Origin of the sequence: Dyadobacter sp. 3J3 (assembly GCF_009801115.1) — a bacterium.
Taxonomy (GTDB): domain Bacteria; phylum Bacteroidota; class Bacteroidia; order Cytophagales; family Spirosomataceae; genus Dyadobacter.
The window spans coordinates 1-57,671 of the sequence record NZ_VTOL01000012.1; the positions used below are offsets into that span (position 1 = coordinate 1).

The window sequence follows — 57,671 nt, forward strand, 5'->3', positions numbered from 1 at the left end:
GCAGCCTTTTATTCCTTTCGACCAAGACGAATACAGAGAAAAATACAGATTGGCTAAAATTGCAAATTTAGAAAGGGCACTAAAAAGGCTTATGGCTGAGGCAGCATGAAGAAGTTATATAGTAGCAGGTAAGGAAAAAGGACAAAGCACGCTAAGTTAAAATCTTTGCGTGCTTGGCCCTTATCTTTTTTGCTTTGCGTGAAACCGTTACAAATCCTTAATTTTTCCTCCTCCTTCTTTCTTTCCTGCTTTTCGGTTGTTCCACTTCTTCTGCAACAACTACCGGTTCAACAGGTTTTGGAAAGTACGGTGCCAGATCTTTTTTCACTTCTTCCCGGAATGCATTTTTAACGCCTTCCAAAGCAGCTACTTTAATATCTCCGTCAATCTGATTTTGTTTTAACAATTTGACAACCGCATCTTCACCCGGCCAGCTTCCCCCGAGATAACGTGCAGCATCTGCCCGAATCGATTCTTTTTGATTTACATCCAAAGCCGTCGATCTTAAAATAAAGACAGACTCCGCGCTTCCCGCCGTTTGAAGAGAAGCAAGTAAAGCTGATTTTTTCGAATCGTTTAAAGTTGAAAGTTTATCCGTAATGAAAGAAACACCGGCAATTTCCAAAAGTAAAGCACCGGCATCGCGCCCAAGTACACTACCCGATTTTTCAATGGCCATCTGGAATAATCTTGAATTTTCAGATTCCGGTGCATAGCGTGTTACCAGTTCAATATAATCTTCGGTGCCGTATGTTTCGTCAAGTAACTTATTAAGAGCCGTCAATCCTTGTTGTGAATTCGTAACAAAGGATTTATCCAAATGCAGCAAAGCGAGTTTACTGACTTCAATCCGGTCAGATGATTTCACATCCATCACATGCATCAACGCCTGTGATTTTTCGTAACCCGCATGGAAGAAATCAAATGCACGGAAATAACGTAATCTGTTTTTAAAGGTTACCGAGGTATCCGACGCCAGATCAGTCAAATAAGGAATTGCCTGTCTCGTTCTAGCCAACCAGATCAAATCTTTTCCAGAATCCATATCACCAGGATTTTTTCCTGCTTTTGCCAGCCATGCCGGAAAAATCCTTTCCCACTGCCCGATCGCACCAATACTTAATGCCTCCACAGACCAGCGATCATTTCCTTTATATTGCTGCGCAAGTTGTAGCCAGACATCCAGGGCTTCGTAAGTATGGTTATGATTGATCGCCAAAGCACATTCGCGGCGCACCTGCGGATTTGGGTCAGAGGTTAATCTTTTTATATATTCCGTAGGGTCACTATTTCTTTGACGAACAGCTCTTAATGTGGTAATACGCAAATTTGGATTTAATTCTCTAAAACCAATGTCCAGATTCCTATGATTAAAACCTTCTATTTTATTTAAAACCCAAAGTGCGCGGGCACGTAATTTCGGGTTTCCGTTGTATAATCTGAATAAATTTTCAAGTTCCGGTTCCGCTGCCATACCCAGTTTAACACAGGCATTCCAAGCTAAATAACGCTGAGATAAATTAGGACTTTGCAGCGCTTTTACGGCTTCAACCGGAGACGTTAAATCATAAACAGGAATTTTGTAAGGTACGCCCGGGGGCGCAATCCTGAAAATCCGGCCTCTGCTTTTATCTTTCATTTTATGTGAACCGGCTACCGGATCATACCAATCTGAAACAATCAGCGAACCGTCCGGCGCTACACAAACATCCGTTGGACGAAACCATTTATCTCTTTTTCCTTCCAAAAGAGGAAGAATTCCGGTTGATTTAAAACCGGCCCCATCGGGTTGCATTGGAAAAGCACGAACGGTATTTTGACCCGCATCTGCCAGAATAATCTGATCCCAATAACGTCTTGGCAATAGATCTCCTTCGTAAACCACCATGCCCATAGGCAGTCCCGAACCGGTTTCAAGTAAATTTGGTACGACGCCCGGATCATTCTGATGCCAGTGGCGGCGCGGAATTTCATCTTCAAGATTAGTATGATTGATACGCCAGCTGGCACCGTTCATTTCATCGATATAGCCGAAGTTCCCATTTTCCATCACATAATTTACCCTGTCGGCACCATTTCCTGGCTCTTCCTGATCCGACTGCCACATAGTACCATAACTATCAACGGCAATTTCAAAACCATTATGAAAATTTTCGGCCAGTATTTCTACATTTCTAAATTCCTGATCAACCCGAAAAACGACTCCCTGACGATACTGGCGGAAATCAATCGGTCTTTCATATTTATCCAAAAGCGGCCGATCCTGTCCGTCTACAAGCTGTTTTCCTGCATTCCCGTAATTGAAATAAAATTTACCATCCGGACCAAATACAAAGGCGTGGACGCCTGCATCTTGCTGTGTCCCGCCAATTCCCTTGAAAAGAATTTCTTTTTTATCAGCCTTATCGTCGCCATCGGTATCGGTAAAAAGCCAAACATAAGGGCTTTGAGAAACGATGGCTTTGTTGCCCATTACCCAGATACCCAGCGGAGAATTCAACTCAGAACCCTGGTAAAAAACTTTGGTAACATCCGCTTTTCCATCACCGGTTGTATCTTCCAGAATCACGATCCTGTCGCCAACACTCAGTTCCGATTTTCCATTAACGGCCGGGCGATAATTGTAAGATTCGCAAACCCAAACCCGACCGCGATGATCTACATCAATATTAATCGGATTTGTAATTAAAGGCTCGGAAGCAAAAAGCGTAGTTTCAAGGCCATCAGCGGCTGAAAGACCGGCGACGGCATTTCTTGAAAATCGTTTTTCAGGTTCGGAAAAAGTTGCGTACAAACTATCCGGATGAACTTTCGCCAGTGTATCAACCACCTGGCATGTACCACTCAGACTAAAAAAACAAAGATTTGCGGCAACCAGATAGGCAGACTTAAAGTAATTAATTCGTTTCAAAACGTAATTCAATGGAGCAGAAGACAATTGGACAACTTCAAAATTACCAGTTCTTTTTTAGATTAACGAAACAAGTTTTACTTAAATTGAAAAAATACTTATAAAGAAACAGCCCGTTAAAACAAAAGTGTTTCAACGGGCTGCAATTAAAGATTTGTAATAAAGCGGTAACTTATTTTTTCTTCAGACTACTTAAATATTCAACAAGGTTAACCAGTTCATCCGTACTCATAGCATACTGAAGTCCGGCTGGCATCATCGAATCTTTCATCTGTTTCATTGATTTCACCTGCGACATTTTATATTCCTGAGTGGTTCCGCCAGGAAGTTTCATGATCAAATCTGTTTCCGTTTTGCTTGAAACAATTCCGGTAGCCGACGATCCGTCTTTGAATTGTACTTCAAAACCTTCATAACCAAAACCTATACCTGCACTTGGTTCGAAGATAGCGGCGTATTCTGCTTCCTTAGGAAGTTTGCTGCCGATTTCAGAAAGCTTCGGCCCAAAATCCATTCCCTGGCCATTGACCTGGTGACAAACTGAGCAGTACATTGAAAATATTTCTTTTCCTTTTGCAGCATTTCCCGTCATGCCCACAAGCGTTTTGATATCCGGATGTTTTTTGGCCGCGGCCGTATTTCCATCCATATATTTAGCCGCCTCAATCTGGATTGATTTCCGCCAGGCTCCACTAAGTCCCTGAACGGCTGGTGACTTTAAATCGCCTGTAATTTTTCCTTCTTTTAACAAAACCAAAACAAGATCTTCTCCATTCATCGTACCGCCTAATGATCGGGCAGCTTCCGTGCGAACAGCAATTGGCTGCTTGTTGTCCAGTAGAACGGTTTTCAAAATGTCCAGAGATTCTTTGCTTCCAACACCTTTAATGGACGCCAGCGCAGCAGATGCTTTTTCAGTATCTTTTCCTTTGACAACTGCCCAAAGTAATGTTGAACCTCCTTGCTTTAAAAGTTGCTGACCGGCAGAGCGGCCAATATTGGTTTTTGATTCGGAAACTGCCAATTTCAACAAGCGATTATTTTCAGACGGAAGCTCATAGCGGGAAACCAGTTCCATATAAGTAGTTGTACCATAAGTCGCATCAAGCAGCTTTTTCAAAGAGGCCAATGCTTCCGGTGATTGTTTTACAAAAACAGGATCCAAATGACGAAGCGCCAGTTCGTTTATTTCATTTTGGTTTTCGGCTTTTCCTTTCATTATTTTCAATAATGCCGTCGATTTCTCTTTGGCTCCCGGATTGAAATCAAAAGCACGGAAATATTTCAACCGACTTTTTAGATCTACACCCGGATCGCTGGCAAGAGAAGCAAGCAAGTTGACTGATTCCTTACTTCTTGAACGCCATACAATATTTTTCCCGGCGTCGGTGGCAATCGGATTTGGTCCGGCTTTTGAAAGCCAGGCCTTAAAAAATGCATCCCATTGTCCCTCAGCACCAATTCCCAGCGCTTCCAGATACCAGCGATCTTCCCCGTCATATTGCTGTGCGAGTTCTGCCCAAAGATTTGCAGCATCGGGAGAAACTGTTCCATGAAGTGCCAAAGCGCATTCACGACGCACCTGAACATCTGAATCATTAACCAGTAATTTGATATATTTTACCAAATCGGCATTTCTTTTTTCCCTGACAACACGAATTGCCATGATCCGCATATCCGGATTTGCATCACGTAAAGCCGATTCCAGATTTTCAGTACTTACCTTGTCAATCGTTGCGATGGCCCACAAAGCACGGGCACGCATACGCGGGTTTTCTTTTGTATTTTCAAATAATTTTTTGAGTTCAGGAAGTGATTTATCTCCCATTTTCATCAAAGCATTCCAGGCAAGATAGCGTACCGAAAGATTTGGATTTTGTAAAGCATGTACCGCACCTACCGCTGTTGAGAAATCTGCCGAAGGGATTTTGTAAGAATTATTTTCCGGAGCAATTCTGTACAAACGACCTTTATTCTGATCACCAGCCTGATGTCCACCCACACCCGGATCATACCAGTCAGAAACAATAAGCGAACCATCCGGCGCCACGCAAACATCCGAAGGCCTGAACCACTGATCACGTTTTCCTTCCAGTAGGTTTACAATTTTGGCAGAATAACCTGCACCTGATTTTGCCGTTGTATAAGAACGAACAACATTCGGACCTGCATCACAATGGATCATTTGATCCCAAAATATTTTTGGCAACAAGCGCCCTTCATACACCACCATTCCTGTTGGCGAGCCAGCTCCGGTTTGTAAAAGATTTGGAATAACGCCGGGATCATTCAAATGCCAGTGGCGAAAAGGAATCGAATCTTCAATATTAGTACGGTTTGCACGCCAGCCTGCGCCGGTTATTTCGTCGGTATAACCATAATTCCCATACTGCATCACATAATTAATCCGGACACCTTTGTTTCCGTCATCATCATTATCAGACTGCCACATAGTGCCATAACTGTCTACGGCAACTTCATAATTGTTACGGAAATTATTTCCAAGCACTTCAATATTTTTAAAATCAGGATCACAGCGAAAGACCATTCCCTGTTTATTTTTCTTAAAATCAACCGGTTTTCCGTCCTGACCCAGTACCGGATTTCCTTTTCCGTCCAGTAAATGCCCACCTTCATTTCCAAAATTGAAGTATAATTTACCATCCGGTCCAAAGACAAATGCGTGCATTCCATGATCATGCTGCTCTCCGCCTACTCCTTCAAAAATTACTTCCTTTTTATCTGCTTTTCCATCATTATCTTCATCGGTGAAAAGCCATACATATGGACTTTGAGAAACAATTACTTTGTTACCCATCACCCAGATTCCAAGGGGAGAATTCAACTCTTTGCCTTGATAAAAAACCGTTGTCTCATCGGATTTGCCATCGCCATTGGTATCCTCCAAAATCAAAATGCGGTCACCTTCGGGATGTATTGGGTTTCCGTTAATCGCCGGACGATAGTTATACGCCTCACAAACCCATACGCGTCCCAAATGATCTACATCAATATTGGTAGGATTGGTCAATGTTGGTTCTGCTGCAAAAAGCGTGGCCTCCAGGCCATTTGCAACGGTCAGTCCGGCGGTGGCATATTTGGGAGAATGTTTTTGTTCGGCCGACAGGTTTTCATATAAACTATCCAGACCTGATCCTTTTACAGTGCTTGGATTGGTCCGCATATAAGATGCAGCCAGTATTCCCAAGGCAAGCATACCAGAAATTGATAATGTTACCGGATTCTTAAAGTTCATCGGTGATCGGTTTAATCAGTTATTTTTTGAGCGGCATAAGCTTTACAAAGTCAACCATTTTAGGTTTCTATCCATAAAGATTACTAAATTTAGACTATAAGAAAACAGCCACCTATCATCTACTACAATGAACAGGATATTTTTTAGCCTTACCATTATTTGCTCTGCATTTCAGGCCGAAGCACAAACCGTAATTTCTCCCGAAGACATACAAATTAAAACAGCTGTTCTTGCTGCACCGAGCGACAAGCAAGCCGCTGCAAAAGTATATGGCTATGCTTCGGATGGCACTTTTAAGGTTTTAAGAAACGGAACAAATGATTTTGTTTGTATCGCCGATGATCCTACAAAAGACGGGATTAACGTATCATGTTATCACGCCGACCTTGAACCTTTTATGGAACGCGGCCGGGTTTTGACCAAAGAAGGAAAAAATCAAAAAGAGATATTTGATATCCGTGAAAAAGAGGCAAAAAGCAAAAAGCTTATGATGCCCAAACAACCGGCAACACTTTTTTCTTTCTCAGGATCTGCCGAAAATTATGATCCTAAAACGGGCGAATTGAAGGATGGATACATGCGTTATGTGGTTTATATACCTTTTGCAACTTCCGAAAGCACCGGCCTTCCACTAAAACCGGATATGCCGGGAATGCCGTGGATCATGGATCCGGGAACACACCGCGCCCATATCATGATCAATCCGGCAAAGAAATAATTAAAAGAAAAAGTTAAAGTTAAATTGATAATGTCAGGATACTTTTTCAACTGAAAATGCGAGGGGTTTATCCGCAAAAAGTGCCTTTGTTTTTTTCCAGACCAGACCGAAAAATTCAGTCCTTCTGTAATCGTCCAGGGTTTCCACAGATTCCCAGTGACTGTGTGTAACAAAAATGTTAGGATCAGCGACATCACGCCAAAGTTCCAGATATAAACATCCTGGCATGTTCCTGATAACGTTTTCAGATTGTTCAAAAATGCGTTGAAATTCACTGGTTTTTTCAGGATAGAAGGTCATTCTAACGATTCGTATGATGATCATAAAATTACTAATGGTTGATAGTATAATACCCCAAAAATCAAAATTCACTTTCCTAATCGGGCTGAATAAATATTAAACTAGAAGCAGGACTAATAAAGTATATAAAATTTTTGATTTTTAGACCTGCAAAATCATTAATATCTAATTGATGACTAAGTACACCAACGATAACTTTCACCAAGATCTCCATATAATTTGGGGTAGAGATTAAAAATATTCGTCTTTTATCCGAAAGATCCTTAATCCATGAAAAATACAAAATCCTTACTTATGGCCATTGGCCTGACCGCCTTATCATTACAAACAATGGCTCAAAATGAAGTAATATCCTTATGGCCGGAAGGAAAAGTCCCCAATTCCATCACCAATAAAGTTGAAGAAAAATCAGTAACCGATGCTTCCGGTATTTTAAGAATCAGCGGAGTTACTGTTCCTACGATCACAGCTTTTATTGTATCAAAAGAAAAGGCAACCGGCGCTGCGGTTATGATCTGTCCTGGTGGCGGTTATGGAATTCTTGCCGCGTCTCACGAAGGCAGCGATCTGGCCAAATGGTTTAATGAAAGAGGGATTTCTGCTTTTGTGTTAAAATATAGATTACCCGATGCAAAAGCAATGACGCATCAACATGAAGTGCCACTTATGGACGCTATGCAGGGGATGAAACTTATCCGCCAGTCGGCCAAGAAATGGAATATTGATGCTGATAAAATCGGGGTGATGGGTTTTTCGGCAGGAGGACATTTGGCTGCGACTTTATCAACGCATTATAATATGGGAGCACAAGCATCGGAAGAAGCAAAACCTAATTTTTCAATATTGTTGTATCCGGTCGTTTCTTTCCAACCTGAAATGGTACACGCAGGTTCACGCGATGCTTTGTTAGGATCTGAAAAGTCTGAGGAACTGATAAAATATTATTCTAATGAATTGCAGGTAAGTGAAAAAACGCCTACCGCTTTTTTGGTACATGCGATGGACGATGGAGCTGTGCCTGTGGAAAACAGTATTGCTTATTATCTGGCTTTAAAGAAATTTAAAACGCCGGCAGAAATGCACCTTTATCCAAAAGGCGGACACGGTTTCGGACTGAGAACGGATGGAAAAGGATCGCTGGCAAACTGGCCGGCAGCTATGGATGGTTGGCTTAAAGCGAATGGCTGGGAAAAATAAAATAAAGGGTAACAAATCTGTATCCGATTTGTTACCCTTTTTCAATTTAGTTTAGCGCTACTAATTTCCTTCCGGCAACTTCTGCAATTTCAGTCGTTGCAAGACTTACATTCTTTGTAATCTTCTCATCTCCGCTTACAATTTCAATTTTGTAATTTCCGTCACTGATCTCTGAGAAATCAAATTTTTGGCCGATCTTCTCGATTCCTTTACCAACATATTCCTGGTGAAGAATTTTTCCACTGCCATCCACAAGCCTGATATGAACGCGGGTATCTTTCTCCTTTTCTACCAATACATTCATCACCAACGTATTTTTCACACGATACATCCCAACCCTAAAAGGCTCATAGTATTTATTTCCTGATGCATTTTGAGTTTGTCCTGCGAATGCAAATCCGCTTACTAATAAGCCGGTCATTACGGCAACGAAAGTTGTTTTGAAATTTTTCATGATTGAAGATTTATGGCTAAATTTTCAACAATGATGTCTTCCACCGTGCCGACGTTGCACGCAATTAGTTAAACGGCAAAAAATCGGGTTGAACGGTAGAATGATAAAAAATCGGAGCGTTATTATAAATTTCACGTGAAGTCTGTAACAACGCAATTAACCTTTGCTTAATAAAAAGAAGCAGTTACCCACCAATAGCAATCATCCTCCTGTTCTGTTCATAATCCGCTTTTGCGTCTTTGGCAGTAAAATCAATATGCCCGCCGTGTGCAAAATGCTTTTTGTGGAAATGAGAATAAATTAATGCGCGGATATCCTCACCGCGACGAAGCGGAGTTAACAGGTCTATTTCTGTTGTATCAAAAAGACAATTTTTAAGTTTTCCGTCGGCTGTAAGTCTGATTCTATTACAACCGGCACAGAATGGATGCGTAACCGTTCCGATAATTCCAAAAGTGCCCTTTCCACCATTAACTTTGAAGCTATGTGCAGTATCCTGCAATTCGCCTTCCAGTTTTTCAAATTCAAATTGTGTATTTATATCAGCAAGCAAATCGTTGTAGGACACGATTTTTGACATCTCCCACTTGTTGCCATTAAAAGGCATAAACTCAATAAAACGAACGTGAAGATTCGGTTCATCCAATGTTAATCTTACAAAATCATTAACCTCGGTATCATTGATTCCTTTCATCACAACGACATTGATTTTGACAACAAACCCTTCGGAAATGAGAAGTTTTATACTGTCAAGCGTTTTGTTGAAATGATCTCTTTTTGTAATGCTTTTAAAAGTCGTTTCATTCAAAGTATCCAGACTTACATTCAAAGAACGTACGCCTGCATTTTTCAAATCATCAATAAACTGGTCAACAAAAACTGCATTTGTGGTCAATGTCAATGAAGTTGGCAAGGTTCCCAAATTCTGAATAATCTGGCCAACATCTTTCCTTATTAAAGGCTCACCACCTGTCAGCCTTATTTTTTCAACACCCATATCCACAAAAATGCCCGCAAGTGTTTGAATTTCATCCGCCTGCATTAGCCATTTGGAGGGCATAAACTGCATATCTTCCTGCGGCATACAATAGGTACAACGAAGATTACACTTATCTGTCAGCGAAATCCGCAGATAAGTGTGCTTACGACCGAATGTATCCAAAATAGGTTGAGACATTTTCTGTATTAATTAGTGCTTATTTCCTTTCATAACACTGAAAACGTGCAGGACGTGCGGAAAAAGAGCGTCCATATAATCCGTTACGCCGCCAGTACTTCCTGGCATCGTCAATACGAGCGTTTCACCAATCAAACCTGCAATTGATCTTGACAGCATGGAAGTTGGTATTCTTTCCTGTCCATATTGCCTTGCAGTTTCAGCGATTCCCGGAATTTCTCTGTCAATTAATTCACTGACAGCTTCTGGAGTAACATCTCTTGGCGACAATCCGGTTCCTCCCGTTATTAATATCAATTGATAGGAGAAAGCGCAAAGACTTTTTATTTTCTCCTGGATTGTAGTTTTGCTGTCTGGAATGATACTATAATCATTCACTTCAATTCCAAGCAAATCCAGTTTTTCTATAATTTTTCTGCCCGATTTATCTTCGCCAATACCTTTTGAAATGCTATCGGAACAAACAATCACGGCTGTTTTCAAGTTTTCAGGAATTGCTTTTCTGTCACTTTTTCCACCTTTCTTCTCCAGCAATTTGATATTCCGTATTTCAACCCCTTTGTCAATTGGTTTCAACATATCATAAAGTGTAAGCGCAACAACGGACGCTCCGTGCATCGCTTCAACTTCAACACCTGTTTTATAAATTGTTTTTACCGTCAACTCAATAACGATTGTCAGGTCTTCAATTCTATATGTTACACCAGTATATTCAATTGGAATCGGGTGACAATCCGGTAACAAATCAGGCGTCTTTTTGACTGCAAGCAATCCCGCCGCTTTTGCCATTTCAAAAACATCGCCTTTTGGGACAGTCCTGTTTTGAATCGCCGCAATTGTTTCCGGCCTGCTAACCTGAACTATTGCCTGCGCTGTTGCAATCCTTAACGTATTGGTTTTATGCGTAATATCAACCATTTTATCAGTTTTACTTATTTTCTTTCCAGATATATTCTCCGGCCGGGCCGATCAGTTCTTTTCCAAAAATCGGAACTTTGGTTTTTATTTGTTCAACAATGTACTCAGACGCTTCAAAAGCTGTACGCCGATGTGCCGAAGAAACGAAAACAAAAAGGCTGATTTCACCCGTTGGCACAACTCCGATGCTATGATAAATATGCATACAAATCAGGTCAAATTTTGAAAACGCGTCTTCACGAATCTCGTGGAAAGTCTGTTCTGCCATTTCTTCATAAGCAGAATACTCAATCCCCGTTACAAAACCTTCTGTTTTTTCATCCGCACGAATTTGTCCTAAAAAAATAGCGTGCGCTCCGATATCCACCTTACTCTGATGTTTGGCGATAGAATCCGCAACAAATTGAGGACTAATAGCGCCCGATACAAATACTTTCCTGGGTTTATGAAGTTTATCCATCACTTCTTGTTAAATTCTTATATATTGATCAAAATCAATTTTATTAATTTCTTGTCAACCACCGGCAAAAGGCGGCAAAAGTGCAATTTCAGCTGAAAGAGGAATAATGGTGGTATCGTCTCCTATTTGCTGATTCACCGCAACCTTAAATTTTCTTTCGCACATTTCCGGATATTTTTCACAGAGCTGCTGTTTTAAATCACGAACAGTCATATTCTCTTTTCCTGACAAAGATTCCTTTGCCTGTTGCGAGATTTCCGCCAGCATTCCAAAATATAAAATATTGATAGTCATTTTTTATCGGTTCTATTATTACAAAGGCAATAAATGTACCTCCACGAGATCACCCGCATAAACATTTTGTTGCGTAACCGGCAAATATATTAATGCATTGGCCACTGCAAAAGAACGCAGGGCAAAAGATTCCTGGCCTTCCAATGAAGTAACCTGTGCATTATAAACACTGGCTTTCAAAAATTCGTCCCTTTCTCCATTAAATGAATAAGCATGAGAAATGGGTAGCTTGAAAGAAAATAAAGAAGGATCTTTCCGACCCGACATCAATCGTAATGCTGGCAAAACATATTCATAAAAACATACCAGAGACGAAGCCGGATTACCCGGTAATGCGTAAAAATGATTTCCCGGCGTTTTTGCAAACAATAAAGGTTTCCCTGGTTTTTGTCTGATTTTGTAAAATATCGTTTCCGCACCAATTGTTTCCAAAGCTTTTCCAACATAGTCATAATCACCGACAGAAACACCGCCAGTAGCAATAATGACATCATTTCGTGTTGCCAATAATTCCAGACTGCTGATTGTTGACGCTAAATCATCTTCGGAATATAGAATTTCAACATGATGAATTCCTTCCTTTGTCAACGCTGCTACCAGCATGGCCGAATTTGACTCGTACACTTGTCCGTCCCCTAATTCTTCACCCGTTTTTACAAGCTCGTCGCCGGTTACTAATATTCCTATTTTCGGCTTTCGATATACTTCAACTTCCTGAACATTCAATCCTGTTAAAAAACCAACGGCTCCGGCCGACAAATATGTTCCGGCAGCTAAGGCTATGTCACCTTCCCGGATCTGTTGCCCGATGTTACGAACATTCAGATTTTCTGCAACGGGACATTCCTTTATAATAACATTTCCATTTTCAACAGAAGTTCGTTCCTGCATGATCACAGCCGTAGCACCAGCGGGCACCGGGGCACCTGTAAAGATCCGGATCGCAGTTCCGGGTTTCAAAGAAAGTTTCGAAGTTCCGCCTGCTTTTGATTCTGCAACAATGGGTAAAATAACATTATCATTATAAATATCGGTGTGCAAAACGGCGTATCCATCCATGGACGATTGTCGGAAGGACGGTAGAGATAAGGTTGCCAAAACATCCTTTGCCAAAACATATCCCAATGACTCGGGTACCGCTTTTAATGCTGTTGGTAACGCAACGGCATTCTCCGTAATTCTTTTTTTCGCTTCTTCTACTGTGACCATTTTTGAAATCCTGTGTCTAACTATGCAAGTTACTATTTATAAACTGAACGAGAGGCAACTTTTGTACAGGAAAACAGCCTCTAAAACCGAGCCATTTCAAACAAAATAATAAGAAAAAACAGGTAAGATTTAGGTCAACAAAATATAAAAATCAAAAATAAAAATATTTCACACATTAAGATTGAAGATTTAGTCTTAAAAAAGTTCAATTATTACCAGCAAATATTCAGTTTGTATCTGAAGGTGATTTCCAATGATTATTCTTTAAATTTAATTTTAACAGGGTAAATCTATTTGTAACCCAAAAACACTACAAAATTTATTGAACTTAAATTAGTGCTAATTCCAAATTACCCAATTACCTATAAATCAACTTTTTACCCTAAAATGAAATTTTATTAATTCAATAGCGTTATATTTGTCCCGTGGAATACCACCGAAAATTATGTTGAACGAAATTAAACATGGATGATTAGATTAATATTTGTTGCCTTCTCAATTGCGTCAATGGGGATTTTTTCTCTTAGCAACTTGAAGGTAGAAAAGAAGGAAATGAAGTCTGAACTAACAATCAACTCCAACCTTCTTGCCATCAATTTTTGTGGCGAAAAGGTGCCTCTTACGGAAATGCGCATAGCCGAGCGGTACCAGAACATGATCAGAAATTACGATACCAGTTCTTTTCGTAAACTGATGACAAGCGCAGAAAGAAGGATGCGAATAATTGAACCCATCCTTAAAAAGTACGGAGTGCCATCCGACTTTAAATATATTCCAATCATAGAAAGTGCCATGAGCAATGAAGCGACCTCACATCGGGGAGCATCAGGATACTGGCAACTAATGCCCGCAACAGCCAAATCACTTGGCTTAACCGTAAATGGAACGGTTGACGATCGAAAACATCTTGTTAAATCCACCCACGCAGCAGGTAAGTATTTGAAAGAACTTCACCGCCAGCTTGGTTCCTGGACACTTGTAGCAGCTGCCTACAATGCGGGACCAACACATATTCAACACCGAATGAACTCACAAAATAAAGATGACTATTTTAAGCTTCGGTTAAACGCAGAAACAACTAAGTACATTTATAAATTAATAGCTGTAAAAGAGTGGTTTTCCAATCCGGAACGAAGTAAGGAATGGGGAAGCGGAGATGTTTTAGATAAGATGGTGCAAATCAGGGAAGAGAAAAAACTTTCTGAATTGAAGCCGGATTCAAAACAATTGGCAAGAGTAGCAACTGATTCTTAATTTCTTTGGTTATATAACCATCACAATGCAAAGAAAGACTGCAATATGCTTTTCTTTGCATTTGTTATGATATACAATTCAGTTGTATAAAAATACTTCATTTATTTTTTACCAAATACAAGTCGAACGAATATGACAAAGGCCGAAATGATCACCGATAAAGGTACCATGCTTATCGAGTTTTATGATGAGGAAACACCTATTGCGGTTAAAAACTTTGTAGATCTTTCTAAAAAAGGTTTTTATGATGGACTTACTTTCCACCGTGTTATTCCTGATTTTATGATTCAGGGAGGAGATCCTAAGGGAACTGGTGCCGGAGGTCCGGGATACACAATTAAATGTGAAGTAAAAGCAGATAAACAATATCATGATCGCGGTGTTTTATCCATGGCACATGCAGGACGTGATACAGGCGGATCACAATTCTTTATTTGCCATAGCCGTAACAATACTGCTCATTTGGACGGAAACCATACTTGCTTCGGTAAAGTGGTAGAAGGACTTGATACGATCGACTTGATCCGTCAGGGAGATAAAATCCAGAAGATTACAATTATCGAAGAAGAAGTAGCATAAGCTTTTCATTTCTTTTATAAACAAAACAGCCCCGGAAAATTTCCGGGGCTGTTTTGTTTTATTTCAAATCCTATTCTACCAGAAATGGTTGTATAAAATAACGATCATAGCAAGAACAAAGGAAGCACCAATCACAAAACTGCGATGTGGTTTGAACATTGAAACATCAATTTGTAGTCCTTTCTTCTCGTCAGGTAATACCAGTCCAAGCACAAACATAACGGCTACGCATATCAGGAATACCAATCCCATTCTGTCAAGGAAAGGTACTTGTGTCCAGTCTGCGAAAGGAAAATAATTGTTATGCATTGCCAAAGCAATCACGAAACCACCAACAATCGCAAATAATGCACCGGCAGAATTTGTCCTTTTCCAGAAGAAACCCATAATAAAGGAAGCGAAAATACCAGGAGAAAGAAGTCCTGTCATTTCCTGAATAAACTGGAAACCACCTTTTTTATCAATTCCCATGTAAGGAGAAACTACGATCGCAAGAATCATAGCAATTACTACAACAAAACGTCCAACCAAAACCAACTTCTTTTCATCCGCATTTTTGCCAATATAATTTCTGAAAATATCCAGGGTAAAAATTGTTGATATACTATTGGCTTTTCCAGCCAATGAGGCAACAACAGCCGCTGTTAATGCAGCAAAAGAAAGACCCTTCAAACCAGCAGGCAATAAATTTAAAAGTACAGGATAAGCTTTATCCGGATTAATTACCCCGTCAGCTCCCAACATTTCAGCCTGGAAAAGACCTTTGCTGTAAAGTGCATAAGCCGCAATACCTGGTAAAACCACGATAACAGGCATAAGCAATTTTAGACCTGCTGCAAACAAAATACCGTTACGTGCCGTTTTCAAATCTGCGCCTAATGCACGTTGTGTGATGTATTGATTACAACCCCAATAGTTCAAATTCACAATCCACATACCGCCTAACAAAACTGCAAGACCCGGCAGCTGCATGTAGAAAGGACTGCTTTTACGGAAAATCATGTGAAAGTGATCGTCATGATTTTCACGCATCATTTTCATACCACTTATTACTCCGTCAATACCCGTTTCTCCTGAAACCAGATTAATAGCCAGATACGTTGTTGCCAATCCACCGATGATCAGGAAGAAAACCTGAATTACGTCTGTAAAACCGATAACCTTCATCCCGCCGATTGTAATGATGATAGCGAAAACGGCCAAAGCAATCATACAGAAAGTAAAATCCAGTCCTGAAATACCAGAAACTGCCAAAGCACCTAAATATAGAATGGAAGTAAGGTTAACGAGAATATACAAAGCCAGCCAGAAAACCGCCATAATCAAACTCACGGTTGGATTATAACGTTGACTTAAAAACTGGGGCATTGTATAAATTTTGTTCTTCAAATAGATTGGCATAAAGAAAACCGCTACAATGATAAGCGTTGCAGCAGCCATCCATTCATATGTTGAAATCCCCAAACCCATAGAAAATCCGTTACCGGACATCCCGATAAATTGTTCTGCGGAAATATTTGACGCGATCAGTGATGCACCAATTGCCCACCAGGTAAGCGATCCTTCTGCCAGGAAAAAGTCTTGTGTAGATTCAGTTGTTGATTTTTTTCGTTGGTAAATCCAGTACCCGTAACCCGATACCAGAATAAAGTAAAAGAAGAATACTATGTAATCCAGGGTTTGTAACTGTTGCATTTCAAATTTACAATATTAGATGAATGGATAAGCGATTTTCTGTTCAATCCGAAAGGTACACTATTTTCGAAAAATAGTGCAAGTAAAAAAGGCATGTTCCTAACGATTGTTGGCCTTTATTTTTTATTGATGTTCAAAAACAGATAAACAAGGAGAATAAGAGGCAGGTTTACTCATCCATTTTAAGCGAATCCGGCAATCGGAGGAGATTATCCGGGAGTTTTAACTTATTGTTTTTCTTCGCTTTATTTTCCAGATCACGATAACTTTCTTGAAAAGATCTACCACTCCTCATGTCAGAGACTAATTTCACCATTCCCCCTTTTCCGCAATAAGCCAGCCAGTATGATACTTCAAGCCCCGAAGTCATATACGCAAGCATAACTTCTTTTGATCCGCCATTGAAAAAGCCTTTGACAGAAGCGAGGTTTTCAAGTTCAAGAATATTTTGTCCACCACCTGTTTGATAAAGCCATTCATCCATGTAATCAAAATAACGGCCGAGCGAATCAGGATTATTCACAAACCGCCTGTCGAGCATTAATGCAGTGCCTTCATTAAACCACTGCGGAATATACATAGTCGTTTTCCACCATCCCAAACGGTCCAGCAATTCGACATGCGACATTTCGTGGCTGATCACATCCACATTCAAACCCTGAGCATTTAAAATAACATAGGATTGTCCCCATGGCGTGCCTAAACTGCACCCCGCGCCTTCCGTACTCTGACAATATTTTTGATATTCCTGTGGTGTTTCGCAAATAATCAATTTTGGTTTGGCCTGTTTTCCCAGCCAAAAAGAATCGATCCGCATTTCTGATTTTTTGATCACGCTAAGTATATTCTTGCGCTGATTTTGTTGAAGATAAGGACTTGAATAAATGTAATCATTGACCTTTTCAAAGTTTGAAAAGCCAATCAACTGACAATGCAGAACCTGGGGATAAAGGAAAAAATAACCCGGAATAACTAAAACCAACCCGATCAGAAGAAATTTACCAAGAGCGGTAAGACGGGATTTAAATAATGGGCTGGTTTTCAATGAGGCAAGCTTTAATACAATGGATTTTAAACACGGCGTCTTTAAAAGAACGAAACGCCGTGCTTAAAATTAGAATTAATGTTTGAAATGACGAATTCCTGTTGTCACCATAGAAACGCCATTTGCGTTACAATAAGCAACTGAATCTTTGTCACGAATTGAACCACCTGGTTGTACTACGGACGTAATTCCAGCCTGCGCTGCGATTTCAACACAATCAGGGAATGGGAAAAACGCGTCAGATGCCATTACGGCACCTTGCAGATCAAAGCCAAAATGTTTTGCTTTTTCTATCGCATGACGAAGCGCATCGATACGGGAAGTTTGTCCTGTTCCGCTCGCGAAAAGCTGGTTTTCTTTGGCAAGAACTATCGTATTTGATTTTGTATGTTTACAAACTTTCAAAGCAAATTCCAATGCTTTCAACTCGGCGGCCGTTGGTGCTTTTTCAGTTACCGTTGTCATTTGTTCCGCTGTTTCAGTTGCAAGATCCTTATCCTGTACCAACACACCGTTTAATATTGTTTTGAACATAATTCCCGGAAGTTCCACAGATTTACGTTTCAACAAATTTCTGTTTTTCTTTGATTTCAACAACGCTAATGCATCTTCGTCAAAATCAGGAGCAATCAGAATTTCCATGAAAAGTTTGTTCAATTCCTCTGCGGTAGCCAAATCAACCTTAACATTGGTGATCACAACGCCACCAAAGGCAGAATCCGGATCACAAGCCAAAGCATTCAGATAAGCCTCTTTTGCAGTAGCAGCCGTAGCAACACCACAGGCATTGGTATGTTTAATGATTGCGAAAGTTGGATCAGCGCCAGTAAATTCATCGATCAAACCGATACATGCATCTACATCGACAAGGTTGTTATAAGATAATTCTTTGCCATGAAGCTTGTCAAACATCTTGTCAAGATCACCGTGGAACGCTGCACTTTGGTGAGGATTTTCCCCGTAGCGAAGTGTTTGTGAAGGTAATTTCGTAAAGTTAAAAAGCGCATCATCAGCACTAGAATCTTTGGCAAGAAAATAACTATTGATCGCACCGTCATAATGAGAAGAAACACCAAATGCCTCTCCTGCATACCAGCGACGATCTTCAAGATCAGTACTTGCTGCCTTTTCAGTCAACAAAGTGACAACACTTTCATATTGCTTACGGGAAGAAACGATCAGCGTATCCTTGTAATTTTTCGCCGTAGCACGAATCAGAGAAATACCTCCGATATCTATTTTTTCAATAATATCTTCCTCATTAGCACCTGAAGCTACCGTTTCTTCAAAAGGATATAAATCCACCACAACCATATCAATGGCAGGAATATTATACTGAGCCACCTGAGCCACATCTCCCTCATCATCACGACGATACAAAATTCCGCCCATGATAGCCGGGTGCAAAGTTTTCACTCTTCCTCCAAAAATTGATGGATAACCCGTCAGCTCTTCGGCTGCGGTAACAGGGATATTCAGGTTTTCAATGAAAGTCTGTGTTCCGCCTGTGGAATAAAGTTTTACATTATTTTCGTGTAAAAGGCGAACAAGTGGTTCAAGACCGTCCTTATAATATACAGAGATAAGAGCGGATTGTATTTTTTTAGACATTGGTCAATATTTTGACGGTAAACATTACGAGACTTGGGCAATCGAAAAACAAAACGCAAAGGTAAGTGTTAATTGTTAATGATTAATTGTTAAGGGTTAATTGTTGAGGATTAATTGTCAATGGGGTTAAGGATTAATGTTTAAGAATTAGGCATTAATCAAAAAAAGTTTAATCATGCATGATACAATGATATTCTAACTAAATTAACCATCCCGCACACTCCTTTTACATTAACAATTTACCATTGACAATTAATCATTAAAAAAATATGAATCTTGATTTGACAGGAAAAACCGCCATCGTTTGTGGCAGTACGCAGGGAATTGGATATGCTTCCGCAATTGAATTGGCTTTAATGGGAGCGAATGTGACCCTTATGGCCAGAAAAGAAGAATCTCTGAGAGAAGCTGTTGAAACACTCGATACTTCTCTAAATCAGTTGCATCGTTATATAGTTGCCGATTTTTCAGATAATGAAAATGTAAAACATGCTATTGAGGAATATTTGAGACTTTGCCCTGACGTCCACATTCTTATCAATAATACGGGTGGGCCAGCCGGTGGACCAATTATAGATGCAGAAACGGATCAGTTTATAAAAACTTTTCAGATGCACGTTGTGAACTATCAGATATTGGCACAAGCTGTGGTTCCAAGTATGAAAAAGGCAGTTTTTGGAAGAATCGTCAACATTATAAGTACATCGGTAAAACAACCCATTGTTGGATTGGGCGTTTCTAATACAATCCGTGGAGCCGTATCGAGCTGGTCCAAAACAATGTCACTTGAACTGGGTCCTTTTGGAATTACTTCTAACAATGTTTTGCCCGGCTTTACCAAAACGGCTCGCTTGGATGCTGTTTTGGGTATGCGCAGTAACTCTCAGGGAAAATCAGTTCAGGAAGTTTCCGATCAAATGGAATCTCAAATTCCAATCAAACGATTTAGTGAGGCGTCGGAAGTTGGTGCTGCGGTTGCCTTTTTATGTAGTCCAGCTGCCGGAAGTATTAGTGGGGTTAATTTGCCTGTGGATGGTGGGAAGACGGAGAGTATGTGAAAAATTTATATTCCCGGTTATTAAAATCTCTTCTAAATTTTAATAACCGGGATAAAGTCATTTAAAAGTAAGCCATCGATCACCCATCATATTAAAATAAGTCAAGCCACCAATTATCTTTTTATTCTCGTACAAATTAGCAGCAACGGCAGATACTAAATTTGGAGATACTGTCTGAAGTAAATATTTGCCATCAAGTTTCGCGGTGGAAGGAGGTAGATTTATATAGTCAACAGGATCGGGATCCGCACCAACAAAAACGTCAAAAGTCTCATTAATTTTCATCCGGGGATCATTAATGTAGACTTCTGCTTTCAATGTATTATTATCCTTTCGTATGAAAGTAATTGTGGCCTTAGCTGGAATTAAAGAATCAGAGCCGATAATCGTTTGCGTCTTTGTATCTCTGATCACATATTTTACATCATGCTCTCCAACGAAACCAGAAGTAAAATCAATTTCCGGATCTTTTTCTTTGCAGGATTGAAAGGCTGAAACAAATAAGATTAGAATTAGGTAAAGGAATTTTTTCATTGCTGGCAATTTCATATGGCTGCTAATATACTTGTAACTTTGAATATACAAATAATAATAATTATACAACTCACAAAATACAGTTTTGATTAAAAATCTCAATCAGAAATAGTATTTCCAGTTAATAGAAGGAATAATCGTCCCAAAAACCGATAACCGGTAGCTAACCAGTCTTGTACCGTATTGTTTGAAATAAACCGAATACGGATTTTTTCTTGCATAAATATTATAAAAAGAGAATGACCAAAGTGTGTAACGCTTTTGGTCAATTTTCTGGCGTGTGTCTTTTGTAAAAGAAATATCCATCCGGTGATAATCCGGAATTCTATCTTTATTCCGTAAAGAATAATCCTGAACGACGACGTCATTTAAATGATAAGTACCATCAGGAAAAGTAAGTGGACGACCCGTTGTATAAACAAAATTTGTTCCGAACGTCCAGCCTTTTGCCCATTTCCATTGTGCCGAAATTGAAATATTATTTGGACGGTCAACGGTGGACGGGAACCAGTCTCCCTTATTAATCTGATCACTCGGGAAATTGGAATTAACTTTTGCAAATGTGCGGCTATATGTATAAGAAACTAATCCAGTTACAGTCCCTTTTGTTTTTTGGACACTAAACTCCACTCCATACGCCTTTCCACGAGCAGATAAAAGATCTGCTTCCAGGGTTTGATTCAAAAGTAAAGTCGCTCCGTTTTTATATTCAACTAGATTTTGAAGCTTTTTACTGTATACTTCGACTGAGGTTTCAAACATATTATCATGAAAATTCCTGAAATAACCCGCAGCAATTTGTGTTGAAATCTGTGGCGGAACGAAGTTGTCGGCAAGTTTCCAGAAATCAACCGGAGAAATTGCTGTTGTATTGGAAATCAAATGAATATACTGTCGCGTTTTGGTATAACTCACTTTAAATGAACTTGTCTTTCCCGTATTTATCCGCAGAGAAAGCCTTGGTTCAAACCCACCAAAACCCGCAATCTTTTTCCCTTTCCCATAAGAAAGCGTATCCTTTACAGATTCAGCGCTTCTAGGAACATTGGTTTCATATTGAAAAACAGTACCAGCTCCGATATTATTAAAATTCACATAGCGAATTCCTGCATTGACAGATAACCAGCGAACCGGAGTCCATTCATCTGACAAATAAACTGCCTCTTCAAGCGCCTGCTCCTTTTCCAGATTTATCCGGGTAATGTTTGATCTTGAAACCGGAGCCAAATTCCCTGGTGAAAGTCCATATCTGGTAATGATTAAACCTGTTTCAATTTTATGCGTTGGCAATGGCGACCAGAGTACATTTAAATGTCCGTCGTATTGATTAATTCCAGATTTAAATCTGAACTCATTCGTCGGCGCAATTCCATCAAGGATAAATTGATAACGGCTCATATTTGCACCAATCTGGAAAGAAAGCGTACTGGTTAAAAGTTTATTCCAATTGAGCGTCGCCGTGGTAGATTGCCAGCCATAGGTTGTATCTCCCGGAAATTTGAACGAATCTTTACTATGGTAAACGGTAGCAGAAACGATACTGTTTGGAGAAAATTCATATGAAATCCGACCATTCACATCAAAGAAAAATGCACGGTTTTCGTTGGTTGGAGCAGGAAAACGTTTGATCAAAAAATTAGGATATGCAATTCTTCCACCAGCCAGAAATGTAAGTTTTTTGTTTTTGGAAATAGGCCCGTCAGCCATCACACTGGCCGTCATCAATCCAACACCCGTTGTCAGATTAATGCGCTCTTTATTTCCAGATCGTGTATTGATGGCTAGTAAAGATGAAAGCCGACCACCGTAAGAAGCAGGAATATCACCTTTGTACAGCGTGACGTCACGAATTGCGTCCGCATTTACATTACTTAAAAATCCCAATAAATGGGAAGTATTAAAAAGAGGTGCACCATCCAGCAAAACCAGATTCTGGTCTGTTCTCCCACCGCGGACATTAAAACCCGAAGTTCCTTCCCCGACAGTGCTAACGCCAGGCTGTAAGGTCAATGCTTTGATAATATCCACTTCACCAAAAACGACCGGAATATTTTTTAGATTTTTCATGTCCAGTTTTGTAACGCTCATCTGGCTGGATTGTACGTTATCATCAGGCGCTTTTTCTTTTACAGTTAACTCACGCAATTGACGTATTTCAGGAAATAGTTTCAATTCAAATCCTGATAGAATTTCTTTATAGGTGATATTTTGATTTTTTGAAAAATAACCTACCGAAGAAAAATTGATGAGCTGATCTCCCGCTTTCAGACTTAGGGTAAAATTGCCCAAACTATCTGTAATCGTAGCTGATTTCGATATTTTTGAAACCACCGATACATTTGGAATTCCTTTGCCAGTGGAATTGTCCTGAATTTTACCTTTTAAAACCCAGTTTCGCTGACTGAAAACGGGAATTGAAAACAACAGAGCGCAGACCAGAAATAGTATTGATCTGCTATATAGCCTATTTTTTGTCAAACAGTTTTCCATTACCAGCTTGGAGGTGAAAGTTGTCCCTGACTATAAACCCTTTGGCAATTGCCTTCTTTGATAAAAACGTTATCGTATTTTATTTCCAACCGAGCAAGATTTAGCGTATCTCCAGGAATAACGAGCCTTTTTTTGCTGACAGCAGAGGAACCGAAATATCCCAGAGCCAAAATGTAAGGATCATCTTCACGATGCACATTCCCTTCAATGGAGGCAGGTAAAGGGTCAAATAGTGAACCGTTTCTTTTTCTTTGTTCTTCAAATTTCACCCAAAACTGATAGGCTGATTTGGATAGAGAGTATTGGCTGATTTCAATATAATGCCTGCCCACGTAGTAAATTGGAGAAGAAAAAACGGGTCTGCGGCTGATATTGTTTCCATTGACCAGGACATCGGATAAAACATCTGTAACTGATCCATAGGAAGGAATCCAGCACCATTTGCAGCAAAAACCCATACCAATAGGTTCGCCGGTTGAAACTCTTGGAATATATCCGTAACCCGACCAACGGTAATAATTCCCGGTGATAGCCGGATCTTTGGTATCCAGTAAAACATCATAGTGATCCGGATTATAAACGTCCCCTTCTGCCCTACCGCGATATTCGGCGTAAATTTTGTCTATTGCGGCAACAGCATTTAATACATCAGGTTCGGAAACATAACTTTTCCCATCTGAAAGCTGTACACGAAGCTGATAACTTTTCCCTGGTTTTCCCTGAAAAGTTGAATCCCGCATCCAGAAAAATAAAGGTGTGAGAGCATCCTGTTCAAGGATAACTGTTCGTCCGCCAATTTCAGTAATACTAACAACCGCCCCATCGACCGGAATTTCATTTTGACCGTAAATCAGTGAATTGTATTGTCCGGTGTAAGAAAGTTTTACTGTATAAGGTGGCGCTTCATTGGTTATCAATCCTTCCACAACCAAACGCGATTCGACGGACCGGGCGGGAAGCTGAACTTCGTCCACACAGGAAAGGCACAAGAAAACGAGAAATAAAAGTAGAACCTGTCTTAACATTTATTTACGGATTAAATTCCCAGAAATCAGTACAACCTACCTGCTGTTTGACGGCAGATCCTTCCGTCGGTCGGGTCTCATATCCCCAGCCTATATATGCTTTTGTCTTATCCGATAGTGCAACAAGATAACGATTGCCTTGTCCAGGATATTCAGAATGATAAGTCCAGGTATTTTTCACCGGATCATATGCCCATATATCCCGTAAACCGTTTCCATCTTTATCAATACCTAAACCAAAAAAACCTTTTCCATTTGCAGAAAAACCTTCGCCTTCAACGCGCGAAATTCCTGGAAAATCTGCTTCTCTTTCCCATCTATCCGCAATTTGATCATATGAGTACAAATGTGGTGGCTGGCCGGAAATCTGGTTAATCACATATCCGGTTTCATTAATTGTAAAAGTGGCCAGTTTTCCGGTTGCTTCTGGTAGCGGCTTACGATCTTTCCTATCCCAGGTAACTTCCATAGATTCCATGGCACCGGTAAAATCTTCCTTTAGCATGAATACATTACCAAATGTCAAAAAGAATTTCACCCGCCTGTCGACACCAGAAAATGTTGGAAAAACTACCCCGGCAGATTGACCAACATAAGTAATGCTTGGTACCCACCAGAAATCATTCAGGTATGCTCTTTTCCCAGGCAAATTTTCGTCAGTAAGATAGCCAAATCCTACAAATACAAGCTCTCGACCTCCTTCTTGTCCCAATGGAAAAGCTACTGCATTATGTCTGGGAAGTGGCAGGCTGCTTTCTGAGCTCAACCATTTCCCATCATATTTTAATATGTCCCACTTGGCATCATCCTGGTAACGATAAATGGCGATTTGAGAATTAAACAATGGAGAAATTAAAGCAGCTCCGGTATAATCCCCGGAGTTGATCGGTGCGTGCGCCAGCATTTTCCATACAGAAGTCTGCCTGGCTGTAAAATGACGACTTGTCGAAATGCTGTTTTTTTGTTCGTCTTTGTAATTAAGCGTTAAAGTATAATCGTCCCCAGTACTGAGCTGACCAGCCGTGTAATTTCTTAGATTGAAATTGGCAACAGCCTCCGTAGTTCCGGCATTTAGCGCAATGGATGCACCTGTTTTGGATGTTAACGTTACTTTAAAATCCTCAGTGAAATTTTTCGGGAGTTTTAACTGGATACTTGCAGCAGATGATCCTGAATTTTGAAAAACTGAAACAATTGAAAACGGTACGATTACATCCTGACTTTCTCCAACAGGGGCAAAAGTTTCCTTACAACCCGTAATCCACGAAACATTTATCAGCACGAACAACAATAGCCCGTGTGATAAAAAATTCCGTATTGGATAGGCACAAAACTGCATAAGCGAAACTCAATTCAAGATTGATCAATGAATTTTATTGCTTTATTTCCCGTCAAAAAAGGCAAATCCGGGCATCCGACTATTTACTTTTCAACGACATCGGCTTAATTATCGACAAAGGCATATTATTTCTGGCAACAAGCCACATCACCCCGCTTTTGGTTTGTATTGATTTTATATCCCTGATCTCGCCGTCCATTCTTAAACCGCTATCAATTGGAGAAACTGACTCGAAACTTCCCTTTCCTTTATTGATCAAAACCAAACCATAACTGGAATCATAACGCCCCTGATAAGTACTTACACCCCAATAATTTCCACCACCCAAAATATCCGGTTTCCCGTCGCCATTTACATCAGAAATCGCAAAAGTAAACAGTTTTGAAACCTGAGCTTCCCGTGGTAAATCATGTATTACAAACCCTCCCTCTTTATTTTCAAGATAAACTGATTCAAATTTGTCAACATCCAGAAGTTTGGCATCTTTTAATTCTTCCGTTTTGAAAATCTGATCGATGGTTTTCCCTGCATAAGACTTATAATCGGTAAACCGCTTATTAATGATCGAAGGAATTCGCTTTCCAAGTTCATCTTTAAAAGCGACGGGGAACCAGGATTCTCCTGCACTGTAAGCCAAAACTTGTTCAAGCCCAAGGTTATTATCAAAATCTTTCACCCACATTTTCAATTGTGAATCCGGGCGTTTCTGAAATTTATTGTTACTTCCAAGATTTCCAACAACCAGATCAATATCTCCGTCCTTATCAAAATCAGCCGCACTTACACATTGCCAAAAACCTGAGGGCGCAGTATACTTACTTGATTTATCCGATTTCAGCGTTCCCTTTTTATTCAGGAAAACAGTAACCGGCATCCAGTCACCTACCACAACCAAATCCTTTTGCTTATCTCCATCTATATCAACCCAAACAGCATCCGTAACCATCCCGATTTTTTTCAGCCCTGGTGCTAATTGATCCGTTTTATCAGAAAAATGACCTTTTCCGTCATTAATTAAAATATAAGAATTGGGAGACATTCCATATTGGAAACCAAGAACACGTCCACCTACAAATAGATCAAGATCTCCATCTCCATCAAGGTCCATAGGTTTAACACAACTTTTATTATCGAACATGGGCGGAAGAGCAGTGGCATCTCTTTTGAAATTTCCTTTTCCGTCATTGAAATAAATCCGGTCGAATTGTTGTGTCATTTTATCATAGAACTCATTTCCACCTGAAACGACGTACAGGTCATTAAAACCATCTTTATTTGCATCAAAAAATACGGCTTCAATATCTTCAAAAGTGGAATCTGTTCTGAAATCAGCTTGTGGACTTAACTGAAACCTGCCGTCCGATTTCTGCAAATAAAGAGATCCGATCTGCCATTTTGCTCCGCCCACATAAAAATCTTCCAAACCATCTCCATTTACATCTGCAACAGCGATTTTTGGCCCTTCGGAAGAAATCAGGAACGGCATCAAACTTTCACGGTAAAAATCAAAATAACGGTTTTCTTCGTGTTTGAAAGGTATTTTGTATTGTGCCGTAACATCTTCAAATAACTTTTGATCCGGTTTCCGCACGATCCATGGACCAATCGGCTCAGATAATTTCCCTGATCCGTCATATTTAATTTTAAGAAGCTGATTAGTTTTCACCTGTGTCAAAACCTGAACTTTCTGATTTGGCCAAACAACGATAAGGCTATCGAGTGTTTTTTCTTTTGCTGTGCCAAAATGGATCAAAGGTTCGCTGGATGATTCGAATCCTCTTGTAGTTGACAACTGCTGCATTTGCAGACCCGACTTTGTTTTGATCACCACTTTTGCCCCCATCGCAAAAGTATTACCAGGAAACCCTTCCAGTTTAATTCTCAAATAACCCGATTCGGGCTGCTTGTTTGCCTGGTTTTGGTAAAATGCCGACGGTTCATTTAAATTATTCGTTATTAGATCCAGATCGCCATCATTATCAAGATCAGCATAAGCGGCACCGTTTGAAATATTTGGTGCCGTGAATCCCCAATCCAGTGATTTATTCTGAAATTTCAAATCTTTCGTTCCTTTGAAAAGATAGTTGTGGACTTTTCCTTCCGGCATCATCGTCAATGCCTTTTTGTCTAGCTCAACCGAGGTTTCAACGGCATATCTTAAAGAATCGTCGGCAGCATATTTGGCATAATCCAGATTGTTAGGACGATGCGCAATTCCATTAGTGATAAATAAATCCTTGATGCCATCATTGTCGTAATCTGCCAGTAGCGGCGACCAGCTCCAATCCGTTGCTGCTACACCGGCCATGGCGCCAACTTCCATAAAACCCTTTCCGGACATATTGATCTGCAAACAGTTACGGCTCAACTGCGGCATATAACCGAAGGAAAGTTTATACAAATAAATATCCAGCGGATCTTCACCAATGGATGATTTTTCGATCGTCTCATCTTCCGGATACATATCCAGCGTCATAATATCCGGGAATCCGTCATTATTCACATCGGCAATGTCATTTCCCATGGAATAGCGACTTGTGTACCGAAACATTTCCGTGCTTTTATTGGTGAAAGTTCCATTTCCGTTGTTCATGTAGCAATAATCGTCTTCATGAAAATCGTTGGAAACGTAAATATCATCCCAGCCATCATTATTTAAATCCGCAACGGCAACACCCAATCCGTAACCCATTGCGGCGCCATAAATACCCGCTTTTTCACTTACATCTTTAAATTTTACAGGCTTTTTCGGATCTGCTTTCTGATCACTGATCTGGCTTTCGTACAAATAATCCCCGGCCTCATTATTACGTAAATGACGGGTACTGACACGATCATAACTACGGGAAGTATGGACGGCGTGATTTAACAAATAACAATCAAGATCTCCATCTTTATCATAATCAAGAAAAACGGCCTGGGTAGAAAAACCTGTAAAATCAAGACCGTAATCTGCTGCTTTTTCGGTAAAAGTTAAATCTCCATTATTGATGTATAACTCATTTGCACCTTCCATGCCACGAAAGTTCCCTACCGCAGAAACATAAATATCCAGTAATCCATCACCATTAATATCAGCCATGGTAACGCCAGTCTGCCAGTCTGAAAAACCCGCAACGCCTGCTTTTTCCGTGATATCTTCAAATTTAAAATTGCCTTTATTGAGATATAATTTATTTTTCCCTTGATTCGAAACAAAATATACATCAGCCAATCCGTCGTTATTAATATCACCCGTAGACACACCACCTCCATTATAAAAATAGAGATAGTCCATTAAATTAACCATTTCGTTATCAACTACCTTATTGATAAAATTAACCCCGGTTACGGTTGAATCTTTAATTTCAAACAATGCGTTTTCTTTACTTTTATTTTCGGATTTACATGACTGAAATACAATCATGGCCATCAGAATTACAATCAGATTTAAATTCTTCATTTCACTTCAAATACTAATTCCGGATAACTATTATTTCAATATCAGTCGTTGCTGACATTGTTGAGCCCTATTTATTTCTTCGTAACAGGTTTAAAAACCTGCGCTTTACTATTATTTTTCCCTAAAACAATTTGCCCTTGTTTTAACTGTTTCATTGTTCTTACCTGATCCTCAGCCCAAAACCCCGATTCCGAAGGAGATTTTACTTCAAAACCATTTTTCGTCCCACGAAGTACCAGACCTTTCATGGCATCATACCTTCCAATTTCCGGCAGTACATCGTAATAATTTCCGGAAACTATTAAATCCACCAGGCCATCATGGTCGTAATCCGTGGAAATAATACTGCTGATTGGCGAGAACTGTGCCTGTGTTGGCAAAGGAATAAAAGTGAATTTGCTGCCTTTTCCGTCATTTCGCAAAATCGCCGATTCAGCCGTAAACACTTTTTTCACCACCGCATCTTCAAGATCCTTTTTATCAATGACTTCATCAATCGTTTTTCCAGCGTACTGTTCATACTTTACAAATTTCTTTTTCAAGGAAGGCATAGCACGCAATAAATCCGGCTTCATGACCATAGGATATGAAACACCTGATTCGTCCGGGCACGTTATGATTTGTTTTACCACACCATTATGGTCAAAATCTTTGACATACATTTCTACCGGTGTTTTCTGACTGGCTTTTAAACGGGAATTCAGGCCAAGATTGCCCGCTATAATATCAAGATCTCCATCATTATCTATGTCAGAAATGTCAACAGTATTCCACCAGCCATTGGTTTTTTCAGTCTCATTCTGAGCATTTTTTATAATATCCTGCGATTGAAGTTCCAGCTTGTTCCTTTGGTTTTTGAAGATTGTAATTGGCATCCAGTCGCCAACAACGACCAATTCCGGATAAGAATCACCGTCGAGATCTGCCCAGGCAGCATCAGTAACCATTCCTAATTTATCAATCTGGGGAATATATCTTTTCGTATAATTCTTAAAAGAACCGGTTCCATCATTGGTTAGCAAATAACTTGCAGGATCGATTCCATACTGTCCAGACTTTAACCTTGAACCTATAAAAACGTCATTATCGCCATCTTTATCATAATCTCCAATCGCGATACAGGAGGCATTTATTTTCAGAGAAGGAAACCCAGTACCTTTTGCAAAACCGCCCTTTCCATCATTTAGGTATAGTTTTGGCAACAATATCACATCGTCGTCTTTAAATTCATTACTACCAGAAACGACCAGCAAATCCAGATCCTGATCATTATCAGCATCAAAAAATACTGCATCTGATGCTTCAAGTTCTTTTTCCTCCGCAAATATTCTTGGAGTTTGTTCAGTAAAGTTCCCATCCTTTTTCTGAATGAAAAGTTTTCCGCCCTGACCGATCGCACCTCCAATATATACGTCGTCCAGGCCATCCTTATTAATATCACCAACAGCCAATGCCGGACCAAACCTTGAATACATTTGTTTGATCAATGGATTTTGGTTGTAATCCACATAGTCAGCTTCCTTGTGGGTAAAATCTATTCCGCTGGCAGTTATCTCATTAAATTTAGCCTTCCCTTTTTCACTTTCCGCTTTCCAAGGTATTACTGCATCTTTCTGATTAATGATATACATGGAATCCGCAGCAACATTTTTCATCACAAACTCCCTATCATTTGGCCACAATACCGTTACAGAATCGATTTTTGAATTTTTTCCAAGTCCAAAAACCAGTCGTAAATCCACAGAAGATTCAAATCCACGGTTGGGCATTTGTTGAAGCAGTTGCGTTCTTTCTTTTTGGTGAACATAAATTTTAGTACCGATTGCGTCCAGATTCCCTTGCTCTCCTTTAAGTTTAAATTTTATGTAGTGAAAATCTTTCCGCTCGTTGGATTTATTTCTGTACATAAACAAAGGGCCATTAACATTATTTACAACCAGATCAAGGTCACCGTCATTGTCCAGATCCCCATAAGCAGCTCCGTTAGAGAATGAAGGCGTCGCAAGCCCCCAGTCGGCCGCTTTATTTGCAAAAGATAAATTCCCATTATTTTTAAAAGCATAATTGGCCAACGGTTCTGAAGGCATTTTATCAAGGAACATTTTATAATCAAATGTCCTTGTCCTGCTCACTTCCGCAATATTAGAAGGATCCGCCAGAAAGGATACAAAATCCTGATTTGTCAAATCCTTATTAATTGAATTGGCCACGAAAATATCTTTCTCGCCGTCAGAATCCATGTCAAAAATAAGTGCTCCCCAACTCCAGTCCGTCGCGTGTGTACCTGTAAAACGTGCAATTTCACTAAACCATGTTTTTCCATCCGGAGCTCCGGATTGGTTTAGCTGCAAGGTATTCTGCATAAGTTGGTAGTGAAAGTCTCTTGAAACTTTCAATTCCTGCAAGTCATGGCCTTCAAAAGTTGAGGTCAGTTTAAGCCTGCGATCCGTTGCAGGAAGCATATCTGTTACATAAATATCCAGTTTTCCGTCATTATTAATATCTGCAATATCTGCTCCCATGGAAGACAAACTGGTGTGCTGCATGGCAGACTTTATGGATTCAGTGAAAGTACCGTCGTGGTTGTTGATATATAAATAATCATGTTCATAAAAGTCGTTGGAAATATACATATCCAGCCAGTTATCATTATTAACATCACCGATTGTAATTCCCAGTCCAAAACCTATCAAACTGCCATATATACCAGCCGCCTCGCTTATATCTGTAAAATGTGCCCCGTCATTCCTGAACAATTTGTGACCGCCCTCTTTGTCACGCTGGCTGCGTAAATTGGCATAACCAAGACGACCAACCGGCGTAAAACTATTGTTCAGCAAAAACATGTCAAGATCACCATCTCTGTCAAAATCAAAAAATGCCGCATGTGTGGAATATCCCTGATCGTCAAGGCCATATTCTTTTGCCTTTTCAACAAATGTTCCGTTTCCTTTGTTGATGAATAATTCATTTGCCCGCTCTTCGGATTTCCCTGCATTGCAAACGTAAAGATCCAGCAAACCATCGCCATTTACATCCGCGAAAGTGGCACCTGTACTCCATGATTTCGTTCCTCCGACGCCAGCCTTATCGGTTATATCTTCAAACTTAAAGTTCCCTTTATTCAGGAAAAGCTTATTTCTTCCCTGATTTGCAATCAGATAAATATCGGGTAGGTTGTCATTATTAATATCACCAATAGCTACTCCACCGCCATTATAAAAATTGCGGTAATTGAAGATGTTGAATTCATCCGTGTTTGTAATGGTGTTTTCAAACGCAATGCCTGTCTCTTCGGCAGTCATCTCCTGAAACAAGTGATTTTCGTTATCTTCTTTTTTAGAGCAACCAAAAAAAATGAAAATACTTAAAACCCAAATTAGTTGTTTATAAAAACCTTTGATCATTAGCCTATATTCTATATTCATTAGTACAGTACATAATGTACCACAAATTTAAATTAAAACAGGAGTAAGCTTAACAAGCTCACTCCTGTTTTAATTACTTTAAGACTTTTACCTATTTAATCCTGATTAATACCCGGGATTTTGTTTCAAATTTGGATTTAATGAAAGCTGGGTAGAAGGAATCGGGAAGATGTTACGGAAAGCCGGCGAAGCTGGTTTAAACATCCAGGCTTTATTAAATTGACCAAAACGAATCAAATCCTGACGTCTAACATATTCCCATGCCATTTCCCAACCTCTTTCTGCAAGCATATCATCCAATGTTAGTTTTGTTACCGGAGCAGCGCCTGAACGAGCTCTTACAATATTTACATCTGTAATCGCAGCAGCTGTATTTCCCAAACGAAGGTTTGCTTCAGCACGCATCAGATACGTATCTCCAAGGCGGAACAGGACGAAATCGTTGTCCTGATCATTGGCTGCACCATTTCTCTGGATTTCATATTTCTGGCTTCTTGCTCCCGCCAAACGTGCGACAGGACCCGCCGGCATCTCAAATGCAGGAATTTCCGGTGTAAAAATAAATGGTTTTCCATCATCCGTAAGTGCCTTACCATCTGAGGAATATTGCTGCCCTACAATCCACATTTTCTTTCTTCCATCCGTTTCTGCAAACGAGTTATAAAATTCCGTTGCTGTACAGTATCCGTTCCATGGAGCCTGAGGAGTATTGTAAGTCAATTGACTCAAATAATGAAGTGTTCTCATGTTCATGTTAAAACCTCCTCTTTTCGAAGCGTCATAAGGAACTGAAAGGATATTTTCCTTGGAAGCCTGATTTTGCGTTGAAAAGTTACTGAAAAAGTCTGCGGATAATACATATTTCCCAGATGCGATAACCGTATCGCATTGTACTTTAGCATCTGCCCATCTTGCCGTTCCAGTGTAAACTTCCGAGTTCAGATAAAGCTTTGCCAAGATCATATTGGCAACATACTTATTAATACGTCCGTAATATGCTCCACCGGCTGTAGCACTAAGATTTGGATAAGATTCTTTTATTTCCTTTTCAATCCATGCAGCTGTTTCAGCACCTGTCTTTTGAGTTTGGGCATCTCCCCCTACTTTTTCAGCGATGATGATGTTTCTGAAATGATCCAGCAAGATATAATGATAATATGCTCTTAAAACACGTAACTCTGCCAATGTAGCAGGTTCAGTTACATTACCTAATTGCTGGTTAATAGATGTGATACTGTTATAACACCAGGTCCACATACCATTAAATTTATCATCATCTCCAAGCGGCGTCCAGTTGTGTTCTTTCAAACGTTTCCATGCATCACCATCTTTCCAGTCACCACCGCGTGTAGGAATTACCTGTTCGTCAGTAACTGTATTTAGTTCGGCATAACGTCCAAAATAATCTCCTAAAGAACTGTAAAGTGGCCCAAGTAACGCCGCTTGCTGAGCAGCTGTTGATCCAAACTGGTCTGTTGGAATTACGTCGTATGTAGTTTCGGTTAAATCAGTACAGGATTGACCCGCAAGCAAAAGTGCGGAGCCCAATAAAATATGTTTAATGTTTACTTTCATCTCTATGTGTATTTATTAGTCAGAGAAAATCTTGATAACAACTTATATGTATCAAAATCAGTTACCTCTATTATAATTTGTTATATCAGAATGTCAAATTTACACCTAATTGGAAAGAACGGGTTTTTGGATAAATACCACTCGCATCCAGTCCAAGACTATTTGGTGCCGAAGTACCCGTGTTAAAGTCTCCTTTTACTTCTAATTCAGGATCCACGCCTCGGTATTTCGTAATAATAAACAAGTTGTTTCCTCCCAGATATATTCTTGCATTAGTCAGATATTTGCTCTCAAGAGACAAGTTGTATCCGATTTGCCAGTTATCAAGCCGAACATAAGTTCCTTTTTCCAACCAGTAGCTGGACAAAGCGTTAGTACTGAAATTAGCAGGTAATTCACTAACACTTTTCAACATATTGGTTTCAAGAATTGAACCAGGAATTGAAAGGTTTGAGCGCAAGTTATTAAGGATTTTATTTCCAAAAACACCTCTTACCTGAAAGCTCATATCAAATTTATGGAAACGGAAACTGTTTACCCATGCACCAGTGATGTAAGGTTGTGGATTGTCTTTAAAATCTACCTGGGCATCAGCCGGGTTAGTTACTGGGGCTCCACCATCTTTTCCCTCAAGTAACATTTGTCCTTTGTCATCAAACCCAACAAATTTACCAACGTTATTAAAAGAACCCAAAGGCAATCCAGGAGTCAGTATTGAGGCAAAAACGTTCGAAAGACCTCTACCTCCAAATGCATTAAAACGAACGATACCCGAATCGAAATCATTGCTTTTCAGACTGATAATTGAGTTTTTGATGTAAGATCCAACAAGACGACTGGTCCAGTTAAAGTTATCTTTCTCAATAACGGCTCCACCGAAGGATAGTTCAATACCCTTGTTACGCATGGAACCAACGTTGGCCCAGATAAAGTTGGTAAAGTATTTAACCCCATCCGCAGGAACTGAATATTTGTAAAGCATATCTTCGGTTTTCTTATTGAACAAATCAATAGATCCCGTAAAACGACCTTTTACAAACTGGAAATCCAAACCAAGGTTCACTTGCTGTACCACTTCCCATTTCAAATTAGGGTTTGTGTTCTGAGTAATTGCGTAACCTGGAAGAAAGTTGTTGATACTACCATCATAGTACGAAGTTGTTGGGCCATAAAGCTGTAAAGACTGGTAAGGTACCAACCCTTCAGAATTACCGGTTTTACCCCAGCTTGCCCGTAATTTCAAATAGTTAAATGCATTTGATTTAGGGAAGAATGATTCGTCAGAAATTGTCCATCCCCCAGCAACCGAAGGGAATAAACCCCATTTGTTGTTAGCACCAAATTTCGAGCTACCATCATAACGTAGTGTACCTGTAAGGTTGTATTTCTCATTTACATTCAAAGTACCGCGTCCGAAGAAAGAAGCAAGCGTAGTTTTGTTTTTATAAGAACTAACGTAAGAAGTACTTGGTAGAATCAATGATCCTGCTCCAAGACCAAGATTGTTGTACCCAAGACCCGTTGCTACAAACTGAGTATTGTTTGCACCGAAACCATCATTGATAATATTCTGGTAAGAATAACCTCCCAATAATGAAAAATTACTCCCTTTATCCCCAAAACCTTTTGTATAGGTTGCTGTAAGTTCAAGAAGTTTGTCATTGATCGTTGCAAGAGCTCTTGAGGCCAATCCATTATTAATCTGGAATGCTTTCACTGATCTGTCTCTTGACTGGCTGTTGACCTCCTGATCATTTTTAATGGCGCCATTGACACCAAGCACAAAACCGCTGAACAATTCATACTTCATGTTCACGCCTCCAACCAATACATTTTTTTCACGTTTAAAAATTTCATTTTCCTGCATCGCTACGGGATTGTTCAAATCAAAGGCCCCTGGAATTTCATAGTTAGTTCCATCAGCGTTTTTAACAGGCAGCGTGGGAAGAAATAATGTTGCGTTGGCAAGAATACCATTATCAGTCAAATCTGAATTTGTATTGGTATAAGAAAGACTGTACTGGATATTCAAACGATTGTCCAATGCCTTCTGATCCAGGTTTATTCTACCAGTCATACGGTCGAAACCGGTGTTTTTGATAATACCGTTACGGTTGGTATAGTTGATAGATCCACGGTATGAGAATGTTGGAGAGCCTCCGGAAATCGCAAGATCATGACTGTTTGTAACACCTCTTCTTGAAATCTGATCCCACCAGTCGGTATTGTAATTATTACCGGCTGCATCTTTGGGAAAACGTTGATTGTCAGCAAGCGAAGCTTCTCCTTTAATACGTGTAACCTCAGAAATATAACCTGGACCATCAAGTAATTTCAAGTTATTTGAGATTACATCAACACCTACATAATTATTAAAAGTTACTGTCGCTTTACCTGATTTTCCACGTTTTGTTGTGATGATAATTACACCATTCGCAGCACGTGAACCGTAAATTGCAGAAGCCGAAGCATCTTTCAATACGTCCATTGATTCAATATCCGTGGGGGAAATTGTAGCAATCGGAACACCGATAATACCATCCACAACATACAAAGGATCGCTACCACCGGCCAAAGAAGTATAACCTCTCAAACGAACCGTCGGGCTTGTATTTGGATCACCATTAGGTTGTGTAATTGTCAAACCTGCAACCCGGCCCTGTATAGCCTGAAGTGGGTTTGGATTGATACCGGAGTTAAAATCCTTTGAAGTTACGGACTGAACAGATCCTGTTACGTCTTTTCTTTTAGCAGTTCCATATCCAACAACAACCACCTCATCCAATGCTTTAACGTCATCACTTAAAAGTACATCAATTTTAGACTGATTTCCAATAACAACTTCCTTGGATGTAAAACCGATGAAACTGAAAACGAGCGTTCCATTTTTTTCGGCGGAAATAGTATAATTTCCGTCCATATCTGAGTTTGCACCTTTCGTAGTTCCTTTTACTGTGATCGATACGCCCGGTAATCCGGCCCCTTTTAGATCCGTCACTTTTCCAGTAACAGGTACCTCCTGCGCATAAGCAGCATTGGCAATCGCCAACAGCATGAATACTAAACTTATTTGACAGCATTTAGCAGAAAAAGCTCTCCCTTCGGAGTAAAACGCTCTAAAACGACCAGACAATACCTGGCCACACATGGAAAATTTCATCATAGTTAGGTTAATTAAATAATTAAATGTTTCTGCCACTTTCCACCGCCTTATAAAATATCACTTTTGTTTTGATAAATATGTATAGAAAATGCAGTTATATACATAATTTCAGAACTAATAGGAATATTATATAAACAGTAACCGAAATTAATATAAATAGTTGAGATATTGCAACTGTAAGATGAATAGAATTTTTATTAATTAAATTTTAACCTCAAAAAGTTACTTATCAAATAATTCGTTGATGATTCAAAACAGCTAGGTACCTAAAAAATAAGATTTGAATATTTTAATTATAAACTGTAATTATCCTAAATTATTGCTTCCCCCGCTCTGATTCTTCCAAACCTTTCTCTAAAAATTTCACGATTACATCACTGCTAGTTCGTAACTTTGGTGGAGTTTATTTTCAGTACCCTTTTAGTTTATGGCACCGCATTCTTCCGTTGAAAATTCAGACCTACAATTATTAGCCGCCCAGCTTACCGGTGATTTATTTGATGACAATACCATGCGTACTTTGTATGCAACGGATGCATCCGCTTACCGAGAAATGCCGTTGGCTGTGGCTATTCCTAAAACACTCGATGATATTAAAAAACTGATTGCTTATGCAACCAGTCATAAAATTTCACTGGTTCCCAGAACTGCGGGTACTTCGTTGGCAGGTCAGGTGGTGGGAAGCGGTATCATTGTAGATACTTCGAAGCATTTTACCAAAATCCTGGAAATAAATGCAGCGGAACGGTATGTAAGAGTTGAGCCTGGTGTCGTCCGTGATGAATTGAATATGGCTTTAAAACCATACGGACTTTATTTCGGGCCTGAAACATCTACTGCAAACCGTGCCATGATCGGTGGAATGGTTGGAAATAATTCCTGCGGCTCCAATTCCGTAGTATATGGAAGTACGAGAGAACATTTACTGGAAGTAAAAGCAATTCTGGCGGACGGAAGTGAGGCCACATTTTCTACTGAAAGTATCGCTGACTTCAACAAAAAATTACCTAAAAACGGGGTCAATTCTCTAACAGATAAAATTTACGCCAAAACTTTTGAAATTTTATCAAATCCTGCAAACCAGGCTGAGATAAGAAAGGAATTTCCGAAGCGAAGCGTTGAAAGAAGAAATACAGGTTATGCGCTGGATATGCTTCTGGAAACTGAGCCTTTCACAGCAGTTTCAGAGCATAGTGATATGCCGGTTGCATTTAATATGTGTAAGCTTATTGCTGGTTCAGAAGGAACACTTTGTTTTTTGACAGAAATCAAATTAAACATTATTCCGCTTCCTCCTACTACACAAGGTTTGCTGTGCGCTCATTTTACCTCGATTGATGAAGCATTACGCGCTACAATTCTTGCATTAAAATATAAACCGCAGGCCGTTGAGCTTATCGACAATTATGTGCTGGAATGCTCCGCCATGAATAAGGAACAAAAGGCCAATGCATTTTTTGTTCAAAATACGGAAGCGGGAGAATATCCGGCTATTCTGGTTGTGGATCTTTCCAGAGAAACCAAAGAAGAAGTGGAGGCATTGGCAGAAGCTCTGAGAATTGATTTCATTAATGCCGGTATGGGGTATCATTATCCGCTTTTGTTTGGTGATGATACCAAAAAAATATGGACGCTTAGAAAAGCCGGATTAGGTTTGTTAAGCAATCTTCCGGGTGACGAAAAAGCGGTTGCTGTGATTGAAGATACCGCGGTGGATGTTTATGATCAGCCTCAATATATTATTGAATTTAATGACATCCTGAAAAAACATGGCATGTCTGCGGTTCATTATGCCCATGCTGGCTCAGGAGAATTGCACCTTCGGCCGATTATCAATTTAAAGACAAAAGAAGGCCATCAGCAATTCAGGACAATCGCGGAGGAAATTGCAACGCTGGTTAAAAAATTCCAGGGCTCACTTTCCGGTGAACATGGGGACGGACGTTTGCGGGGAGAATTTATTCCGCAAATGGTTGGACAGCATAACTATGAATTGTTCAAGGAAATAAAACGTACCTGGGATCCTCATAATATCCTGAATCCGGGCAAAATCGTCGATACTCCCCCAATGGACAGCTTTTTGCGCTATGAGGCAGATCATGTTGTGCCAGAATTCAAAACTTATTTCCGTTTTAAGGATCAGACTATTTTACAGCACGCCGAACAATGCAACGGATCGGGTGATTGCCGGAAAACTGAAATGAGCGGTGGCACGATGTGCCCAAGTTTTATGGCGACGCGGAATGAAAAAGATACAACGCGCGCAAGAGCCAACATTCTGCGGGAAATGCTTACAAATTCTCCCAAAGAAAACCGGTTTGACAATAAAGAAATCAAGGAAGTATATGATCTCTGTCTCGCCTGCAAAGGCTGTAAGGGAGAATGTCCTTCCAACGTGGATGTTGCCAAACTGAAAATGGAATTTCTTCAGCACTATCATGATGAGCATGGAGTACCGATGCGCTCATGGCTGGTTGGGAATTTTTCAAAACTGAATGGCCTGGCAAGTTATGTGCCATGGGCTTATAATTTGATTTATAAAAATGCCCCGCTTCGGAAAATTGCAAACAGTATTGTAGGTTTTCATCCTGAGCGTACGATGCCATTATTAAAAAATACGACGCTGCGTGCCTGGTATGATAAAAGAGCAAAAACCAAGAAACCTGCCAGTCCGTCTGCGCGTCAGGTTTATTTTTTCTGTGATGAGTTTACCAATTTTAATGATGTTGAAATTGGTATAAAAGCGATTATGGTTTTGGAAAAACTGGGCTACGAAGTAATCATTCCTAATCACGCAACATCCGGCCGGCCTCAGCTTTCAAAAGGATTGTTGAAAGACGCCAAGAAAATTGCCGAAGAAAACATCCGTTTGTTAAAAGATATTATTTCTCATGATACGCCATTAATCGGTATTGAGCCATCAGCAATCTTAACTTTCCGCGACGAATATCCTGATCTTGTTCGTGAGGATATGGTTGAAGATGCAAAAAAACTTGCGCTCAATGCTTTGCAGTTTGATGAATTTGTCTCAAGAGAAATTGAGTTGAAACATATTTCGAAAGACTCATTCAGTAAAGAAAAACGCGTGATAAAATTACACGGACATTGTCAGCAGAAGGCGATTTCCAGTATGATACCAACGAAAAGAATGCTTTCATTGCCGGAAAATTATTCCGTTCAGCTTATTCCTTCGGGATGTTGCGGGATGGCGGGATCTTTCGGGTATGAAAAGGAACATTATGATATTTCCATGCAAATCGGAGAATTGGTACTGTTCCCAACCGTTCGGAAACAGGCAGATGATGTGATTATCGCCGCGCCCGGAACGAGCTGCCGCCACCAGATCCATGATGGTACGGGACGCAAAGCGATGCATCCGGCAGAAATATTGTTTGAAGCGTTGGTTTAGGATTATTGTTCTACGTAATCCAGGTCCTTGCCATACGTTTCTTCCATTTTCCAAAGAGAAAGTAAAGCCAGTATAAAACAAACAATTCCAACACTTGCACCTGCCTGGAGAACACCCCAGTCAGGTTTCAGGAATTGGAAAATGGGTAAGGTTAAAAGTGTTGTCGCCCGGACATTGTTGGCAACCGAAGTGGTTACAGTTGCACGAAGATTGGTGCCAAATTGTTCGGCCGTGGTGGTAAGGAACATGGCAATATAGCCAATTGAAAAACCAAGCCAACCGTAACAGATATATAAGGTTGCGGCTGAATTTATTCCTCCGTATAAAAGCACTACCATTCCGGCAAACGTCATCAATAACATGATCAAAATGGCTTTTCGTCTTGATTGCAGCCATTGGCTTAAAAAACCGCTAAAAAAATCGCCGGTAACAATTCCTATATACGTATACAGAACGCAGCTGCCCGCCTGAATATCTCCCGGAACGCCCAGGGCTTTTGCAAATTCATTCCCAAAAGTCGCATAGATTCCGATAACCAGATACGTTGGTAAAGCTATACCCATGCAGCGCAGGTAGCGAATTAGTTTTTCACGTTTGGTAAATATCGTCCACCATTGAACGGCTTTAACTTTACTTTCTATTGCTTTTTCAAAAAGGAAAGATTCAAGTACATTGAAACGCAGCACCAAAAGAACAAGTCCCATACCTCCGCCAATAAAATAAGCTGTGCGCCAATCAGTAAGTTTTACTGCAAAAAATGCGGCTATGGCACCCATAAGACCGACGCTCGCAACCACAGAGGCTCCATAACCACGCAAATGTTTTGGAAGAATTTCAGCAATTAAAGTGATTCCTGCACCAAGTTCACCGGCAAGTCCCAGACCGGCAATAAAACGAAGGATCGCATATATTTCAACGTTATTGGTAAAACCACATACAATATTGGCAAGCGAATACATCAGAATTGATCCAAAAAGTACGGAGCGCCTTCCCATTTTATCACCCCATATTCCCCAGAAGAATCCGCCAATCAATAAACCAGCTTGTTGCCAGTTGTAAATCTTTCCTCCAATCGCAGAAATTTCTGCTTCCGACAAACCCAGTTCACGCAAACTTGGCACTCTTACAATATTAAATAACAGCAAATCATATACATCAACAAAATAACCCAGCGAGGCCACAATTACCGGCAATGACAGAACAGTACGAAGAGCAGAAGTATTATTTGAAGCAGAAATTGAAGCCATATGTATTGATCGGAAATCTTATCGTAAGTAAAAGGAGTTTTCATTAAAGTAAAACAAATTCACCTAATCATCTACCGGTTTTCTTCGCATGGATTTTACAGTCGATTTTCTTTGTTTGCCAGCCAGCCTTTCCAGTTTCGAAGCCAGTGTAGGGCGGGTAGCTCTTCTTTTTTTCTGGACAAAAAATGCTTGTTGAATGAGTTTGTTAAATTTCTCAACAACCTTCTCCTTATTTGCCAACTGAGAACGTTCCGTTTGGTGATACATGACCAAAACATTTTCATTGGTCAGTTTCGAACTTAACTTTTCGATAAGCGTCTGTTTTTCCTCATCATTCAGCAATGCCGAATTAGGAATATCAAACCGCAGCTCTACTTTTGTTTCTACTTTATTTACATTTTGCCCTCCGCTCCCACCGCTTCTTGCAGTTTGAAAAACAAGCTCATTATGTAATTTCTCAGGGTTTATCATCACTTAAATGTAAAATGTGTTAACGCGTGTTAATGTGTATACCAATATAACCAGTTTTTACGCTTACAAAACGATTATATTTCCGGTCAACTTTCTTGTAAATGGATAACAAATAATTACAAAGCATTGTTATACAAATAATTATAATAAATTTAAGAAGACTTTATTCTGTAAATATATTTTTAAATACGGGAAAGGAACAATTTTGACTGATTTCCCTACTTTAAACCCGGTTAAACCTGTTTCTAATTTTTCTGTCAAACAATTGATTTTAAAAACGAAAACTATTAATCCATACAGCCATGAACACCATGCATAAATTTCGGATACTGGGCTTGTCTCTTTTACTTATTGCAGGTATTTCGCTCGGGGAAAAACTACAAGCCCAGCCCGGAGTTTCTATTTCATATCAAACTTTTTACAATGAACTGGCTCCTTACGGACGCTGGATTAATACACCCCAATACGGTTCTGTTTGGACGCCAAATGTAGACGCCAATTTCCAGCCTTACGCAACCAATGGATACTGGCAGGTGACCGATTATGGCAATACCTGGGTTTCGGATTACGACTGGGGCTGGGCTCCTTTTCATTACGGTCGCTGGTCATTTGATGATTATAATGGCTGGTTCTGGATTCCCGGATATGAATGGGGACCTGCATGGGTAAGCTGGCGTTCAGGTGGCGGATATTATGGCTGGGCACCGATGGGACCTGGTGTTAATATCAATGTATCGATTAATATTCCTTCATTCTGGTGGGTTTTTGTTCCGCAGCAATATATTTCAAGCCGCAGCTGGCACAATTACTGGGTTCCCCGTGGCGGATATAACAATATCTACGGACGTACTACGATCATTAACAACTACTACCGCAGCAACAACCGTTCGTATGTATATGGTCCGAGACGTGATGAAATTGAACGGGTAACTAGACGTCCTGTTGAAATCCGTCAGATTGACCGCGACCGCAGAGGCGTTGTAATGGGCGATCGCGCAAACAGCAGAGGTTATGGTGGAAATAGTGGCAGTTATGACAGATCCCGTTCTTACGGCTCGGATAACAGAGGAAACAATGGCTACAATAATAACGGCAGAGGCGCGAGCGATTATAATTCGGGAAACAGAACAAACGGTCCTGATAACAGAGGAAATAATGGTTACAATAATAACGGCAGAGGGACGAGCGATTATAATTCGGAAAATAGAAATGGTAATAATGGACAATTAGGTAACCGTTCTTATTCCGGAAATGATAACCAAAATCCTGGGACTAGTACTCCGGACAACAGAAATGGAAACGGGAATAATCCTTATAACCAAAATCAACCAAGTCGTTCCAACGAACGTTCGACACCGGACCGCGGTTATTCTGCGCCACAAAGAAGCGCACAGGATTACGGAAATCAAAGAACTCAGGATCCATCAATAGCTTATGGAAACAATGGAAATCGCGGGGGTGAAGTACAACGCCAATCACCAGCTCCTGAGCAAAATCGGTCCCGTTCTTACGATCAACCAGCCAGTTCCGGACGTTCTGAAAATAATGGCGGACAGAACCAGGGTCAGCAAAGATCTTCTGACAATGGAGCATCTATGAGATCTAATTCACCAGAAAGAAGTAGCGGAGGTGAATCAAGAGGCGGAGGAAGATCCAACGAAAGCCGTGGCGGTGGCAGCTCAGAAGGAGGCGGACGCTCTCCAAGATAATTTTAAAATTGTAGCAAAAAAATGCTCTCCGAAAGATTTTATAGTCTTTGGGGGAGCATTTTCAGTAATTAATAAGTATAACTACATACTATTTTAACTTATATTTAATATTCAAATTTAAAGGAATTGTATTAATTTTAACATAGTTCCTAACCTAAGCATCTCTTTTTTAATGGAAATCCAGTTTGATATTGAGTTTAAGGAAAGTGCGCCAAAGTATATGCAGATTATCAAATCGCTGTTACTGGCCATTGGCAAGGGAAAACTGAAAAGGGGAGATAAAATACCTTCTATCAATCAGTTGAGTGAGGAATACTTACTTTCAAGGGATACCGTTGAAAAAGCTTACCGTCATTTAATTAAAGACGGTGTTTTGGTTTCGGTGCGTGGAAAGGGATATTTTATCAATCGTGTTGATATTGAAACGACTTCAAGAATCCTTCTGGTTTTCAATAAAATAAGTAATTACAAAAAACAGATTTATAATGCCTTTGTTGAAAATGTTGGTCGTAATATGATCGTTGACCTGCACATTCATCACTCAAACATTAATATTTTTTCCAATTTGATAAAAAACAGTTTGGGAGAATATGATTACTATGTGATCATGCCGCATTTTTATGACAACGAAGAGGAAGCCGCCAAAATATTAAAACTGATCCCAGCGGAAAAACTGATTTTGCTGGATAAGGATGTCGAACTGGATAACAGAAAACATTCAGCTGTTCATCAAAACTTTGAAAAAGATATTTTAAGCGCTTTGAACGAAGCAAATGATCTGCTAAAAGTTTACAAAAAATTGATCCTGATTTTCCCTACCCTGATTCCTTATCCAAAAGAAATTATTAAGGGGTTTCGGCTTTTTTGTATTCAGCAGCAGTTTGAATTTGACATCATGTTTGAAACCGAGGAAAACACCAAGGTTATTAAAGATGCTGCTTATGTTGTGATTGAAGAAACAGATCTTGTTAATCTTGTCAAAAAATGTCGCGAACAACATCTGGTTGTTGGTAAAGATGTTGGGATAATATCCTATAATGAAACGCCCCTGAAAGAAATCCTTCTGGATGGAATCACGACTATTTCAACCGATCATGAGCAAATGGGAAAAACGGCGGCGAGACTGGTTATGGAAAATAAAACGGAAATCATCAAAAATCCTTTCACCCTGATCAGAAGGAAATCGCTATAAAAAAATGTCATTCCAGGGAATCCAAAGACACCTTAGAATGACAGATTTATATTTTATGATTTTAAAGACCAGTCGCCACTGTCACAAGACCACGCTCTGCAATTAAGCCGTTTCTTACTTTCAAATCTCTGAAAAGACCGATTGGGTCAAGTGAACCTCCGCTATGTAACATTGCTTCACGAACCAACGGACGAACATCCGTCCTAAAAGCATTTTGTAACAATTGCTGCGCCAAAACCACATCATTTTCGCCTCTTGCTATTTCAAGCTTTTTACTATCCAAAATCAACGCCTGAGCATAAGACAAAAGAATTGCCTCAACAGATTGAAGTAAATCTTCCAGAGGATCTTTTACGTTATGGCTTGCATCGATCATCCAGGCAAAACCGTCGCTACCTTTTCCTGCCCGTTTCATACCTTCTACCAGTTCCACAAAAATCAGGAAAAGCATATAAGGCCTGATACTTCCGACGGTTAAATCATCGTCGCCATATTTGGAATCATTGAAATGGAAACCAGCCAAACGGCCTTCCATCATCAAAGTTGCTACAATTTGTTCAATATTGGCATTTGGCAAATGATGCCCCAAATCTACAAGGACATCCGCTTTCGGACCCAGTTTTTGACAAAATAATAAAGAACTTCCCCAATCCTGGATAACGGTCGAATAAAAATTCGGTTCGTATGCTTTGTATTCAACAAAAACTTTCCAGTCTTCTGGTAATGCCGCGTAGATTTCCTGTAATGATTCCAGCGTATTCTGAAACGATTTTACAAAATTAGATTGTCCCGGAAAACAAGATCCGTCAGAAAGCCAGATTGATAAAGCTTTTGAACCCAATTCTTTTCCGTATTTAATTACCTCAATATTGTGATCAACCGCTTGTTTACGCACTTTTGGATCCACATGTGAAAGCGAACCGTATTTGTAAGACAACTCCTGATTTTTCTGATCCTGGAATGTATTAGAATTCACCGCATCAAATTTCAGATCAAGCGAAGACGCCAGCTGAATCATCGCGTCTGCGTCCTTTGGAATATCCCATGGAATGTGTAATGAAATGGATCCGCTTGAACGGTTTAATGCGTTTAAAAGCCCTACATCTTCAATTTTTTCTTCCAGAGAACCAGGTTCTCCTGCACCTGAAAAACGACCAAAACGTGTTCCGCCTGTCCCCAAAGCCCAGCTTGGAATTGCAACCTGAAACGCCTGCAATGTTTTTACGATTGCGTTTGCGTCAATACCTTGCTCGCCCAGTTGTTCTTTTAGAAAAATGAACTGGTTATTATGTTTTCCCAGCAAACCTTCATTATGCTGATCAATCCGATATTGTTCTATTTTCATCTTTTTTGGTATTAAAGATTTTAAAATAAGCCTGATAAAAAAGGCTCTGAAAATTGGAATATCACTATAAAAACGAAAGCTGTGCCAAAAGCAGAATCTACTTTTGACACAGCTTTTTATTTCAAATGCTAGCGAACAAATGCCGCAGGAACACCACCGTCAATGTTTAAAACATTTCCGGTACTTTTCCCTAACAATCCGCCAACGAATACGAAAACTCCGTTTGCTATATCTTCTGTATGAATTTCAGCATTCAAAACCGTACGTTTTGCGTAATAAGCTGGCAATTCTTCAATTTTGATACCATAAGCTTTTGCCCGTCCGGCTGCCCATCCGCTTTCCCAGATTTTACTACCTGAAATTACCGCGTCAGGATTAACAATATTAACACGGATTTTGTCACCGCCTAATTCTGCTGCCAAAAGGCGGGACATGTGTTGCTGCGCCGCTTTTGCCGTTCCGTAAGCTACGTTATTCGGTCCTGAAACCAGACCGTTTTTACTAGCAATGTTGATAATATCTCCACCTAAACCCTGCTGGCGCATGATAGCCACAGCTTCCTGAGAAACTAGGAATTGACCTTTTACCAAAACATCCTGCAAAATATCCCAATCCTTAATGGTCGTTTCTGCAAGTGGTTTTGATATCGATAATCCGGCGCAGTTCACGACGATATCCACACCACCGAATTTCAGTTTTGTAACATGGAATGCGGATTTGATCTGATCTATTTCCAGCACGTTTGCATTAGCAGTTGCTGAAAAATCCTTACCGAATTTTGCATCAAATTCGCTTTTTGTTTCAGCAAGCGCTTTATCATCGATATCTGAGATTACGACACAGGCACCTTCTTCCAGGAATTTCTGAGCAATTGCTTTTCCAATTCCACCAGATCCGCCGGTAACGATAGCCACTTTACGGGAAAGTGATTTTTCTTTCGGCATACGCTGCAATTTCGCTTCCTCCAATAACCAGTATTCAATATCAAAAGCTTCCTGTTCAGGTAAAGAAACGTACGATGAAACCGCTTCCGCGCCTTTCATTACATTGATCGCATTGGTATAGAATTCAGCCGCAACACGTGCTGTTTGTTTGTCTTTCGCGAAAGAGAACATACCAACGCCCGGGTATAAAATGATAACCGGATTCGGGTCACGAACTGCCGGACTGTTCTCATGTTTGCAACGATCATAGTAAGCCTGGTAATCGGCACGGTATGCTTCAAATTGCGGACGGATATAATCTAAAATTGCTGTTGCATCTGATGCCAGAGTTTCCGCAGGAAGGTCCAGAACCAACGGACGGATTTTTGTGCGAAGAAAGTGATCCGGGCAACTTGTTCCCAATGGAGCCAGTTTTTCCAGATCATTACTATTGATAAATTCCAAAACGCGGGCATCATCCGTAAAATGTCCAACCATCGTCTGACGATCCGACGCCAAACCTCTCAGGTAAGGAGCCAATTGTCCTGCTATTTCCAGGCGACGACCCGCTTCCAGACTTTCCTGTTTGGCACCTCCGAAAACTGGACGTTTTACACCATAATTTGCTTCCAGATAAGCAGATGCCTGCTCGATCGTATCCAGTGTATTAATGTAAGATTCGTAAGCAGTATCGCCCCATGTAAATAATCCGTGGCCACCCAAAACGATTCCGCGGATTCCAGGATTGTCAGCCAACGCTTTTTCCAGTTTCAACCCAAGATCAAAACCAGGACGTTGCCAAGGCACCCACGCCAGTTCGCCTTTAAATATTTCCTTTGTAATTGCTTCGCCTTCTTTCGAAGCGGCAATAGCAATTAACGCATCAGGATGTAAGTGATCAATATGTTTGAAAGGGAGCAGTCCGTGTAAGGGAGTATCGATAGACGGTGCTTTGGATTTGAGATCATAAATACAATGATTGAAAAGCTCAACCATTTCATCTTCAAATTCAAGACCCCGATATATATTTTTCAATGCATGCAGACGGTTTTGAAAAAGACCGGCAAGGCCGCTTCTCTTCAAAGTACCGATATCTCCGCCAGAGCCTTTGATCCACATTACTTCGACAGGGTTACCTGTCAATGGATCTTTTTCTATGGTTTTGCAACTGGTATTTCCACCCGCATAATTGGTAAGACGAAGATCGGCTCCCAATAAGTTGGAGCGATATAAAAGTAATTCCACCTGGTCATCACCAAGAGAAGCTGCTTTCGCATCATCCCATAAATAGCTCACATATTTGTACTGCTCTGCTTTTGAACTGCTCATATTATTTTGTTTTTAAGATCGCTTTTAAAGTTAGAATTTTAGAATGAGTAAACTTTTTCTATGTCAGCCATTTTACTTCTAATTTACATTACAAGATTAGAAAACTTAGGTTTGCGTACCGTCCTGTGGTATCCTGCACACAGGAATTATATAAGTCTTTCTGGTAACAATTCTAATTGAAAGAGCCGCAACAAATATTTGCTGCGGCTCTTTTGTTATTCAGTTTTATTGGAAAAAATGTTCTTATTTCAGCATGTTCATTGATTTTTTATGTTTTTACACCAAACAATAAAAAACTACTTCCAGCTCAACCCCATATTATAAAACAAAAACGCATAAATATCCGCCTGCGTTTCCAAAGCTTTTTTGGTATTACTAGCGCCGTGACCGGAATTAGTATCAATTCGGATCAGAAGAGGATTAGTAGAAAAACTTCCAGCCTTTTCCTGTAATTCTGCTGCGTATTTGAAAGAATGTGCCGGGACTACGCGGTCGTCGTGATCGGCTGTTGTGATCATAGTTGCCGGATAATTCACGCCTGTTGAAATATTATGCAACGGAGAATAAGCATAAATGACTTTAAATTCTTCTGCATTGTCGCTGCTGCCATAATCTGCAATCCAGTTCCAGCCGATTGTAAATTTATGAAAACGAAGCATATCCATAACGCCCACAGCCGGAAAAGCGACTTTGAAAAGTTCCGGACGCTGGTTCATAACAGCACCAACCAGCAAACCTCCGTTCGAACCTCCTTGAATTGCAAGACGTGCTGGCGAGGTATATTTTTCTTTGATCAGAAATTCCGCTGCCGCTATGAAATCATCAAAAACATTCTGTTTTTTTAGCTTCATTCCCTGTTCGTGCCACTTTTCACCATATTCACTTCCTCCACGTAAATTAGCCTGAACATATACGCCACCCTGATCTAAAAACGGAATACGTGTAGGACTAAACGCAGGTGTCAAACTGATATTAAATCCGCCATAACCGTATAAAATTGTTGGATTGGAACCGTCCAGTTTTAACCCTTTTTTGTAAGTTATGAAAGCTGGAATTTTTGTACCATCCTTGCTAGGATAAAAAACCTGTTTGGTTTCATAATCATTCGGTTTGAACGAAACTTCCGGCTCACGGAAAACAGAGCTTTTCTTCGATGAGATATCATACCGGAAAATAGTAGGCGGATAATTGAAGGAAGTGTAGGTATAAAAAACGAAGGTATCTTCCTTTTCTCCTCCAAATCCACCGACAGTTCCCAGACCGGGAAGTTGTACTTCGTTTTCCAATTTTCCTTTCAGATCAAAAACGTATACCCTTGATGTTACATCTTTCGAATAAGAAACAAATAATTTTCCGCCAGCCGTTCCGGCACCTTGCAGAGGTTCTGGTTTTTCTGCTAAAAATGGTTTCCAGCTTTTCGTTTTTGATTCGTAAAATAGTATTTTGCTATTAGGCGCATTTTCATTGGTTTCAACCAGAAACCCGCCTTCAACATTTTCAACAATACCAAAACTAAAATCAGTAATTTCTTCCTTTACTGCGGTGAATTTGGTTTCTCCCTTTTTCATGACCCACAGTCCGTTTCCATCCTTTCCTTTTCCCCGGTCGCTTACGGATAAAATGGCATATTGCTCGTCTTCCGTGGTGCCCACCGTATGAAAACGCTGGCCATTTGCAGCATCTTCAAAAATCAACTTATCTGTTGACTGCTCCGATCCTACTTTATGATAAAATACCTGATGGTTTTCATTCTTTGCAGCGAGTGCACTTCCTTCCGGTTTTGGATAACGGCTGTAATAAAAACCATCACCCTGCCAGGCCGCACCTGAAATTTTCACCCATTCCACTTTATCTGATAGCATTTTCAGGGTTTTCATATCCATTACCTGATATTCCTGCCAGTCGGATCCGCCTTTGGAAAAACCAAGGACGGCGTGATTTCCATTTTTTGATAAGCTAAAAACGGTAAGTCTGGTAGTCCCATCCGTTGAAAGTTTATTGGGATCCAACACTTCTTCCGGTGTTCCGTTTAAACCTTTTTGCCTGTAAAGTACGGCCTGATTTTGCAAGCCGTCGTTTTTATAAAAATAGAAGTAGTCGCCCTTTTTAGTTGGAGCAGAATATTTTGGATAGTTGTAAGCCTTTTCAAGATCTGTAAATATCTTCCCTTTAAAAGGTATTTTATCCAGATAGTCAAAAGTAACTGCGTTTTCGGCCTTTACCCAGGCGGCAGTTTCCGGAGAGCGGTCATCTTCAAGCCAACGATATGGATCTGAAACTTTTGTACCGTGGTAATCATCAATGTGATCTACCTGATTAGTTTTTGGGTAATTTATTTTCTGAGCCGAGCCGTTTGCAGCAAGTAAGGTGGCGGTAATTACAGTCATTCCAAAAAATTTAATATTCATAAAATTACAATGTTAGTATTCAACAAAAAGTGACTTCTCTTCATTACCACTGGATAAATTTATTTATTTTTTCGTATCGTTTTGTTTTTTTGCTCAGTAAAAAAACCCACTTTTAGTATTTTGTATATTGAAGTAACTTCGAACTTTTCTGTTTAGTAGTCAGCGCAATGACTCGAATATAATCAGATATTACATATCGGTTACAAAAATTCTGCATGTCACATATTATGAATAGAAAATGACACGGAATTGTGTACCTGGGTTGAGGGTGGTACTTTTAGTCGTAAGTATGGTTATGCTAATATTTCCATCTTTTGCGTCGCAGCCCATCTATGCTCCAAAAGCAATAAAAGGTGTTCTTGATCTGAGGTCTGCGAAATTTACCGACGCTCCAATTAATATCAATGGCGAATGGACTTTTTACTGGAAACTATTAAAAAAAACTTCCCGGTCTGACACTTATCATGAATATGAAAATTTCCCTGAACTGTGGAATACAATTCTTTGGAAAGGAAAAACGATATCTTCCCAAGGATTTGCAACCTACGAAATCAAAATCCTTCTGCCGAAAGAAAGGGACCAGCTTGCTTTAAAGATTCCTGATATGTATAGCGCTTACGAGCTATATGCCAATGGAAAACTGATTGCCAGAAACGGGACACCCGGCCCAACGAAAGAAACGACAACACCTTACTGGTCCACTCAGGTTAAACCTTTTTTGGCCACCGATACATTAAATTTAAAACTTTTCATATCCAATTTTCATCATTCTAAAGGCGGAATCAGCAAACCCATTCAAATCGGTTTGTTCAATGAATTACAGGACAACAGTAATCTGGGCAATGCACTTGATTTCTTGCTGACAGGCTGCATGATCATGGGCGGACTATATTTCCTTGGTCTATATTTGCTTGGCCGTCATGATAAATCCACGCTTTATTTTTCTCTTTTCTGCTTCTTTTACAGTTATCGGATTATTGGTTCAGGAGGTTACTCGCTTCATACCATATTTCCATACATAGGCTGGCAGCTGGCCATTCATCTTGAATATATTTCCCTGTTTATGGCTGTGGCCATGTTTGCCTTGTACACACGCTATTTGTATCCAAAAGACACGCCTGGCAAAATCATTTTTTGCATGATTGGCGTATGCTTTGCTTTTGCACTGATTACGATACTATCACCCCCGATTTTGTTCAGCCAGCTGATGAATCCCTTCCTTGGGCTGCTCACTCCCTACATATTTTTTGCCATATACGTTTACTGGGTTGCTTACCGCAATAAAAGAATCGGTGCCAAGTATGCACTACTCAGCACGATAGCACTCTGCATCATTTTCATTACTTTAATACTCGCTTATTACGACATCGCATATCCTAAGGAGTTTCTCTTATTTTCCGGATATCTTGGATTTTTCTTTTGCCAGTCGCTGATCTTATCGTTTCGCTTTGCATTTACGCTCAAAAAGGCGAAAGAAGATGCCGAGGTAGGATTGAAAGTAAAAAGCGAATTTTTAAGTACCATGAGCCATGAAATCCGTACACCCCTGAATGCTGTAATCGGTATGACACATTTGATGATGAAGGAAGATCCTCGACCGGACCAGCAATCACATCTGGATGTTCTATTATTTTCGGCAAAAAATTTGCTCGGTATCGTCAATGATATTCTTGATTTTAGTACAATTGAAGAAGGGAAAATGCAATTTAAAAGTATTCCTATTGACATTTCTGACCTGGTGCATAAAATAATTTCCGTACATAAAGCCTCCGCAAATGAGCTGAATATTGACCTTACTGCCGAACTGCATGGACCTTTACCAAAAATAATACTTGGTGACACAACAAGGATTGCACAGATTGTCGGAAATCTTGTTCAGAATGCTATCAAGTTTACAAAGTCGGGATGGGTCAAATTGAAAATTGATATAGTAAACAAAACAGAAAAGGAAGTCACGCTGAAAATATCAGTAGAAGATACCGGCATTGGCATTCCTCTGGAAAAGCAAAAGATCATTTTTGAGCGCTTTACACAAATCGATTCTTCTACTTCCAGGGTTTTTGGCGGTACGGGCCTTGGACTTTCTGTAAGTAAACATATGCTAGCCTTGCAAGGGTCCGAACTTATGCTTGAAAGTGAAGAAGGAAAAGGTTCAACGTTTTACTTCATCCAGACTTTCCCCATTCCTGATGAACCTGCGATACCACAGCCTGTAGGCGTGGATCAGCCGGAAGAAAAACCTTTACAGCATTTGAATGTACTGATTGTAGAAGATAACCGGATGAACGTACTGGTTATTAAAAGTTTTTTAAAGCGTTGGGGTGCTATATCGGACGTTGCCATTAACGGCCAGGAAGCATTGGAAAAACTGGATGCGACCCGACATCAAATCGTATTGATGGATCTTCACATGCCCGTTCTGGATGGTTACGAAGCTACAAAACAGCTCAGAGAAAGAGGGGAAACGCTTCCAATTGTAGCAGTGACAGCAAGTGTTGCGCCCGATGTAAAAGAAAAAATGTTTGCGATCGGTATCAGTGATATTATTTCCAAACCGATTGATCCGGAAAAGTTGCTGAGTGTAATTATCGAACAGGTCAAAATAAAAAAGACGGATGGAAAATACTCCCACCCGTCAGAATAATTTTTTAATCTTATTTTATTTGATAATGTCAACAGTAAGGCCACTTTCTGCACCCGTTTGATGATAAATCCTTTGTGTTGCTTTAATAAAATCGCTTGCCTCTGCCTTGTAAATGTTAGCGACATACTTTTGTGGATTCCGATCAAATAATGGAAAAACAGTGCTTTGCACCTGAACCATGATACAGTGTCCTTTTTTGAATGTGTGTAAAACATCCTGCAAACGGAAATTAACATCGGTCAATTTTCCGGCAACCAGTGGTTCTGGTTTTTCGATACTGTAACGGAAACGGGATCTTACAATTTCACTGCGAACCATCTGCTGATAACCTGCCATTACAACTTTCGGGTTAGGCTGAAATTCATTATTTTTCTCATCATCTGGATATACGTCGATCAGTTTTACAAAAAAGTCCGCGTCCGTTCCTGTGGTACTTATTTTAAGCTGAGCCAGGATTTCACCGCCCAAAGTCATATCTTCCGTTAATACTTCCGTTTTAAAAACAAGCACATCCGGCCGGGTTGAAGCAAAACGCTGATCTTCGGACATATATTCAAAAGGCGTAAAACCTGACATTTGTTTATAATTTTCAGTATATGGAACAGGTTTCATCGGATCACTAACATATTCGCTGAATGATTTTGAAGCCGCAGGTTTGTCAAAACTCAGCTTTCCATCAGCCTGGAAAAACAATTTCTTCTTCTCAACATTTGCGACCGGCCATTTTTCATAGGTTTCCCATTTCTTTTTTCCTGTATCAAAAAGATAAGCTTCCGGCAATCCTGTTTTGCCATCACCGGCACCTTTCAGGAAGTGGTTAAAGAATTTCCCTTCGATCGTATTCTGATAAAAAGTAGCGATACTGTCACCAAAATAAATATCATTGTGAAACGTGTGTCCCGTCTCGCGGCTCCATCTCCCATGCCCGAATGGCCCAACAACCAAAGTGTTGTAAATACCTGGATTATTCTTTTCGATAGTCTTGTAAGTATTCAGCGGACCATAAAGATCTTCGGCATCAAACCAGCCGCCAACGGTCATAAAAGCATGTTTCAATCCTTTCAAATGCGGAAGAATATCTCTCTTTTGCCAGAATTCATCTTTATTAGGATGATCCACCGTTTCCTGCCAGAAAAAATTTTTGGAATAATACTTATCAAAATTTTTCAGCGGGCCCATATTCAGGTTGAAAGTATAACCGTCTGGTGTTGGTTTGATAAAATCATTTTCAAACCAGGAAGCCGCTGTCGGTTCGGAGGGTTTGATACCGAAAACCGGAAAAGTCAGATAATAACCTTGTGTGAAAACGCCGTTGTGATGAAAATCATCATAAAAGAAATCTGAAATCGGCGCCTGAGGCGAAGATGCTTTCAAAGCCGGATGATCGCATAATGCACTGGCTGTTGTATAAAATCCCGGATAAGAAATACCCCACTGCCCTACTCGACCATTATTATTAGCTACATTTTTCAAAAGCCAATCAATGGTATCATACGTATCCGAAGCTTCGTCAACATCGGTTTTATTTTTCTTAGCATCAATATGAGGTGTCATATTGGTCCACACACCTTCACTTTTATAACGGCCACGGACATCCTGATAAACAAAAATATATTTTTCCCGCATCAGCAAAGTGCTTGGGCCTAACCGTACCGGATACGCATCTTCCCCATAAGGCGCCACACTATAACAGGTCCGCTGCATCAGAAACGGATATTTATTTTCAACCGCCGCATCTTTTGGGGAATAAACAATGGTGTGAAGTTTGATACCATCGCGCATTGAAATATCATATTCCTTTTTGGAATAATTTTCTTTGACAAAATTATCAGGAGCTGCCTGAGCTTGTGCCTTGGCAAAGAATCCGGCAAATAAAAAGGCAAAAATTAGAAAGTTTCTGAACATAAAAAGGAGTGAAGTTTATTTTCTGAGATAATAACTTAACGAAACACTGGTAGCCTGACCGATTTCACCCAGCGTATAAAAGCCTTTCGCTTCTTTGTCAAACGTGATACCTTCCGCCTGAGGCTCGGCGGCGGTGATCAATGTCTTATTTGGTGTATGTAAAAGTGTCTGGCCAATGGTTTCACCAGACTTTCGTTGCCAGTAAAAAACCGAAGTATAATTCCTGATCAGAATTTCGTTTCCGTCAAAGGAAATACTTCCATCCGTTGTAAACACAACCGAAGGAATCGTACCTATTTTTTCAGCCGTAATGGTTGCCGAAGTAGATTGAGGATAAGGAAGCCTGTAAATATTGGCCTTATCCATTTCTTTTGAAATGATAAAAAGATCCTTTGTAACAGGATCTAGCAGCAAAGTTTCGGCATCCCTTGGGCCATCCGGATAGCTGTATGTTATTTTTTCAAGCTTATCCTGACTAAAAGAACCTGAAATATCACTGACCTCAGGTATGCGATAAATGATATTGGTGGCCGTCATAGGCGGATTATTATTCCCGATTTCACCAATATAAAGATAATTTGTACCCCCAGCCGGCCCAGGACCGCTTGCCATTGCCTCCCAATCGTGGTTGATGGACCCGGGAATATTAAATTCTTTTATCGTTTTGCCATCTGTACTCAAAAGATATACTGAATTGGGATTTCCAGAGTCCAGCAGCGTCCAGATATAGCCAGTCATTGTAAAACTGCTTGCCAGTGCAGATGCTTCGTTAATGATTCCGGGCGTTATAGGAAACTTCTGCGGGACCATTTCAAAATCAGAAGAACGACCGGTTACCGGATCAACCTCAGAATCACCACAACTACTCACAAAACCAGCAATTGTGATAAAAAATAAAATATTTACGAGTTTAAACCTGACTTTATATAATTTCATAAAAAACACTTCATGTTAGATTTGCTAAAAATACGTACTTTTGCGCCATTTATTATCAGACAGTATCTTTATATCAGTATTAAAATAATTATATGTTACGTACACATACCTGTGGTGAGTTAAGCTTAGAGCATGTAAATCAAGATGTTATATTGTGTGGGTGGGTTCAGAGAATCCGTGATAAAGGAGGGATGGTATGGCTGGATTTACGTGACCGTTATGGTTTAACACAACTTCTTTTTGAAGAAGGCAAAACGCCACCTGAGGTATTGGAAACTGCCCGCTCATTGGGCAGGGAATTTGTAATTTCTACCAAAGGCGAAGTAATTGAGCGTCTTTCCAAAAACGATAAAATCGCAACAGGTTCTATTGAAATCCGTGTTTCAGAACTAACAATCCTGAATCCTGCGAAATTACCTCCGTTTTTGATTGAAGACGAAACCGATGGTGGTGATGACATCCGTATGAAATACCGTTATCTGGATTTGCGTCGCAGCCCAATACGTAAAAATCTTGAATTACGCCATCAGGTAGCGCGTCATACCCGTTCATATCTTGATAATCTTAATTTTATCGAAGTTGAAACACCCGTTTTGATAAAATCCACTCCGGAAGGTGCACGTGATTTTGTGGTACCAAGCCGCATGAATCCAGGAGAATTTTACGCATTGCCACAATCCCCGCAAACGTTCAAGCAACTACTGATGGTGGCCGGTTTTGACCGTTACTACCAGATTGTAAAATGTTTCCGTGACGAAGATTTGCGTGCCGACCGTCAGCCGGAATTCACACAAATTGACTGCGAAATGTCATTTGTAACGCAGGAAGACATCCTGAATACTTTTGAAGGCCTGATCCGTAATCTTTTCAGCAAAGTGAAGGGTATCGATCTACCAGAAGTTCCGCGTATGACCTACGCCGATGCGATGCGTTTATATGGATCTGACAAACCTGATATCCGTTTTGATATGAAGTTTGTAGAGCTGAAAGGTGCAGACCAGGATCTTACTTCCGGAAAAGG

At 40.1% G+C, this 57,671-nt stretch carries 37 protein-coding genes (1 of these 37 running past the window's edge); 10 read left to right on the plus strand and 27 right to left on the minus strand.

Translation table 11 applies throughout. The features are described 5' to 3' along the window. Positions 1–217: 217 nt before the first annotated feature. The gene (locus FZF08_RS23340; RefSeq protein ID WP_229216662.1) at positions 218–2,911 is read right to left on the minus strand and encodes a PVC-type heme-binding CxxCH protein; all 2,694 of its coding nucleotides are present in this window, start codon (positions 2,909–2,911) and stop codon (positions 218–220) included. A gap of 172 nt (positions 2,912–3,083) precedes the next feature. Then, entirely contained in the window at positions 3,084–6,167 is a 3,084-nt protein-coding gene (locus FZF08_RS23345; protein ID WP_159474220.1) for a PVC-type heme-binding CxxCH protein, read from the minus strand. 127 nt (positions 6,168–6,294) lie between these two features. Here FZF08_RS23345 and FZF08_RS23350 point away from each other — a divergent pair, with 127 nt between their 5' ends. Next, positions 6,295–6,885 (plus strand): hypothetical protein, encoded by a 591-nt coding sequence (locus FZF08_RS23350; protein WP_159474223.1) that lies wholly within the window; start codon positions 6,295–6,297, stop codon positions 6,883–6,885. 33 nt (positions 6,886–6,918) lie between these two features. On the opposite strand, the gene FZF08_RS23355 is transcribed toward FZF08_RS23350, so the two are convergent. Beyond that, positions 6,919–7,209: an antibiotic biosynthesis monooxygenase family protein gene (locus tag FZF08_RS23355; RefSeq protein WP_310590614.1), complete on the minus strand. Its 291-nt coding sequence runs from the start codon at positions 7,207–7,209 to the stop codon at positions 6,919–6,921. Positions 7,210–7,455: 246 nt separating this feature from the next. Between FZF08_RS23355 and FZF08_RS23360 the strand changes: the two genes are divergently transcribed. Beyond that, positions 7,456–8,382: an alpha/beta hydrolase gene (locus FZF08_RS23360; protein ID WP_159474226.1), complete on the plus strand. Its 927-nt coding sequence runs from the start codon at positions 7,456–7,458 to the stop codon at positions 8,380–8,382. Between the two features lie 46 nt (positions 8,383–8,428). On the opposite strand, the gene FZF08_RS23365 is transcribed toward FZF08_RS23360, so the two are convergent. The 6 genes from FZF08_RS23365 to glp form a co-directional block, all read right to left on the minus strand. Further along, positions 8,429–8,836: a hypothetical protein gene (locus FZF08_RS23365; protein ID WP_159474229.1), complete on the minus strand. Its 408-nt coding sequence runs from the start codon at positions 8,834–8,836 to the stop codon at positions 8,429–8,431. Positions 8,837–9,020: 184 nt separating this feature from the next. Then, positions 9,021–10,013 carry a GTP 3',8-cyclase MoaA gene (moaA, locus tag FZF08_RS23370; RefSeq protein ID WP_159474232.1) on the minus strand — a complete coding sequence of 331 codons (993 nt, stop codon included), beginning with the start codon at positions 10,011–10,013 and terminating at the stop codon, positions 9,021–9,023. Between the two features lie 12 nt (positions 10,014–10,025). Further along, positions 10,026–10,931, minus strand: a complete 906-nt coding sequence (moaCB, locus tag FZF08_RS23375) for a bifunctional molybdenum cofactor biosynthesis protein MoaC/MoaB (protein WP_159474235.1) — start codon at positions 10,929–10,931, stop codon at positions 10,026–10,028. A gap of 10 nt (positions 10,932–10,941) precedes the next feature. Then, positions 10,942–11,391, minus strand: a complete 450-nt coding sequence (locus tag FZF08_RS23380; RefSeq protein WP_159474238.1) for a molybdenum cofactor biosynthesis protein MoaE — start codon at positions 11,389–11,391, stop codon at positions 10,942–10,944. A 54-nt stretch (positions 11,392–11,445) separates the two neighbouring features. Beyond that, positions 11,446–11,685 (minus strand): MoaD/ThiS family protein, encoded by a 240-nt coding sequence (locus tag FZF08_RS23385; protein WP_159474241.1) that lies wholly within the window; start codon positions 11,683–11,685, stop codon positions 11,446–11,448. An 18-nt stretch (positions 11,686–11,703) separates the two neighbouring features. Next, on the minus strand, positions 11,704–12,894 hold the full coding sequence (gene glp, locus FZF08_RS23390; RefSeq protein ID WP_159474244.1) for a gephyrin-like molybdotransferase Glp: 1,191 nt from the start codon (positions 12,892–12,894) through the stop codon (positions 11,704–11,706). Between the two features lie 468 nt (positions 12,895–13,362). On the opposite strand from glp, the gene FZF08_RS23395 reads away from it, so the two are divergent. Continuing rightward, the gene (locus tag FZF08_RS23395; protein ID WP_159474247.1) at positions 13,363–14,148 is read left to right on the plus strand and encodes a lytic transglycosylase domain-containing protein; all 786 of its coding nucleotides are present in this window, start codon (positions 13,363–13,365) and stop codon (positions 14,146–14,148) included. A 132-nt stretch (positions 14,149–14,280) separates the two neighbouring features. Beyond that, positions 14,281–14,727 (plus strand): peptidylprolyl isomerase, encoded by a 447-nt coding sequence (locus FZF08_RS23400; RefSeq protein ID WP_159474250.1) that lies wholly within the window; start codon positions 14,281–14,283, stop codon positions 14,725–14,727. A gap of 75 nt (positions 14,728–14,802) precedes the next feature. On the opposite strand, the gene FZF08_RS23405 is transcribed toward FZF08_RS23400, so the two are convergent. The 3 genes from FZF08_RS23405 to purH all read right to left on the minus strand — a co-directional run bounded on the left by FZF08_RS23405 (position 14,803) and on the right by purH (position 19,078). Next, entirely contained in the window at positions 14,803–16,422 is a 1,620-nt protein-coding gene (locus FZF08_RS23405) for a sodium/sugar symporter (protein ID WP_159474253.1), read from the minus strand. A 169-nt stretch (positions 16,423–16,591) separates the two neighbouring features. After that, a complete protein-coding gene (locus tag FZF08_RS23410; RefSeq protein ID WP_200837156.1) occupies positions 16,592–17,467 on the minus strand; it encodes a hypothetical protein in 876 nt (291 codons plus the stop codon). A gap of 75 nt (positions 17,468–17,542) precedes the next feature. Then, complete coding sequence (gene purH, locus FZF08_RS23415) at positions 17,543–19,078, minus strand: bifunctional phosphoribosylaminoimidazolecarboxamide formyltransferase/IMP cyclohydrolase (protein ID WP_159474256.1); 1,536 nt, start codon at positions 19,076–19,078, stop codon at positions 17,543–17,545. 269 nt (positions 19,079–19,347) lie between these two features. On the opposite strand from purH, the gene FZF08_RS23420 reads away from it, so the two are divergent. Next, positions 19,348–20,136, plus strand: coding sequence for an SDR family oxidoreductase (locus FZF08_RS23420; RefSeq protein WP_159474259.1), 789 nt, complete (start codon positions 19,348–19,350; stop codon positions 20,134–20,136). Positions 20,137–20,193: 57 nt separating this feature from the next. Here FZF08_RS23420 and FZF08_RS23425 read toward each other — a convergent pair whose 3' ends face one another. From FZF08_RS23425 to FZF08_RS23460, 8 genes are all read right to left on the minus strand, one after another. After that, positions 20,194–20,670, minus strand: coding sequence for a hypothetical protein (locus FZF08_RS23425; protein WP_159474263.1), 477 nt, complete (start codon positions 20,668–20,670; stop codon positions 20,194–20,196). Positions 20,671–20,772: 102 nt separating this feature from the next. After that, positions 20,773–23,094, minus strand: a complete 2,322-nt coding sequence (locus tag FZF08_RS23430; protein WP_159474266.1) for a carboxypeptidase-like regulatory domain-containing protein — start codon at positions 23,092–23,094, stop codon at positions 20,773–20,775. A 65-nt stretch (positions 23,095–23,159) separates the two neighbouring features. Beyond that, the gene (locus tag FZF08_RS23435; RefSeq protein WP_159474269.1) at positions 23,160–24,185 is read right to left on the minus strand and encodes a DUF4249 domain-containing protein; all 1,026 of its coding nucleotides are present in this window, start codon (positions 24,183–24,185) and stop codon (positions 23,160–23,162) included. Positions 24,186–24,189: 4 nt separating this feature from the next. After that, the gene (locus FZF08_RS23440; RefSeq protein ID WP_159474272.1) at positions 24,190–25,476 is read right to left on the minus strand and encodes a hypothetical protein; all 1,287 of its coding nucleotides are present in this window, start codon (positions 25,474–25,476) and stop codon (positions 24,190–24,192) included. Between the two features lie 127 nt (positions 25,477–25,603). Continuing rightward, complete coding sequence (locus FZF08_RS23445) at positions 25,604–28,966, minus strand: VCBS repeat-containing protein (RefSeq protein WP_159474275.1); 3,363 nt, start codon at positions 28,964–28,966, stop codon at positions 25,604–25,606. A gap of 71 nt (positions 28,967–29,037) precedes the next feature. Then, on the minus strand, positions 29,038–32,271 hold the full coding sequence (locus tag FZF08_RS23450; protein WP_229216663.1) for a VCBS repeat-containing protein: 3,234 nt from the start codon (positions 32,269–32,271) through the stop codon (positions 29,038–29,040). A 228-nt stretch (positions 32,272–32,499) separates the two neighbouring features. Then, positions 32,500–33,969: a RagB/SusD family nutrient uptake outer membrane protein gene (locus FZF08_RS23455; protein ID WP_159474281.1), complete on the minus strand. Its 1,470-nt coding sequence runs from the start codon at positions 33,967–33,969 to the stop codon at positions 32,500–32,502. An 85-nt stretch (positions 33,970–34,054) separates the two neighbouring features. Beyond that, positions 34,055–37,132, minus strand: coding sequence for a SusC/RagA family TonB-linked outer membrane protein (locus FZF08_RS23460; protein ID WP_159474284.1), 3,078 nt, complete (start codon positions 37,130–37,132; stop codon positions 34,055–34,057). 427 nt (positions 37,133–37,559) lie between these two features. Here FZF08_RS23460 and FZF08_RS23465 point away from each other — a divergent pair, with 427 nt between their 5' ends. Further along, positions 37,560–40,541, plus strand: a complete 2,982-nt coding sequence (locus FZF08_RS23465) for an FAD-binding and (Fe-S)-binding domain-containing protein (RefSeq protein WP_159474287.1) — start codon at positions 37,560–37,562, stop codon at positions 40,539–40,541. Positions 40,542–40,543: 2 nt separating this feature from the next. Here FZF08_RS23465 and FZF08_RS23470 read toward each other — a convergent pair whose 3' ends face one another. Beyond that, positions 40,544–41,788, minus strand: coding sequence for an MFS transporter (locus FZF08_RS23470; protein ID WP_159474290.1), 1,245 nt, complete (start codon positions 41,786–41,788; stop codon positions 40,544–40,546). Positions 41,789–41,851: 63 nt separating this feature from the next. Further along, positions 41,852–42,259 carry an alternative ribosome rescue aminoacyl-tRNA hydrolase ArfB gene (gene arfB / locus FZF08_RS23475; protein ID WP_159474293.1) on the minus strand — a complete coding sequence of 136 codons (408 nt, stop codon included), beginning with the start codon at positions 42,257–42,259 and terminating at the stop codon, positions 41,852–41,854. 302 nt (positions 42,260–42,561) lie between these two features. Between arfB and FZF08_RS23480 the strand changes: the two genes are divergently transcribed. Both FZF08_RS23480 and FZF08_RS23485 read left to right on the plus strand, forming a co-directional pair. Beyond that, positions 42,562–43,968: a DUF6600 domain-containing protein gene (locus FZF08_RS23480; protein WP_159474296.1), complete on the plus strand. Its 1,407-nt coding sequence runs from the start codon at positions 42,562–42,564 to the stop codon at positions 43,966–43,968. A gap of 172 nt (positions 43,969–44,140) precedes the next feature. Next, on the plus strand, positions 44,141–45,160 hold the full coding sequence (locus tag FZF08_RS23485) for a GntR family transcriptional regulator (protein WP_159474299.1): 1,020 nt from the start codon (positions 44,141–44,143) through the stop codon (positions 45,158–45,160). A gap of 61 nt (positions 45,161–45,221) precedes the next feature. On the opposite strand, the gene FZF08_RS23490 is transcribed toward FZF08_RS23485, so the two are convergent. The 3 genes from FZF08_RS23490 to FZF08_RS23500 all read right to left on the minus strand — a co-directional run bounded on the left by FZF08_RS23490 (position 45,222) and on the right by FZF08_RS23500 (position 51,165). Beyond that, positions 45,222–46,505: a TIM barrel protein gene (locus tag FZF08_RS23490; protein WP_159474302.1), complete on the minus strand. Its 1,284-nt coding sequence runs from the start codon at positions 46,503–46,505 to the stop codon at positions 45,222–45,224. Positions 46,506–46,633: 128 nt separating this feature from the next. Beyond that, positions 46,634–48,757 (minus strand): bifunctional aldolase/short-chain dehydrogenase, encoded by a 2,124-nt coding sequence (locus FZF08_RS23495; protein WP_159474306.1) that lies wholly within the window; start codon positions 48,755–48,757, stop codon positions 46,634–46,636. Between the two features lie 296 nt (positions 48,758–49,053). Then, the gene (locus tag FZF08_RS23500) at positions 49,054–51,165 is read right to left on the minus strand and encodes a prolyl oligopeptidase family protein (protein WP_229216664.1); all 2,112 of its coding nucleotides are present in this window, start codon (positions 51,163–51,165) and stop codon (positions 49,054–49,056) included. 238 nt (positions 51,166–51,403) lie between these two features. Here FZF08_RS23500 and FZF08_RS23505 point away from each other — a divergent pair, with 238 nt between their 5' ends. Further along, positions 51,404–53,809, plus strand: a complete 2,406-nt coding sequence (locus FZF08_RS23505; RefSeq protein ID WP_229216665.1) for an ATP-binding protein — start codon at positions 51,404–51,406, stop codon at positions 53,807–53,809. A 15-nt stretch (positions 53,810–53,824) separates the two neighbouring features. On the opposite strand, the gene FZF08_RS23510 is transcribed toward FZF08_RS23505, so the two are convergent. After that, positions 53,825–55,714, minus strand: a complete 1,890-nt coding sequence (locus tag FZF08_RS23510) for a CocE/NonD family hydrolase (RefSeq protein WP_159474312.1) — start codon at positions 55,712–55,714, stop codon at positions 53,825–53,827. A gap of 15 nt (positions 55,715–55,729) precedes the next feature. Next, positions 55,730–56,650, minus strand: coding sequence for a PE-PGRS family protein (locus FZF08_RS23515; protein ID WP_159474315.1), 921 nt, complete (start codon positions 56,648–56,650; stop codon positions 55,730–55,732). Between the two features lie 92 nt (positions 56,651–56,742). On the opposite strand from FZF08_RS23515, the gene aspS reads away from it, so the two are divergent. After that, on the plus strand, positions 56,743–57,671 hold the 5' portion of the coding sequence (aspS, locus tag FZF08_RS23520; protein WP_159474318.1) for an aspartate--tRNA ligase. 838 nt of this gene lie beyond the right edge of the window; 929 of the gene's 1,767 nt are visible here — the first part of the coding sequence; it begins with the start codon at positions 56,743–56,745; the stop codon falls past the right edge of the window.

Coding starts and splice junctions, on each gene's coding strand:
- FZF08_RS23420 (WP_159474259.1), top strand. CDS start 19,348: ATGAATCTTGATTTGACAGGAAAAACCGCCATCGTTTGTGGCAGTACG.
- FZF08_RS23445 (WP_159474275.1), bottom strand. CDS start 28,966: ATGAAGAATTTAAATCTGATTGTAATTCTGATGGCCATGATTGTATTT.
- glp (WP_159474244.1), bottom strand. CDS start 12,894: ATGGTCACAGTAGAAGAAGCGAAAAAAAGAATTACGGAGAATGCCGTT.
- purH (WP_159474256.1), bottom strand. CDS start 19,078: ATGTCTAAAAAAATACAATCCGCTCTTATCTCTGTATATTATAAGGAC.
- arfB (WP_159474293.1), bottom strand. CDS start 42,259: ATGATAAACCCTGAGAAATTACATAATGAGCTTGTTTTTCAAACTGCA.
- FZF08_RS23485 (WP_159474299.1), top strand. CDS start 44,141: ATGGAAATCCAGTTTGATATTGAGTTTAAGGAAAGTGCGCCAAAGTAT.
- FZF08_RS23465 (WP_159474287.1), top strand. CDS start 37,560: ATGGCACCGCATTCTTCCGTTGAAAATTCAGACCTACAATTATTAGCC.
- FZF08_RS23455 (WP_159474281.1), bottom strand. CDS start 33,969: ATGAAAGTAAACATTAAACATATTTTATTGGGCTCCGCACTTTTGCTT.
- FZF08_RS23515 (WP_159474315.1), bottom strand. CDS start 56,650: ATGAAATTATATAAAGTCAGGTTTAAACTCGTAAATATTTTATTTTTT.
- FZF08_RS23345 (WP_159474220.1), bottom strand. CDS start 6,167: ATGAACTTTAAGAATCCGGTAACATTATCAATTTCTGGTATGCTTGCC.
- FZF08_RS23490 (WP_159474302.1), bottom strand. CDS start 46,505: ATGAAAATAGAACAATATCGGATTGATCAGCATAATGAAGGTTTGCTG.
- FZF08_RS23395 (WP_159474247.1), top strand. CDS start 13,363: ATGATTAGATTAATATTTGTTGCCTTCTCAATTGCGTCAATGGGGATT.
- FZF08_RS23355 (WP_310590614.1), bottom strand. CDS start 7,209: ATGATCATCATACGAATCGTTAGAATGACCTTCTATCCTGAAAAAACC.
- FZF08_RS23495 (WP_159474306.1), bottom strand. CDS start 48,757: ATGAGCAGTTCAAAAGCAGAGCAGTACAAATATGTGAGCTATTTATGG.
- FZF08_RS23460 (WP_159474284.1), bottom strand. CDS start 37,132: ATGATGAAATTTTCCATGTGTGGCCAGGTATTGTCTGGTCGTTTTAGA.
- FZF08_RS23400 (WP_159474250.1), top strand. CDS start 14,281: ATGACAAAGGCCGAAATGATCACCGATAAAGGTACCATGCTTATCGAG.
- FZF08_RS23385 (WP_159474241.1), bottom strand. CDS start 11,685: ATGACTATCAATATTTTATATTTTGGAATGCTGGCGGAAATCTCGCAA.
- FZF08_RS23500 (WP_229216664.1), bottom strand. CDS start 51,165: ATGAATATTAAATTTTTTGGAATGACTGTAATTACCGCCACCTTACTT.
- FZF08_RS23505 (WP_229216665.1), top strand. CDS start 51,404: ATGACACGGAATTGTGTACCTGGGTTGAGGGTGGTACTTTTAGTCGTA.
- FZF08_RS23360 (WP_159474226.1), top strand. CDS start 7,456: ATGAAAAATACAAAATCCTTACTTATGGCCATTGGCCTGACCGCCTTA.
- FZF08_RS23510 (WP_159474312.1), bottom strand. CDS start 55,714: ATGTTCAGAAACTTTCTAATTTTTGCCTTTTTATTTGCCGGATTCTTT.
- FZF08_RS23450 (WP_229216663.1), bottom strand. CDS start 32,271: ATGACTGCCGAAGAGACAGGCATTGCGTTTGAAAACACCATTACAAAC.
- FZF08_RS23405 (WP_159474253.1), bottom strand. CDS start 16,422: ATGCAACAGTTACAAACCCTGGATTACATAGTATTCTTCTTTTACTTT.
- FZF08_RS23435 (WP_159474269.1), bottom strand. CDS start 24,185: ATGTTAAGACAGGTTCTACTTTTATTTCTCGTTTTCTTGTGCCTTTCC.
- moaA (WP_159474232.1), bottom strand. CDS start 10,013: ATGTCTCAACCTATTTTGGATACATTCGGTCGTAAGCACACTTATCTG.
- FZF08_RS23480 (WP_159474296.1), top strand. CDS start 42,562: ATGAACACCATGCATAAATTTCGGATACTGGGCTTGTCTCTTTTACTT.
- FZF08_RS23470 (WP_159474290.1), bottom strand. CDS start 41,788: ATGGCTTCAATTTCTGCTTCAAATAATACTTCTGCTCTTCGTACTGTT.
- FZF08_RS23365 (WP_159474229.1), bottom strand. CDS start 8,836: ATGAAAAATTTCAAAACAACTTTCGTTGCCGTAATGACCGGCTTATTA.
- FZF08_RS23350 (WP_159474223.1), top strand. CDS start 6,295: ATGAACAGGATATTTTTTAGCCTTACCATTATTTGCTCTGCATTTCAG.
- moaCB (WP_159474235.1), bottom strand. CDS start 10,931: ATGGTTGATATTACGCATAAAACCAATACGTTAAGGATTGCAACAGCG.
- FZF08_RS23380 (WP_159474238.1), bottom strand. CDS start 11,391: ATGGATAAACTTCATAAACCCAGGAAAGTATTTGTATCGGGCGCTATT.
- FZF08_RS23425 (WP_159474263.1), bottom strand. CDS start 20,670: ATGAAAAAATTCCTTTACCTAATTCTAATCTTATTTGTTTCAGCCTTT.